The sequence below is a fragment of the Sphingorhabdus sp. genome (genome assembly GCF_040079335.1).
Classification (GTDB): Bacteria; Pseudomonadota; Alphaproteobacteria; order Sphingomonadales; family Sphingomonadaceae; genus Sphingorhabdus_B.
Map to the genome: position 1 here is coordinate 1 of NZ_JBEBKL010000014.1, position 54,398 is coordinate 54,398.

Here is a 54,398-nt window from a genome sequence, read left to right on the forward strand (position 1 = left end):
ACCATCCCCCTCCCGCTTGCGGGAGGGGTTAGGGGAGGGAACTTCATCCGTTACCGTATCAAACCCACCCCCGGCCCCTCCCGCAAGCGGGAGGGGAGCAGACCGGCCGACGCCCTCACAACTCCGTCCGCAACGACCACAATTCCGGAAACGCCCGTTTCGCCAGCGTCGCCTGCAAATAGCTGACCCCTGCCGTACCGCCTGTGCCGCGCTTGCCGCCGATAACGCGTTCAACTGTGACCACATGCTTGTGCCGCCAGGTCGCCATCGCGTCGTCGAGATCGACCAGTTTCTCGGCGAGCTGGTACAATTCCCAATAGCGTTCGGGTTCGCGATAGACCGTCAGGAACGCCGTCTCGACTTGCGGGTTAGCGACATAAGGCTGGCTGACATCGCGGTTCAGCACCTCGGATGGAATCGGCAAACCGGCGCGCGCGGCGGCGGCAATGGCATCGTCCCAAATGCTGGTTGTTTGCAACGCATCGCGCATAGCTGCCTGCGCCTCGGGTCGGTCCTCCTGGTACTTGAGGAAGCCACCATCCTTCAGACCGAGCAGATACTCGATTGTGCGAAACTGGTCCGACTGGAAACCCGAACTCGGCCCTAGAACATGGCGGAACCGCGTATAATCCGACGGCGTCATCGTTGACAGCACATCCCAGCTTAGCGTCATAACCGCCTGGATTCGGCTGACTCTCGCCAGCGCCTTATAGGCCGGAACCAGCGCATCAGCCTGCACCTGCGCCTTCGCCAGTTTCATCTCGCGGATGATCTGTTTCAGCCACAATTCCTTGGTCTGGTGGATGATGATGAACAGCATCTCGTCATCCAGTTCGGACTGCGGATTCTGGCAGGCGAGAAGATCGTCGAGTGCCAGATAGCGGGCATATGTCATGTCGGTCATGCTTGACCGATACAGTTTCAAATGAAACTAGGCTAGCCCGGTCAGCCTAGCAGGCTATCCAGCCATTTTTCGACCAGTACCCCCGCCTCTTCGCGGCTGAATGGCGCATCGCCAAGGCTGAGTTCGAGCCACAGACCGTCGACCAGCGCTGTTAGCGCAACGGCGGTGAGACGGTGATCGCCGGGTTGGCAGGCCGCGAGCAGAGCCTCAAGGTCAGCGCGATAGTCGCGGTAGATTTCGCCGTGCAGCATGGCGATTTGCGCATCGGTCTTGGTCAGCGCCCAGAAGGCCAACCACGTCGCAAGCAGTTCGGGATCGGCAATGGGGGGTACGAAGCTGGCGGTCAGATAGGCGAGCAGCCGATCGCGCGGGGTTTGCGGGGCGACGGCGACCGCGTCGGCTAGCGCAGTCTGTACTTTGTCTCCGGTCCAGCGATAGGTCGCGGCGACCAGCGCATCGACGCCTTCGAAATAATGCCGCAGCAATCCGGACGAAACGCCCGCTGCGGTGCAGATCACGCGCACCGATGTGCCCTGCACGCCATTCTGCGCGAGCGAGGTCGCACAGGCGGCGATCAGCGCGTCGCGGCGGGTATCTGCGCTTTCGCGGGTGAAGGGGCTGCGGACGGCTTGCATATTGTTATACACTCGTATAACAATTGCCGAGTCATGGCAAGCATACACACTTCGAACATAGGTCAGGTTTCTCTGGATGGCTGGAGCCTTCCAGCCTGGACCTATAACGATCCCGAATTTGCGGCACTCGAAATTGACCGCATTTTCCGCCCCGGTTGGCAGGTTATTTGCCATGTCTCCGATGTCCCCAACAGCGGCGACTGGCACAGCCTCGACTATGTCGGCGAAAGCGTCATCGTCGTGCGCGGAACCGATCAGATATTGCGCGCCTTCACCAATGTCTGCCGCCACCGCGGCTCTCGGCTCGTCGATGGTTCCAGCGGCTGCGCGAAGAAGCTGGTCTGCCCTTATCATGCCTGGACCTATGACCTTGACGGTCGACTGACCGGCGTTCCCGACAGCGCCTCTTATCCCACGCTCGACAGGAGCAAGGCCGGGCTGGTCCCGGTCGATATGGAAATCTGGCGTGGTTTCATCTTCGTCCGCCTCGAAAGCGGTGGCCCCTCGGTCGCGGAAATGATGGCGCCTTATGCAGATCAGGTCGCGCCCTATCGTTTCGAAGAATTGAAGGCGCTGGGCCGCGTCACCATGCGTCCGCGCGATGTGAACTGGAAGAATGTCGGCGACAATTATTCGGACGGCCTCCACATTCCGGTGGCCCATCCCGGCCTGACACGCTTGTTCGGCAAAAGCTATGGCGTCGAGGCCGAACCGCATGTCGACCGCATGTGGGGCGATCTGGTTGACCGGCCATCGAACAACTGGTCCGAACGCGCCTATCAGAACCTGCTACCATCGGTTCCGCACCTTCCCGAAGCGAACCAGAAACGCTGGCTCTATTTCAAACTCTGGCCCTCGGTCGCCTTCGACATCTACCCCGATCAGGTCGATTTCATGCAATGGCTGCCCACTGGCCCGACCACCTGCCTGATCCGCGAAATCAGCTATGTCTTCGACGATGATCGCAGGGAAATGAAGGCGGCGCGCTATCTCAACTGGCGCATCAACCGTCAGGTCAATGCCGAAGACACGATGCTGATCACGCGTGTTCAGGACGGCATGGCGAGCCGCACTTTCTCGATGGGTCCGCTGTCCGACAAGGAAGTTTGCCTCAAAAGCTTTTGCGCACGCATCCGCAACCTCATCCCCGAAGCCGCCCTAGAACAACGCCCCGCGCCGGGCTGGAGCCACAAATGACCCAGAAATATGATGCCGTAATCATCGGCGGCGGCCACAACGGCCTTGTCTGCGCTTTCTACCTTGCCCGTGCGGGCATGTCGGTGCGCATCGTCGAACGCCGCGATGTCGTCGGCGGCGCAGCTGTGACCGAGGAATTCCACCCCGGCTTCCGCAACAGCGTCGCAAGCTATACCGTCAGCCTGCTGCAGCCCAAGGTGATCGAGGACATGCGCCTCGCCGACCATGGCTATCGCGTGATCGAACGGCCGATCAGCAACTTCCTGCCGCAGGAGGACGGCGGTTACCTCAAGCTAGGCGGCGGGCTGGAACGGACACAGGCCGAGTTCGCGCGTTTCTCCAAACATGACGCTGCGGTACTACCCGACTATTACGACATGCTCGAAGGCGTTGCCGATGTGCTGCGCGATCTGGCGCTCAAATCGCCGCCTAATGTGGGTGATGGCATTAAAACATTGATCGATGGCGCAATGCAGGGTCGCGGACTGATGAAGCTGTCGCTCAGTCAGCAGCGTGACGTGCTGGAGCTGTTTACAAAGTCGGCGCGGACATTCCTCGACAGCTGGTTCGAAAGCGAAGCGGTCAAGGCGGCATTCGGCTTTGACGCGGTGGTCGGCAACTACGCATCGCCCGACACCCCGGGCAGCGCCTATGTCCTGCTCCACCACGTCTTTGGTGAGGTGAATGGCAAGAAGGGCGCTTGGGGCCACAGCATCGGCGGCATGGGCAATATCACCCAGATCATGGCAAAGGTCTGCCGCGAGCTTGGCGTTGAAATCAGCCTCCAAAGCCCGGTATCGCGCGTACTGGTAGATGGCGAAAAGGTCGCAGGCGTACGCCTTGAAAGCGGCGAGGAAGTGATCGCCAAGCGCGTCATTTCGAACGTCGGACCCAAGCTGCTTTACGAACATATGTTCGACGACAGCGACCTCAAGCCCGAATTCAAACGGCGCGTAAAAGGCTTCAAGGCTGGCAGCGGCACCTTCCGCATGAATGTGGCACTTTCCGAGCTGCCCAAATTCACCTGCCTGCCTGAGCCTGGCGAGCACCACCAGTCGGGCATCATCATTGCACCGACGCTCGATTATATGGACGAAGCCTTCCTCGATGCAAAACGCTATGGATGGTCGAAGAAGCCGATTGTCGAGATGCTGATCCCGTCAACTGTCGATGACAGCCTTGCCCCCGAAGGCCAGCATGTCGCCAGCCTGTTCTGCCAGCAATTCGCACCCGAACTGCCCGACGGTCGCGATTGGGATGCCGAGGAAGGCAAGGCAGCCGATACGATCATCGACACCGTTGAGGCCCATGCGCCGGGTTTCCGCGCCTCGATCGTCGGTCGCCAGATCCTTAGCCCCAAGGGGCTTGAACGCAAATTCGGTCTGGTCGGTGGTGACATCATGCACGGCAATATGAGCCTCGACCAACTCTGGTCAGCGCGACCGGTGCTGGGTCACGGTGCCTATCGTGGGCCGGTCAAGGGCCTCTATATGTGCGGAGCGGGGTCGCATCCGGGTGGCGGCGTAACCGGCGCGCCGGGGCATAATTGCGCTCAGGAAGTATTGGCAGACCGGTCGTTCTTCGGCAGGCTGCGCCGCGTCCACCAGTAAAGCGGAAGCCCCGCCAGCATAAGCACGATGCTCAAACCGCTGGCATCGAGCCCAGCGCCCCAAAGGCTCCATACGCCGAACACCAGCCCCAAAAGGGCAAACGGCACGGCGATTTTGCGTTTCAACGCTACAGCGGCACAAGCAAGGTAGAGCCAAAGTGTCACCGAGGTGGTCAGCAGCGCCATGAAGCTGAACAGCCCGGCCATCGACTGGCTGCTGTTTGCCAGAACAAGCAAGCTGCCCAATACTGTCGCTGACAGCAGACCGTTGATCGGCACGCCATTGGCAGTGACCCGCGCAAACCACACAGGCATCATCTGTCGCTTGGCCATTTCGAGAGGCAACTCGCCCTGCACTAATGTCCAGCCATTGACCGCGCCGATCGCGCTGATCGCTGCGAAGGCCGCAACAAAGGAGGCCGGGCCGGGCGACCAGAAGGTTGAGACAAACAGTTCAAACGGTGCAGGCGAGGCTGCAACCTTGTCGGCTGGCAGCATCAGCGTAATGCCCGAGCAGACAATCAGATATATGATGCCCGACAGTAGCGCACCATAGAATGTCGCCCGTGGAACATTGCGCTGCGGATTATCAATCTTGTGCGATGCGGCACAAGCAGCCTCGAAACCGATCATCGCCCACAGCGTCATTGCGGCAGCCGTGTTGACCGACGGCAGCGAGAGCCCTTCCGCCGGGAAAGACGCGAGCGCTGCAGTGCCTTCGCGACCGAAAATCATCCCGATCAGGACGGCGACAACGATCAGGGGTGTGAGTTTTAGCAGCGTCGTGACCACCTGGAACGAGCCTGCCGAGCGCACCCCGAGCAGGTTCACTCCCGTCATCGTCCAGATCACGCCCAGCGCCGCTAGTGCCGGATATTCGCCGAGTATGGGCAGAAAACTCGACATGTAAGAAGTCGCGCCAACCGCGATCGTCACGCACCCTGTCCAGACTGAAACCCAGAAGGAAAAGCCTATGAGGAAACCGGCCACTGGCCCGAAGCTTCGTTCGACCAATTCGGACGGGCCGATCGCGCCTTTATGGGCAGCGGTAAGTTTAGCTAGGACATGGGCGAGGCACAACGCGCCCGCGATGGTTATGACCCAGCCCGCAATCGCGTTCCAGCCAAATGGCGCAAGGCTTTGTGGCAGCAGGAACACGCCCGAACCGATCATATTGCCCATGACCAGCGCCACAGACATGAAAAAGCCGAGCTTTTGGCCCGGCTTTTTCGTTTCTTCGTTCATCAAGCGAGCGATCAGAAATCGCGGCTGAATTTAAGGCCGATGATACGCGGTTTGATCAGCGTGTCGTAGAAGGTGCCACCCAGCGCAGTGCCGCCACCCGGGTCACCGCAGATATCTTCACGGCACGAAACGCCAGTATTCACAACGCCAACTTCGTTGAAAAGGTTAGTAGTAAAGGCTTCGATGTTCCACTGATCATTTTTCACACCAAAGCTGAGATCGACGGTCGTGTATGATTGAAGCTTTCCTTTGATGCCGTATTGGAAGTCGCGCAAATCGCTTCGACGAGACCCGGTATGATTAGCCGCAAGTTGGAAGTGTCCATTCCAGCTACCGACAGGAAACTCGTAACGGGCGACTGCATTGGCCTTGAACTTAGGTGTGACCGGCAAACGTGTGCCCGAAGAAGCCAGCGTGCTGTTCGCCTGTGGCAAGAGATCACGGTCTGTCAGGCTATCAGGGATTGGAATCGTGCAGTCATAAGGGCTGGCCGGGTCTGCATACTCACAAAAATCCCGACGGATTTTGGCGTCAAGATAAGTGAAACCAGCATTCAAAGTAAATCCACCTTGCCGGTAACCGACATCCATTTCAACGCCACGGATGCGTGCAATCCCAGCATTTCGTATCTCAGTTAAACCATTAGCACCGAGGAACGACAACTGGATATTGTTCCAATCTTCCTGGAATACTGCGCCGTTAAAACGGAATGCACCGAAGTTTGTCTTCCAGCCAAGCTCATAATTATCAAGCTCATCAGCACCATAAGGAGGCAACGTGCCTCTACGATTGATGCCGCCAGGACGGAAACCGCGAGACCAAGTGGCATAGACCAGTGCATCTTCGTTGATTTTGTATGTCGCATTCGATTTAAAAGTAACGCCCGAATCTTTGGTGGACTTGTCAACGTTTGTGCAAGGGGATCCATCAACTACAGCTGGTCTTGTTGGTCCGCTCAGGATGCCACAGCCTGCTACCCCCGTACCGTCTTTAACGATAACGCCGGGCACACCCATCGGGTCGACCTTGTCACCTGAATAGCCATCTGAATAGCCAAAAAACCCGACCAGTGAGTTGTTATACTTATACAAACGCGCGCCACCGGTAAGCGTCAGCTTGTCAGTTACGTCGAAGCTTGCTTCGCCAAATGCCGCATAGTCACGGTCGGTGCGCTGCTGCTTGGTCAACCAAATATTGCTGTCGGTCCCCGGTACAGTGATCGAATCTGCAATATCGTCGATTATGTAATTCTGTTCGATATTGTGAGACTGACGCTGCCAGAACAAACCGCCGATAAACCGCAGTGAAGCATCCTGTGGCGAAGAAATGCGGAACTCGCCGAAGCTCTTTCGATATCGGTCAATACCCTGAATATATTGATTGGCGCTAACATAGTCGCCTGCATTGTCGTAAAAATAGGCACCATAGCCGGACAGGGCATCATAGAAATAACCATAGTCCGAATAGTCGCTTTCGGTATTGGTCTTGCGACGAAGGTGGCCACCGGTCAAGGTCATGTCCCAACTACCGAGCTTGCCCTCGATGGTCATCGCAGCTTGCATCCACTTGTCTCTGCTGCTTTCGGGGTTGTATTGGACAGTTTGATAATTGCCGCTATTCTGACCCGAACGCTCGCGGGCATAGCTGCCCTCAGTGTTCTGGATCTGCCCCATCAGCGTTGGCTTGATCGTCCAGCTATCGTTCAGTTCGATTCCAAGAGCCAGACGCGCGCCATAGGTTTCCGCGTCGTTGTAATTTTTTTCGACTAGAGCAGCGTTATTCTGCGTGATACCTGAGGTCGCATAGGTGCGTGACCCGGGGATATTGTCGATATAACCGCCATCATCGCGGTACCAGCCGACAAGGCGCAAAGCTGCGCGATCGCTGAGTGGTGCGTTGATGAAACCTTCGAAGACCGAACCAAAATCGCCATGGGCGACATTGTTAATTTCAACACCGGCATTTCCATAGAAACCGGAAGTGTCCGGCGCATTGGTCACCAGCTTGAGCGTGCCCGCCATTGAGCTCGCGCCATATAGCGTGCCCTGCGGGCCAGCAAGCGCTTCAACGCGTGCAAGGTCATAGGCGTGAATATCAAGCGCGCCTTGAATAGTCGTAATAGGCATTTCGTCGAGATAGGTGCCGACGGTCGGCAACGAAGCCGAGTGGTTGGCGTTTTCACCCGAAGCGACGCCGCGGAAATAGACTTGTGCAAAACCGGGGCCGCCTTGCTGGATGGTCACCGAAGGAAGGAACTTCACCACATCGGCAAATTCATTCACCTGCAGCTGATCAAGCTTCTCGGTGCCGATTGCGGTGATCGCGACAGGAACATCCTGCAAATTCTGCTCACGCTTTTGCGCGGTAACGACGATTTCGTCATTGTCTTCGTCGGCAGCATCCTGAGCGAATGCAGGAACGGACATCGCCATCGCGCTTGACGCGAGCAGCGTTGCGACCGCTGAACGAACATAGATATTGCTGTGTGTTTTGCGCATTGCGCACCCTCCATTATGTTGCAATGCCGCAATTCCACATATTTATGGAATCGTGGCAAGATTTTTTCGTCAAATGACGCTTGGTCGATAATTTATTTCGAACGCTGTGGCATATGCGCAACGCCTGATAGCACCACGTACACCCCCGGATGCTGTCAAGATGTCATATGAATATGCTTGCCTAAATCACTGCCCCCGTTAGGGCGTTGCAAAACAAGAGGGGAAGCCACACTTAATGCAAACATCTTTGGCTTTGCTCCGCAAACGGCGGTTCCTTCCGCTGTTCGTGACCCAGTTGCTTGGCGCGTTCAACGACAATCTGTTCAAAAATGCCATGGTCCTTTTCGTGGTCTATGGTGTTTACAACGATGAAAAGGCCGAGGCGCTGTTCAGCGCGGTAGCCACGGCAGTATTCATCCTGCCCTTTTTTCTGTTGTCGGCTCTGGCGGGCCAATTGGCAGATACGCGGGACAAGGCGCAGATCATTCGCATCGTCAAATTTTGCGAAATCATAATCATGTTTGTAGGTGGAGCTGGGCTCGTGCTGGCTTGGCTCGACATCGCGGTGACCCTCATCGCCATCCCGCTGATGATGCTCGCGCTGTTTGCCATGGGCGTGCATTCGACCTTTTTCGGACCGATCAAATATGCGATCCTGCCGCAACATCTCAAAGACGATGAAGTTCTGGGCGGCACCGGGCTGGTCGAAGCGGGCACCTATATCGCCATTTTGGTGGGCACTATTCTCGCAGGAATCATTGCTGTCGAATGGGCGGCCTTGGGCGTGGTTTTGACAGCAATGCTCGGCTATATGACGGGAAGGCAGGTTCCCCCCGCTCCGCCCGAGCATCAGGAAACTGGAATCGACTGGCACATCCTCCGCTCGTCGATCACGCTGGTCAAAGGCACAATGCATATCCGCAAGCTGTTTCTCGCCATCATGTCGATCAGCTTTTTCTGGACCATTGGCGCAGTGCTGTTCATCCAGTTCCCGCCGCTCGCAAAGAATGTGCTGGGTGCGGATCAGGAGGTCGCCAGTCTTTTCCTGGCCATTTTCTCGATTGGCATCGCCATCGGCTCGGTCGCCATTAACCGGTTATTGAAAGGGCAGGTCTCAGCCCGTTTCGCCCCGGCAAGTGTGATCGCAATGGGCCTGTTCGTGGTCGCCTTCCACTTCGTCTGCCGCAACTGGCAGATCAATGGCGACGGCGCACTCTATACGATCGGTAGCTTCGTAAATCACGACGGCGCGTGGATGCTTTTGGGCACATTGCTGGGCATCGCTGTTGCAGGCGGCATGTTCGTTGTGCCGCTCTACGCATTCCTGACGACGACCGTGCCGAAGGACCAGACGGCGCGCACCGTGGCGGCCAACAACATTGTCAATTCAGGCGCGATGGTTGTCGGATCTCTGATTGCCCTCGGCCTCAGCGCCGCAGGCATAACTATGGTCAATCAGTTGCTGCTTGGCGCGGCAATGTGCGTGGTATCGGCCTGGCTTGCGCAATTGTTGCACAAGGCCTGCGACTGAAGTCAGGCGATAAAGGTGTAGAATACCGTAAAGAAGGCACCAAAACTGACCACGAACAAATGGGCATCTTCGCGCTGCCACCATTTTAGCGGCTTGGGTTTCCACTCGGCGGGGACAGCAAAAACATGCGGTGCCAGCGATTGCCGAAAAGGATGCCGCGCACCTTCGCTCGTCTGAACCAGTTTCCTCTGCATGATGCGCACCCCTTAATAGTTTCGTTACCAGGCACGTTAACGTTTCATTAGGGAAGTTGGCGAGGGACAAAGGTGGTTAACAACGGTTCCATGCGGAACCGTATCATTTTGCTACAGATTTCTGGACGACTGACGTCATAACGGTACCAGCCCGCTCCCCCACCCGGCCTCCCAAACAGGGTATCGTCATGGGAGGCCGGGTGGGGGAGCGGGCTGGTACCGGAACCGTTTCAGCATGGCTGAAACCAGAATTGGTGCCCCTGGCCCGACTCGAACGGGCACATCTTTCGATACTCGATTTTGAGTCGAGCGCGTCTACCAATTCCACCACAGGGGCATTGCGGGGGAGCCTCTAGCGAAGCTCCCGCCGGGGCGCAAGCCTACTTGCGCAATTCTCGTTCCAGCGTCTTGTGCGTCGACTTGCCATAAGGCGGTTTGAAACCAGCCATGCCGGCAACATCCATCGAAGGCTGGCGATAGACTGCGCGCATATGGCTGAAGGTCTTGAAGCCGTCCTGCCCATGATAATTGCCCATGCCCGACGGCCCGACGCCCCCGAACGGCAGATCTTCCATCGCATTGTGGAAGATCACATCATTGACCGTAGCGCCGCCCGAAATGGTACGGGTCAGCACACGGTTTTCCTCCGCCTTGTCGGCTCCGAAATAATAAAGGCCAAGCGGGCGATCATGCGCGTTCACATAGTCGATCGCTTCGTCCATCGACGAATAGGTCATCACCGGCAGGATCGGGCCGAAGATTTCTTCCTGCATCACCTTCATGTCGTCACTAGCATTACGGACGATGGTCAGCGGCATCTTGTTGCCGTTCGACGATCCAAAATCCTCATTACCTGGGTTGATTTCAATCAGTTCGGCACCCTTTTCCTTGGCATCGGCCAGATAGCCCTGCAGGCGGTCGTAATTGCGGCCATTCACGACAGAAGTATAATCGTCGTTGTTCAGCAGCGTCGGATACAATGTCGACACGCCGTTAACGACGCCGTCGATCATCTCCTGCTCCTGCTCCTTGGCTACCAGCAGATAATCGGGCGCGAGGCAAATCTGGCCTGCGTTCATCATCTTGCCCAGTGCGATGCGTTCGCCCGCTTTTTTCTTGTCAGCGCTGCGCCCGATAATCGTTGGCGATTTGCCGCCCAGCTCGAGCGTGACGGGCACCAGATTGTCCGCCGCCGCGCGCATGATATGCTTGCCGACGCTGGTTGCACCTGTGAAGATCAAGTGGTCGAAGGCCAGCTTCGAAAAGGCTGTGCCAACCTCAACCCCGCCGGTGAACACCGCCATTTCCTCTTCGGCGAAATATTTGGGGACCGCCTCGGCAAAAACTTCCGCCACGCGCTCGGTATATTCTGACGGCTTGACCATCGCCCGATTACCCGCGGCCAAAATGCCCGCCATCGGCACCATCACCATGCCAACCGGAAAATTCCACGGCGCGATCACCCCAACCACACCCTTGGGCTGATAAACGACATCGGCTTTGGCACCGATCAGGCCAAGCGGAAAGGTCGGCTTGCGCTTTTCGTTGCGGGCCCAGCTTTCGAAATGCTTTTTGGCATGCTTGAGCGCGCTGACCGACGGCATGATGTCCGTCATCAGCGTCTGTTCGGTACTGCGATGGCCGAAATCGGCGGAGACCGCTTTGGCAAATTCATCTTTATAATCTACCAGCAGCGCAATGGCGCGGTCCATGCGGTCGCGGCGAACCGACATCGGTTCTGGCATGGCTGAAGTGGCGGCTGCTTTCTGCTTATTTAATATGGTTTGCATAACGGCGATCATGTCATTCTCCTCATTTAATCGCGGAATTAACATTTCTGGATACGAATGCAACGCGTCTGCGCATTGTGTTGCGGCTTTCACGGGATTAAAGGCGAATCCGTAACGTCTCCCAAGCCAGAGGAATGCCTCCATGAGCAGCACCGATCCCGTCGTCATCCTTTCTTATGCACGCACCCCGATGGGTGGCATGCAGGGCGTGTTCTCCGATGTGGCCGCAACCGATCTGGGTGCCACCGCGGTTAAGGCGGCGGTCGAACGCGCCGGCGTATCTGGCGACGATATAGAACGTATCTATATGGGTTGCGTGCTTCCTGCCGGCCTTGGCCAGGCCCCTGCCCGTCAGGCAGCGATCAAGGCCGGCCTGCCCAAGTCGGTGCAGGCAACCACAGTCAACAAGGTCTGCGGCAGCGGCATGCAGACTGTTATCATGGGCGCGGAAGCCATCGCAGCCGGATCTGTCGACTATGTGATCGCAGGCGGCATGGAGAGCATGACGAATGCGCCTTACATCCTGAAGAAGCACCGCTCGGGCGCGCGCATCGGTCATGACACAGCCTATGACCATATGTTCCTCGATGGCCTCGAAGACGCCTACGAACCCGGCCGTGCGATGGGCACCTTTGCACAGGAAACTGCAGACGAATATCAGCTGACCCGCGAAGATCAGGACAATTATTCGATTGAATCGCTTCGCCGCGCACAGGAAGCGATCTCTTCGGGCGCTTTCGTTTCGGAAATCGTGCCCGTCACTGTCGTCAGCCGTGCTGGCGAAACCGTGGTCGATACAGATGAACAGCCCGGCAAAGGCCGCCCCGACAAGATCCCTTCGCTAAAGCCTGCTTTTGCCAAGGACGGCACGATTACCGCTGCGACCTCATCGTCAATTTCGGATGGTGCCGCCGCGCTCGTCCTCTCGCGTGCCTCGACGGCTGCGGCAAAGGGCCAGACGCCGGTTGCCCGAATCGTCGCCAGCGCTGCGCATGCACAAGAGCCGTCGGCTTTCACGACCGCCCCGGTCGGCGCGATCAACAAATGCCTCGCCAAGGCAGGCTGGAGCATCGCCGATGTCGACCTGTTCGAGGTCAACGAAGCATTTGCCTGCGTCGCGATGTTCGCGATGCGCGACCTCGGCATTCCGCATGAAAAGATCAACGTTCATGGCGGTGCAACCGCACTCGGCCACCCGATCGGTGCATCGGGCGCGCGGATCATCACTACGCTGATTGGCGCGCTGAAGCATAAGGGGCTAAAGCGCGGTGTTGCCAGCCTTTGCATCGGCGGCGGCGAGGGCACAGCGATTGCTATAGAGCTGGTCGACTAACGCCGTTGCATGAACATCGTCTTCGTCCTGTTCGACAATGTGACGCAGCTCGATTTTTCGGGGCTAGTCCAATTCCTGTCACGCTTGCCCGGCGCGAAAACACATGTCGTGTCAAAGGACGGGAAAGCGGTTTCGACGGATTGCGGCTTTGCGATCGTCCCGACCGGAAGCTTTGCAGATTGCCCGCAAGCCGACATCATCTGCGTGCCGGGCGGCCATGGTGTGCGACAGGCTATGGCCGATGATGCGCTGGTCGCTTTTGTCCGGGAACAGGCGAACGGCGCTGAATGGATAACCAGCGTCTGCACCGGGAGTTTCATCCTTGGCGCGGCCGGATTGCTGCGCGGCAAGCGCGCAACGACGCATTGGGCCTATACCCAGTTGCTGCCGCTGTTCGGCGCGATTCATGAGCAAGCTCGTGTCGTCCGCGATGGCAATCTAGTAACGGCTGGCGGGGTCACTTCGGGCATTGATTTCGCGCTAGAGTTGATCGCTCTGTCGCAAGGAGAGGATGTCGCGCGCACCATCCAGCTCGCACTTGAATATGATCCTGCACCCCCCTTTGACGGCGGCCATCCAAGCCGGACGGCCGCACCGCTCGTTTCCAGCTTGCGTGACCGCGTGTATCATAAAGCCGCCGCCGATATGGAGGCTGCTATCAAGGCAATCGTCTGACGGGCAACTTAACGCTGGACCGACTCTGCAACGCACGCTAGCGATTTAATCGAGGGATTAAATCGGGAGAGAAGCGATGCGTTTTGGGCGTAATTCGTTGTTGGTGGTGGCCGGTCTGGCTGCACTGGCTGTCAGTGGCTGCAAATTGGCAGACAATAATCCGGGAGCAAAGGATCCCGAATTCGCCAAGATCGACGGCGAGTTTCTGAAAACCGGCGGCAATGGCGACGATTGGGCCTTTCCCGCGCAAAGCTATGGCGAGCAACGCCATAGCCCGTTGACGCAGATAAGCGACAAGAATGTATCCGAACTGGGGATCGCATGGTTCGCCGATATGCCCGATGCACGCGGCCATGAATCGACCCCCGTTGAAGTCGACGGCACGCTCTATGTGACTGGACCTTGGTCGAAGGTGTTCGCTTATGAAGCCAAGACCGGCAAGCCGCTGTGGCAATTTGACCCCGGTGTCGACAAGGCGCGCGGGGTGAAGGCCTGCTGCGACGTCGTCAACCGCGGCGTCGCCTTCTGGAAGGGCAAACTGTTCGTCGGCACCATCGACGGTCGCCTGATCGCTTTGGACGCCAAGACCGGCGGCGAAATCTGGTCGGTGCAAACGCTTGATCCCAAATCGAACGGCACAATTACCGGCTTCCCCCGCGTGGTGAAAGACAAAGTCATCATCGGCAATGGCGGTTCGGAATTCGGCGCACGTGGTTTTGTGACTGCTTACAATGTCGATACGGGCAAACAGGCTTGGCGCTTCTACACCGTTCCCAACCCCAAGGGTGAGCCCGACAATGCGGCGAGCGACAAGGTGATGAAAGAACTCGCCTATGACACATGGAGCAAGACGCCGAAGAAAGACGATTGGCGCGACTCAGGCGGTGGCGGCACCGTATGGGATGCGATTGTCTATGATGCAGAACTAGATCAGCTCTATCTCGGCGTCGGCAACGGCAACCCGTGGAACCACGGCATTCGTTCGAACAGTGAAGGCGACAATCTGTTCCTGTCGTCGATCGTCGCACTTGATCCTGATACAGGCGAATATAAATGGCACTATCAGGAAACGCCCGCCGAAAGCTGGGATTATACTGCGACCCAGCCAATCATCCTCGCCAATGAGCAACGCGACGGCAAAGATGTGAAGGTGCTCTACCACGCACCGAAAAACGGCTTCTTCTTCACGCTCGATCGGACCAACGGCAAGCTGCTGGCGGCCAATCCGTTCATCAGCGGGATCACTTGGGCGACCGGTTACGACCTCGCCTCGGGCCGCCCGATCGAAAATCCGGAAGCGCGTTACGAAAAGACCGGCAAGCTCTACATGGCGAACCCGTCAGCTCTTGGCGCACATAACTGGCACCCGATGAGCTACAATCCGGCGACCGGCCTTGTCTACATCCCGGCACAGCAATTGGGCGGGGCTTACATGCCCCCTGCAGCTCCAAACGAACAGGGCCGCAGCTCGATGGGCTTTAACACCGGCGGGGCGATAGCCACGGCGGATGTGCCCGACGATTTCAACATGGTGAAGGCAATCCAGGCAGTCACCACCGGCCAGCTTGTCGCGTTCAATCCGAAAACCGGCAAGGCGCAGTGGACTGTCAACTATCCCACCCCGTGGAATGGCGGCACGATGACGACCGCTGGCAACCTCGTCTTCCAGGGCAATGCGATGGGCAAGTTCCAGGCCTTCGCCGCCGATACTGGCAAACTGCTCTACAGCCTTGACGTGCAGTCGGGCGTGCTGACCGGCGCTTCGACCTATCTGGTCGACGGCGAGCAATATGTCGCCTTCATGACCAGCAAGGGCGGTGCCTTCCCGCTGGTGTCGGGCTATGTATCCGGTGCGAGCCAGGAAGTGCCGAATATCCCGCGCCTGATCGTGCTCAAGATCGGGGCCAAAGGCAAATTGCCACCGCTTCCGCCTGCGGAAGATTGGGTTTGGAACCCGCCTGCGTTGTTCGGCAGCCCTGAAATCATTGCGGCCGGCCAGTCCAGCTATCAACGCTACTGCCTCGTCTGCCACGCGCCGGGTGCGGTCGGGTCTGGCGTGCTGCCTGACCTGCGCAAATCGGGCACGATTGCTGACGCGGCGACCTTCAAGTCGGTGGTCTATGATGGCATCCTCGCAAAGAATGGCATGGCCAGCTTCAAACCCGTGCTGAAACCGGAAGAAGTGGAAGCTATCCGCGCCTATCTGGTCAGCCGCGCGCATTTCGCCAAGGCTAATGACGCCAAGTTCAAGGTCAGCCGTAAGTGATGCCCATGAATCTGGCATCTGCCTAAAAAACAGGCAGCAAAAATAGAACAAGCCCCGTGCCTTACCGCGCGGGGCTTTGTTTTTGCGCGGTTGTCGCACCTCCGCAAACTGGCACGATCCTTGATAAGCTTATGACATGACACTCGCGCGCGCGGGTTTTCGCGGTGCGCCAAGACCTGAGGAAAGCCATGAAAAAGATCGAAGCGATCATCAAGCCGTTCAAACTCGATGAAGTGAAAGAGGCGCTGCACGAAGTCGGCGTGTCGGGTATCACAGTGACCGAGGCCAAGGGCTTTGGCCGCCAGAAGGGCCATACCGAACTCTATCGTGGCGCCGAATATGTTGTCGACTTCCTGCCCAAGGTGAAGCTTGAAGTGGTCGTGGACGATGCACTGGCCGACCGTGTTGTCGAAGCCATCGCCGCCGCCGCGCAAACCGGCCGCATCGGCGACGGCAAAATCTTCGTTATTCCTGTTGAAACCGCGCTGCGCATCCGCACCGGCGAGCGCGACAGCGATGCCGTCTAAATCCAAGAAATCCGCCCAAAAAACAAAATCGGGCAAATCCAAACAATCCAAGTCAAAGAAGGAAAGCATCATGGCTTCAGCCAAGGACATACTGAAACAGATCAAGGAAAATGATGTCGAGTGGGTCGATCTGCGCTTCACCGACCCGAAGGGCAAGTGGCAGCACCTGACGATGTGCGCAGGCGTCCTCGGTGAGGATGAACTGGAAGACGGCCTGATGTTCGATGGTTCGTCGATCGAAGGCTGGAAGGCCATCAACGAATCTGACATGATCCTGCGCCCCGATCTTGACGCGGTCTATATGGATCCGTTCAGCGCGACGCCGATGATGATCATCTGCTGCGACATCGTCGAACCCTCGACCGGCGAACTCTACGCCCGCGATCCGCGCTCGACCGCCAAGCGCGCCGAAGCCTATGTCAAGGCAACCGGTATCGGCGACACCGTTTATGTCGGCCCCGAAGCCGAATTCTTCATGTTCGACGATGTGACTTTCTATGACGGTTATGATGGCTCGGGCTTCCGCATCGACGACATCGAACTGCCGACCAACACAGGTCGTTCGTACGAAACCGGCAACCTTGCCCACCGTCCGCGTGCCAAGGGTGGCTATTTCCCCGTCGCCCCCGTCGACAGCGCCGTCGACATCCGTGGCGAAATGGTCACGACCATGCTCGAAATGGGCCTGCCCTGCGACAAGCATCACCATGAAGTGGCGGCGGCCCAGCACGAACTCGGGCTGACCTTCGGCACGCTAGTGCAGACCGCCGACCGTATGCAGGTGTATAAATATGTCGTGCACCAGGTCGCGCATGCCTATGGCAAAACCGCGACCTTCATGCCGAAGCCGATCAAGTCGGACAATGGCTCGGGCATGCACACCCACATTTCGATCTGGGAAAAGGGCAAGCCGCTGTTCGCGGGCAATGGCTATGCCGGCCTGTCGGACATGTGCCTGTACTTCATCGGCGGCGTCATCAAGCATGCCAAGGCGCTGAACGCCTTCACCAACCCGACCACCAACAGCTACAAGCGTCTGGTTCCGGGCTTTGAAGCCCCCGTGCTACTCGCTTATTCGAGCCGCAACCGTTCGGCTTCGTGCCGCATTCCGTATGGCACCGGTGACAAGGCAAAGCGCGTTGAATTCCGCTTCCCCGATGCGCTCGCCAACCCCTATCTCTGCTATTCGGCGTTGCTGATGGCGGGTCTGGACGGTATCCGTAACAAGATCCATCCCGGTGACGCGATGGACAAGAACCTGTACGACCTGCCTCCGGCAGAACTCGCGCAGGTCCCGACCGTCTGTGGATCGCTCCGCGAAGCACTCGACAGCCTGGCGGCTGACCATGACTTCCTGCTCGAAGGCGATGTCTTCACCAAGGATCAGATCGAAGCCTATATCGACCTTAAATGGGACGAAGTGTCGCGCTGGGAAACCACGCCGTCACCGGTCGAATTCGATATGTACTACAGCGGCTAAGCTGGGGGGCAGCCGCAATCGAAAGGGCGTCCGGAGCGATCCGGGCGCCCTTTTCTTTGCATACTGTTATCGCGGCATCATTAAACCAGCCCGCGTCGCCGAAACAAAAATAGCCAGCAGCATGCCGCCGGCAACCAATGCGACTAGAGCAAGGGGTGTTGGTGCCGCAGCCAAACCGACCGCCGCTGCGGATCCCCAGAGCATGAGAACTGTTCCGATCGCGCAAAACGCGAGATTTCCAGCATCCCGGCTCAACTGCCACATCATTTCATCATAATATTTCCAGTCGCGCGCGGTAATAACTACAGAAACCGCCAGTGCGGCTACGATCCCGCCAAAGCCAGCCAACGGTGATACTGTCGCTCCAGGGGCGGCCAGCGCCAATGCGGCCAACGCAGCGCCGATGGTTGCCATCGCGATCGACGATCCCGTCAACATGCGGCGTTGCTCGTGAATTTCCTCTACATCCTCGACATTCAGGATCTTCGATCCCAATTTTGGTGCAAGCAAGCCGAAACCGACGAACAGCCCCATCAGCAAGTAGATCAGACCGATGCCACCGACGATAACCTGATCGACACTCATTGTCTTCGGATCAATCAAGCTCATCGCCGCGTAAGAGCCAATTCCGCCAACCAAGCCGCCAGATACCATTTGAACGATCAGCTTGCGTGTTTTTAGCGCTTTGTTTTCCGCAGAAACATTAGTCATTTGAGTTTTCCTCGGTTTCCCAATGATCGATAAAAAGGTCTGGCACCTGACAAGCGAATAATTTTGCCATTCGCAGCGCCAATGGAAGGCTTGGATCATATTTGTTGGTTTCAACCGCGTTGATAGTTTGCCGCGACACGCCCAACCGCCTTGCCAACTCACCTTGGCTCCAGCCGACGCCGTCACGATAGGTTTTCAACCGATTTTCCAAATGGATTGCTCCTGCCTGTAAAGAGCTCTTTACAGATTTGAAGCCCCGAGTCACGCACTTGTTCGGCTAACGCCTAAGAAAGCTTGGATGCGTTTCGGTGCTTCTTCTCTCCGAACTGCAGTTATGCGACATCAACAGCTCTAGTCGGCAACCACAATTTCAAACGGCTTCCCGCGCCAATGCTGCTTTCGATGTCAAGTTCCGCCGCCAATTGTTGGGCCCGCGTCCGCATGTTTGAAAGTCCGCGCCCCGGACCTGATTGTTCAGCGATTTCGAAGCCGCTTCCATCGTCAGAAAGGACCAACTCGACGCCCGATCTCCCCTCCCTGTCCGAAGGGTGGCAAGCTATAGTGATGTTGCTGGCGCCCGCATGCGATAAAACATTGCCGACACCTTCCTGAATGATACGCAACATGTGGAGCGCATTGGGGGCATCGAGCCAGTCGAGCGACGGGCATGGTTCCACCCGCCAGATGCATTTCACCCCGGCTTTTTCCATATCTGGTTCCATCCGGTGCCGCAGGTTGGCGAGCAGTGCGACAACATCGCCCTCGACCGGCGCGAGCGAATCCACGGTCAGTTTCAGATCGGTTATCGCACGCTGCAGGGTTTCTTCGGCGACCGGCGCCTCCCCCTGCTTTTTAACTACGGCCAAAGCGGTCACGAGATTTGAGCCGATGCCGTCATGCATTTCACGCATCAGCCGTTCCCGCTCGATGCCAACTGCATGTTCGACTTCGATTTTCTGTCGAGCATGCTCGCTTGCGGCCAAGGCTTGCGTCGCCGCTTCGACCCGCTGTTCGAGATTGGCATTCAGCGTTTCGACTTCGACCAGCGCACGCAAATATTTTCGGCCCACAGACAACAAGAACACGCTGAACAGGAGCAGACCTGTATAGGGCTGAATGTGAAAACCAAGGCCCTGCCACCAGTTCACATTTGGTATCCGGCCAACGTCGTGAAAACCTAGCGCTGTTGTGAACAACACGATGGCAATCAAAGCAGCGCTTTCCAGCGTCCGGTGGCGCAGCCAGTCAGCGACCATCAACCCGCATATCACAAGCGACACGCCAAGGGTCGCAAGGCTGGTCGCCAGATCGGTCCGGTTGGTCGAGGTAATAGCCGCACGAAAGATGCACAGAGCAACGCCAATCGCAAAAACAATGGCAATAATCCGGCGATAATTGGGAAGTTTCAAAAAGGCGACGCAGAAACTCAGCGATGCGGCAACCGCAAAATAGAGCGAATAATAGCTGACCTGCTGAAACCAATAGGGGTCTAGCGGCGACTCTTCGGCGAAAAAGTGAAAATCGCGCACAAACCAGAGCAACCCCGTCATCACTAGCCAGAATATTTCGGTTTCCGATCGCCGCGCCATCCACATCAGGAATGCCGCAAAGGTCAGAAACAACATCGCATAATTGGCGGCGGATGCACCTGTTACCCTCCAGAATTGCTGGTAGTTAAAGAGCCTGCCTAGCTCTTCCTGCGATCCGACTTTGACTGTACCGACCCCTAACGAGAATTGCCGATCCGACCCTACGCGCAACACCAACTCATTGTCCGTATCGCGTAACAGTTTTTGCGGGACGGGGATAATATAGGGCCGGTTCCATCCCAGCGTTTGCGACGATGCACTTCGATAATTGCGGAACAGTTCAACGCCGTTGAGGAAAACGGTCAGGCGTTCGCGGTTGTTTTCAGTGTAGATGGCAAGTGGTTTGTCGGGAAGGAGCCGACCGTCAAAGCGAAAACGCCCCCATGCAGTTAGCTTACCTTCCAGCTTGATGCGCGCCTCATCCGACAACCAGAGTGCGGGGGTTGCGCGCCGCTCCCACCCCGTCGCAGGAATGTCGCTTTGATCGGCAAAAACAATTTCACCGCTGTGAAATTCGAGCACATCGACCGAGGAAGGGCTCTTTGCGGCAACGATCGATGCTGTGGCGCAGCAGACAAAAGCAGCGATACACGCAACCAGCCACCTAGCGAATATCAAGCATACCCCGGTTCGACGCCTCGAATACCGCTTCGGCACGCGAATTGACTTCAAGCTTGCGGTAGATATGTTTGACATGCGTGCCCACCGTATGCTGCGAAATCCCCATCAAATCCGCACATTCGGAATAGGTAAATCCGCGCGACAGCAGGTGCAAGGTTTCCTTTTCCCTCTCGGACAGCTGCTCTTCGATCGCAATGGTAGGTGCAGCCTCTGGCGGCGACAGTTCCTTGAGCAGCAATCGGGCAATGATCGGGCTGATGGGCGAGCCGCCTTTGCGAACCTCGCGGATCGCAGCGACGCATTCGCCCAGTTTCTGATCCTTGAGCAAGTAGCCGCGTGCCCCCGCACGAATGGCGTCGAGTACTTTGTGATGGTCTGCAAACATTGTCAGCACCAATATGTCGATGTCTGGATATTGCGCAGCCGCCTTGCGGATCAGCGTCGTGCCATCGCCATCCGGCAATCCAAGATCACACACCAGAACATCAAAGCCGCCTTCGTCGATCAATTTGCAGCCGGTAGCTACTGAGCCTGCAGCAGCGACCAGTTCAACATCGTCAGCCTGCCGGATTACCTCGGCAATATCTGCGGCGATGCGCGGATCGTCTTCAATGATGGCGGTACGGATCATGCAGGCGAATGTCCCACTAACCGGTCGACTAGACAATGGGCCAAAAAGCCGCCGCAAATTTCGTCCGCTTCCGTCACAATGGGTCGCGTATTATGACAGAAGCGGACGGCCACCGGATAGGCTGAGGCAGATTGGTCCGCCATCCCATGAATTGGGGATGCCGATACCCTGTTCGCGGGATAGCGCAACGGGCGCGGACAATTAGGGTGTGCCTGAACTTTTCGACAACTTCGTCAGTTTTCGCATCAGAGGAGGTAAACCATGCCAAAATTTGCAGCAATTCTGGGTGCCATTGCGCTATGCGCCGCCGCGGCAACTGCAGCAACCGGAGAACCGACACCTCAGCTTCCAACAGAGGCCATTAAAAAGCCGTTGCCGGGGCCGTTGCGGCCTTTGGCCTGCATGGTCGATCCTGCAATTGGTGCCATAACCTTGACCAAAGGCAAGGCCGCCGGTTCGGTGCAGGTGACTGTGGAAGTCCGCAATATGGGCAGCAGCGCGTGGCAATCGGGTGCGAACCAACAGAACGTCAGTGTCAGCGTGAAAAATGGCAACACCGGAAATGTGGTTTCTCGCAGCCAGGCCCTTCCAGGACGCGCCGCTGCAAACAGCCGGATGGGAATGATGACCACCCCGATGATAGCCAATGCCTTTGACACATTCGAATTTGGCGGGTCTGTCGAGGCCAGCATCAGCTACGATCCCGACATCGCCATAGACGGCAACAACTGCAACGATGATCGCAATTCGGCCAATAACCGCAAAACGGTCAGCTTTGAACAGGTTCAGGCATTTCTCGCCGGTTCGGCTCCGACGCGCAGTTTTTAGCGCGTTCTCGCCTCGTTTCGTCGAACAGCCCGGGGGGAACCCCGGGCTTTTTTAATCGCACGATTGAACGCGCTGTTGACCTTGGCGGAAAAAGTCCCAAATCAAAACCGAAGCCTCGCTTTCGCGACTCGCTGGGAAATAAGGAGAGAGACATGGACAGCTATCTGAAGCACTATATCAACGGCAAATGGGTCGACAGCATCGGTGGCAAGCGCCACGAAGTGATCAGCCCCTCTACCGAAGAGCCCTGCACCGTAATAACGCTTGGCACGCAGGCCGATGTCGACGCAGCGGTTTCGGCTGCACGCCAAGCTTTCAAGACCTTCAGCCAGACGAGCCGTGAAGAGCGCATTGCGCTGATGAACCGCATCATCGAGGAATATAAAAAGCGCATCCCCGATTTCGCCAAATCGATGGCCGCCGAAATGGGCGCGCCGGTCAGCTTCGCTACAATGGCGCAGGCGCCAGCAGGCCTCGGCGGGTTTCTCGGTACGCTGCCCGCGCTCGAAAACTTTGCGTTCAAGGAACAGCACGGCGCGAACACCGTCGTCTATGAACCCATCGGCGTCGTCGGCCTGATCACTCCCTGGAACTGGCCGCTGAACCAGATCGCCCTGAAAGTTGCACCCTGCATTGCCGCGGGCAACACGATGGTGCTGAAGCCTTCGGAAGAATGCCCCGGCAACGCGGCAATCTTTGCAGAAGTGATGGATGCAGCCGGTGTGCCGCCGGGCGTGTTTAACCTTGTGCAGGGAGACGGCCCGACTGTGGGCGCCGCCATTTCGGCGCACCCCGATGTTGACATGGTCAGCTTCACCGGCTCGACCCGTGCCGGAATCCTCGTCGCCAAATCGGCAGCCGATACCGTCAAGCGCGTCCACCAGGAACTGGGCGGCAAATCGCCGAACGTTGTTCTGCCCGACGCAAAGTTCGAAGAAGTCCTACCTCCGACCGTGCAGGGCGTCCTCATCAACAGCGGCCAGAGCTGCATCGCTCCGACACGCATCCTCGTACAGAAAGACCGTGCGCAGGAAGCCGCCACTTTCGTCAAGGCGATGTTCGAAGGCACCTCGGTGGGCGACCCAATGCAGGAAGGCATGCATATCGGCCCTGTGGTCAACAAGGCACAATATGAGAAGATCCAAGGACTGATCCAGTCGGCTATCGACGAAGGCGCGACGCTGGAAACCGGCGGCACCGACCGCCCGGCCGACCTCAACCGTGGCTATTATATCAAGCCGACGGTCTTCTCGGGCGTCACCCCGGACATGCGCATTGCAAAGGAAGAGGTGTTTGGGCCGGTCGCCACGATCATGGCCTATGACGATCTCGACCAAGCCATCGCCATCGCCAACGACACCGAATATGGCCTTTCGGCAGTGGTTTCGGGCGATCCGGCCAAGGCCGCTGAAATCGCACCGAAACTTCGTGCAGGCATGGTGGCGATCAACAATTGGGGGCCCAATCCCGGCGCTCCTTTCGGTGGTTACAAGCAATCAGGCAATGGCCGCGAGGCTGGCCTATTTGGTCTCAAAGACTTCATGGAAGTGAAAGCGATCAGCGGCCTGCCTGCATGAGCCTTGCTTTGACGAAGATAGTGCGCCAGTCCCTCGCCTTAACGGGTGCGGGGCTGGCGCTCGCCTTTTGTAGTCCGGCATTTGCGCAGTTAAGCAAATCCGAGGCGAAAATGGTCGCGACCGTCGATGCCGAATATGAACGCTCGGTCGCCTTGCTCGAAAAACTGGTGAACCAGAATTCAGGCTCTATGAATTTTGACGGCGTGCGGAAGGTCGGCGACATGATGCGCGCCGAACTGGAACCGCTGGGTTTCAAGCTCGAATGGCTCGACATGTCGGCTGCTGGCCGTGCGGGCCATCTGGTCGCCGCCAAGCAGGGCAAAAAGGGCACCAAGCGCCTTTTGCTGGTGGCGCATCTGGATACGGTGTTCGAACCCGATAGCCCGTTCCAGAAGTTCGTCCGGAAAAGGGATGGCATAGTCGACGAGGCCGAGGGCCCGGGCGCCGGAGACGACAAGGGCGGAATGACAGTTATCATCGCAGCGCTCCGTGCCATGCAGGCCGCTGGGACACTCAAAGACGCCAATATTGAAATCCACATGACAGGCGACGAAGAGGATTCAGGCGATCCCATCGAAGTCACACGTGCGCCATTAATCGCCGCTGGCAAGCACGCCGATGTTGCGCTCGACTTTGAGGGATTGGTGCGCGACGAAAGGCGCGACATGGGATCTATCGCGAGGCGATCTTCAAACAGCTGGAAGCTTGAAGTCAGCGGAAAAACCGGCCACAGTTCACTGATCTTCAGCGGCACCTATGGTGATGGCGCGGCGTTCGAATTGGCGCGCATCCTTCACCGCTTCCGTACCGAACTTCCCGAACAGAATCTGACCTTCAATGTCGGCCTCATTGCTGCTGGTCAGGAAGCTGCGCTCGATGCAGGCGGAATTCGTGCAACCGCCGCAGGCAAGACCAATATCATTCCCGGCATTGCATTGGCACGAGGCGATTTCCGGACCTTGTCCGAGGAACAGACGGCGCGGGTGAAGACCAAGATGCTAGCGATTGTGGCTGAATCGGCACCCTTGACCAGCGCCAGGATCAGCTTCGATCCGGGAGCCTATCCCGCGATGGCACCGACCGCTGGCAATAAAGCGCTGCTCAACAAACTGAACTTCGTAAATCGCGATATGGGGCTGGCCGAAATGCCGGCACTCGACCCGCTAAAACGCGGCGCAGGCGATATCAGTTTTGTGGCCAACGATGTTGATGGGCTGGCGGGTCTAGGTACCTACAGTCGCGGCGATCATGCGCCGGGTGAGACGGTCGACCTCCATAGCATCAGGCGGCAGGCCAAACGGGCCGCGATCTTGATGACACGGTTGAGCAAAGAAAAGGCCGATTAAGCGGCCTTTCCGCCCCTGACCGATGAAGCCACCAGCCGCGCCAACAATCCGCGCAGATTTGGATAATTCGCCTTGTCATAATTGCTGCCACTGCCGAATTTGGCAGCAAGGCGGCGATGCACTTCGGGCAGTGCATGGTAAGGCACGCTGGGGACAAGGTGGTGCAACGCATGATAGCGCAAGCCAACAGGTGCCCAGAACTCGCCCATTATGCCCGGCGGCGGCACATTCACGCTATCGAGGTATTGTTCGGTGACGCTCAAAACCTCGCCATCATTTTCCCACAAATGCGCGACCAAAGTGCGAACCTGATTCAAGACCAATGCAGCAGCAACGATAGCAAGGTAGATGAGGAACGCCTTCAGCGGGATCCAGCCCACCGCTACAGCCGTCAGTATCCCGATCGACCAAAGGCTGGCACCCGTTTCCATGATGATCCAGTCGCGGCGGAACTCGCCTTCGGGCATGGCTCTGCGATAGGACGGGTTGATGGACAGGGTCGAAAACCGCGCGACGGTTTCACGGCGAATCCATGAACTTAGCAACGACAGCGGCGACAGGATCGCGAAGCGGATAAGGAAACCGATAGAGCCCAATGCTGCGACGCCCATGAAAAAGACCAGCATATGCGGCTTCATAAGTGCAAGTGGCAGATATTCGGGATCACGATCGGTCCCGTACCGCATCTTTGAATGATGCTGGTTGTGCGTGTCTTCATAGGTGAAGGACGGAATCAGCATCGGGATGCCGACGAGGAAATTCCACACCCAGCGGAAACCCGGAACATGGTCTCGTTTCATATGGGTGATTTCGTGGATGAACAATGCTGCGCGATAGAGGAAGGTGATCGCGACAGCGGCACCCGCCAATTGTATAGCCAATGAAGAACCAGCAATCGCAAAATAGAGGCTAATATACCCGACCAGCGACGAGCCAAGAAAATCGGGCCAATAGATACCGGGTTTGGCCACGCTGAATTCACGGGTCAGAGCAGCTGCCTCGCGGATAAGATCGTTATCCTCGAACGTCTTCGCCTTGGTAGGTGTCACATTTTCCATGCGCGCCATATAGGACGTCACACGCGCAAGGTCACGCCCTGTGAATTGCAAAACTTTCCGATTTGAGTAATCGCCGCGAAACTCAGAACGAGCGGCGGAGTTGCTCGATCAAGCGATGCGGCTCAGGCTGGTTTTCCTGATCGGTATAAATGTGGCTGCTCATCCGCTGCACCCGATAATATAGATCCTCGCTCGTCATGATGAGCGTGCGGGCTTCGTCGGGCATGCGCTGGACCATCCAATCGTCGGTCGCGGGGGCATAGCCCAGCTCATCGAGTTCATGCATCACATCCGAAGGATGGATTTCACCGGCACGGATAGCCTTCTGGTTCAGCAGCCAGGCGATGACATGCATCAACCGCGTTGTGACCTTTAGCGACTCGCACGAGAAAGCGACCGCGACATCAGCCGGCGAAATCTGCCGCGCCCGATCACTATCGAAATAGGACCGCGCCTCGTCGGCCAGCACCATGGCTTCGGTGTAAAGACCGTCGATCAGCTTGGGTGTGATTTGATACTGCGGAGCGTGCATACCCCTTCCATGCCAAAGCGACTCCGGTACTGTCAGCAACGTTTACCACTTTTCCACCGCTAACGGCCGAATGTTCCATGACGGCACGTTAACCAACAGCGAGTTTAAGCGGTTAATGTTTTGAAGTTTCAGGCGATAATATCCGGGATAATCTGGTCTTCAAGAATGCCGATGCGATCCTTGAGCGCGAGCTTTCGACGTTTCAATCTGGCAACCTGCAGTTGATCGGCAACTGGATTGGCTTGAAGCGCAGAAATGGCGTCGTCAAGATCGCGATGTTCGATCTTCAACAGTTCAATTTGCTGCCGGATTCCGTCGTCGTTCATGGCGCCCCAGTGGAGATGTAATATATTTTCAAGCCTGATAGCCCCGCCGGGACCGTGTCGCCAGAACGAAAATGATCTGCGGCGAGATGGATGTTTTTTCGCAAGACAGCCTGTGGAAAACATGTTCTATTCTTCTTCTTGGCTCTGGTGAGTCGAAATGGATCGACTCTCCTGGCGACAAGCAAGAAGGAGATAGAGGTGAGCGAAAATCATCTGTCGGCCCTGCGCCTGAAACATGCCGAACTCGAAGCGCAGCTTGAACAAGAAGAAACCCGGCCCCATCCTGATGATGATTTGATCCACCGCCTCAAAAAGCAGAAATTGCATCTCAAGGATGCAATGGCGCAGGAATTGGCGTCCGCCTGACAAAATAGGCATACGTAATTTTTTCGGTTAATGCCCGTAGGGGTATCGCATGCTGCCATGCCATCTGCTAACCGGGTGGCATGGAAAGCGCAGCAATCGCCGCACGTAACATATTGACCGGCCTGCACGAGGTGATGGCCTCGGGCAATCACGCTCAGGCCAAACTCAATCAGGTCGTCAATATTATCGGCGAAGCGCTGTCGAGCGAGGTGTGCTCGATCTATCTGTTGCGCGACGGCGTGCTGGAACTGTTCGCGACCCGCGGGCTCAATCAGGATGCCGTTCACGTCACAAAGCTCGCATTCGGCGAAGGCCTTGTAGGCACGATCGCCGACAATGTCGAAACGCTGAACTTGGATGAGGCTGCCGCCCATCCTGCCTTCCGCTATATGCCTGAAACGGGCGAAGAACGGTTCCACAGTTTTGCCGGCGTGCCCATTGTAAGATCCGAGCGCGCTGTTGGCGTGCTGGCGGTTCAGCATGCCGACCAGCGCAAATATGCCGAGGTCGAGATCGAGGCCCTGCAAACCACGGCGATGGTGCTGTCTGAACTGATTGCCTATGCCGGCCTGATCGACGAGGCAGGCACGATTGGCAGCGGGCAAACCGGCACCGTCGTGCTGAACGGCCTGCCGCTGGTCTCTGGCGTCGCAGCAGGCGTTGCAATTTTCCACCAGCCCAATGTTCGCATCGAACATACGATGGCGGAAGACACCGAGGCCGAACGCGCACGCGTCTATTCCGCCTTTGACAAGATGCGCGAACAGATCGACCGCATGGCCAATATGGCCGAATTCGGCGCTGGCGGTGAGCATGCCGAAATCCTCGATACCTATAAGATGTTCGCCTATGATGAGGGCTGGTCGAGGCGCATCAATGAAGCGATTGACAGCGGCCTGACCGCCGAAGCTGCGATCGAGCGGGTGCAGCAACGCACGCGGATGCGGATGCGGCAGATCGACGACCCATTGCTCGCCGACCGCATGCACGATCTGGAAGACCTGTCGAACCGTTTGCTCCGCATCGTTTCTGGCCAGATGGGCACGGCGGCGCAATTAGGCCTCAAGCAGGATTCAATTCTCGTCGCTCGCAATTTGGGGCCCGCAGAATTGCTCGAATATGACAAGCGCCGTTTGCGCGGTGTCATTCTTGAAGAAGGCTCGTTGACCGCGCATGTCACCATAGTGGCGCGAGCTATGGGCGTGCCTGTGCTTGGCAGGGCTGCAGGCGTCCGCCAGACAATCCGCGAAGGCGACATGCTGCTTCTCAATGTCGATGACAAAAATGTCATCGTGCGGCCATCAGCTGCGGTGCAGGAGGCCTTTTCAAGCGAATTGGCCGACCGGCAGAAGAAAAAAGCCCGCTATGCTGCGCTGCGCGACGAACCATCGGTCACAAAGGATGATCAAAAGGTGGCTTTGCTGATCAACGCCGGATTGCGCGACGATGCGCTCGCCATCGGCCTTTCAGGCGCAGAAGGCATCGGCCTGTTTCGCACCGAATTCCAGTTCCTGATTTCGGCTACTTTGCCACAGCGCGAACGGCAGCAACGCTTTTATCGAGAGGTGCTCGATGCCGCCGGAGACAAACCGGTAGTGTTCCGAACCATCGATGTTGGCGGTGACAAGGCCCTGCCTTATCTGAAGCATATTTCCGAAGAAGAGGAAAATCCCGCGATGGGCTGGCGCGCCCTTCGGCTTGCGCTTGACCAGGAAGGGCTGATGAAGGCGCAAGCGCGGGCGCTGCTTGAGGCTGCAGCGGGGCGCAACCTCAACGTCATGTTCCCGATGGTTTCCGAGCCGTGGGAGTTTGACGCGGCAAAACAGGTATTCGAGGCGCAACTCGAATATCTGTCGGCGCGAAAGAAGCAGCTTCCGTCGCGTATCCGCTATGGAGCTATGCTTGAAGTTCCAGCTCTTGCCGAAATGCTCGATATATTGCTGCCAAATCTCGATTTTCTGTCGATCGGCACAAACGATCTGACACAGTTTCTTTTTGCGGCCGACCGGGCAGATCCGCGTCTGGCCGAACGCTATGACTGGCTGAGCCCAGCCATATTGCGTTTCATCCGCCGCGTCGTCATTGCATGCGATGCGCACAAGGTCGATTTGACGGTCTGCGGCGAAATGGGCGGCCGCACATTGGAAGCGATGGCCTTGATCGGCATTGGTATTAAGCGCCTATCGATCACTCCGGCCGCAGTCGGCGCAATCAAGGCGATGGTGCGTTCGCTCGATGCGGCAGCCATTGACGCTGAAATGGCCATGATATTGTCATCTCCTTTGGGCAGTATCCGACAGCGGCTTGAGTCATGGGCGCAATCCCAAAGCGTTGAAATATCTTGAGTTGCGGCGGTACTAGACCTTTTAAACATTGACTTTCGTTATACCGCCGTCATTGTTTCGCAATCGCCCGCTAGAGGCGTTTTTATTCGGGTCATGGAGTGCGGTTAGGTGGACGATCGCGATCAGCAAACTATTGAAGATGTGAACACCGACGAAGGCGAAACTGCCTTGCAGTCCGTCGGTGCGAAACTGCGCGCGAAACGCGAGGCCGAGGGACTTTCGCTCAACGAAATCGCCAATCGCACACGTGTTCCTATCCGCCATCTCGAAGCAATCGAGGCCTCGGAATATACGGCGCTGCCGGGATCGACCTACACCATTGGGTTCACCAAATCCTATGCCAAGGCACTCGGGATGGATGATGCGGCAATCGCTACCGAAATGCGTGCAGAGCTGGAACAGGGTGGATATCAGGGAGTAGTCGCACGTGCCCCGGCTTACGAGCCGACGGACCCTGCCCGCGTCCCGCCGCGCTGGCTTGCATGGAGTGCGGCAGGTTTGGCGGTCGCGCTGGTGGTTGCCTATTTCGTCTGGCGCAGCTTTGCCCTGTCGCCGGAGACAACATCGCCTGAGCCTACCAAAACCGTTGCCGAAGCCGCTATCAAGGAACAGCCAAAACAAAACCCGGCAACCGCGATAGACCCAGCGGGCGAAGTCATGATTGTTGCTCGCGAGGCGGCTTGGGTGAAGATCTACGATGCCGACAACAAGCGGCTGTACGAAAAGGAAATGCAGCCCGGTGATCGTTTCACCGTTCCTGCCGATGCGAATAACCCTATGATCGTTACCGGCAGGCCGCAGGTTCTGGACGTAACGATTGGTGGCAAACCGGTGCCAGCATTGGGAACCGGCGAACGCTCGATTGCCGATGTCGGCGTGAGTGCAGCGGCCTTGCTCGCGCGAAAGGCAAACACCTCGCCTGCCTCCACCAACGGAGCGCAGCCCACTAATGCAGCAGCGCTGCAACCCTCGGCTACGCGCTGAGCATTTCTGCAATCCACAGTTATTTGCAGCGTTTTGGAGCTTTTGTCTGTCAAAGGCTTTATTCGGGATTCCGGGTCAGTTATAGTTAATCTGGAGAGAGAAATGCGCAAAAGTCGCAAAATCCAGTTTGTTAGCCGGGAGGGCTGAGATGAAGTTCCGATATTTCCTGACTGCAGCAGCAATATTTTCCGCAGTGCCCGCAGCACAGGCGCAGGATACGAATGTCGAAGGCCGCGTTGTCAAACTGGAAAAAGAAATGAAGGCCGTCCAGCGCAAAGTCTTTCCGGACGGCGCAGGAAAATTCTTCGAACCCGAAATCCAGCCCGATGGAACCAAGCCCGCGACGACCGGAACGCCATCGTCCAGCGCGGTTTCTGACCTGATCGGGCGCGTTGATGCGCTGGAATCGCAATTGGCGACACTAACCGGACAGGTCGAGACGCAAAGTGCCGGAATGAAGGCGATGGACGAGCGGTTGAAAGCGCTGGAAGGCCAGGTCAAATCGTTCAACGCGGTTCCGGCTGCGACCACCGCCAGCGTGGCTGAAACCGATACCAAAGTCGCTGCAACACCGGTAAAAACCGCAAGCACCCCCAAAGCAAATCCTGCGGCTGCAAAAACGACAACTCCGGCAAAGCCCACGGCTGCAAGGACTTCTGCCGTCGCGGCGATTGAGCGGCCTTCGACCGGAGATGGTTTTGAAGATGGCTATTCCTATGGATATCGCCTGTGGGAAGCCAAATTCTATCCCGAAGCGCAGGTTCAGTTGCAGGATACAATCACCAAATATCCCAAGCATAAACGCGCCAGCTATGCGCGGAACCTGCTGGGCCGGTCTTGGCTGGATGATGGCAAGCCGGCGACTGCGGTGAAGGTATTCTACGACAATTACAAAAATGATCCGAAAGGCGACCGCGCGCCGGAAAGCCTGTACTTCTTGGGCGATGCGCTGACCGATCTGGGCAAGGCGCCCGAGGCATGTGAGGCTTTTGGCCAGTTGGCGAGTGCTTATCCTTCGGAAGCCAGCGGACGTCTGGCGTCGCGATTGGCCGAAGGGCGCAAGAAGGCGAAGTGCAAATAAGGCGATAGCCAAGGCCAAAAGCCGGGCTTAAGGCCGGTAGGATGGCGGGATCATCCAGAGACATCTTACCTATGTTCGCCCATGATCTCGGTCGGCTGACCGGGGGCGATCCGGCGATGTTGGATTTGCCGCAGATCGGCCTTGCGGTGTCGGGCGGGCCTGACAGTCTGGCGCTGCTGCTCCTCGCCCATGCAGCCTTTCCCAAGGCGATCAGCGTCGCAACCGTCGATCATCGCCTGCGCCCCGAAGCCGCCGACGAGGCCGCCTTTGTCGCCCGTCTCTGCGCCGAACGCGGCATTCCGCATATTATCCTGACGCCGAAAGAACCCATCACCGGCAACCTTCAATCCGCCGCCCGCGAGGTGCGCTACCGCCTGCTCAACGACTGGGCTGACAGACAGGGCCTGCGCTGGATCGCGACCGCACACCATGCCGATGACCAGTTGGAAACGCTGCTGATGCGCATCGCGCGGGGCAGCGGGATCGCCGGGCTTTCGGCCATCCGCGAGAGCAATGGCCGCATCATCCGGCCCTTGCTGGGCTTTACCAAGGCGCAATTGGTCGAGGTCTGCGCTGAAGCAGGCGTCACCCCCTGTGACGACCCGAGCAACGCCAATGTAGATTTCGACCGGGTGCAAATCCGCAACTGGTTGAAATCGGCGCCGCCGCTGCTCAATGCCACCCGCATTTCGCGCACCGTCACGGCGTTGCGCCAATCGCATGAAGCGCTCGAATGGCTGGCGGCGCGGTTGGAGCCTGAGCGGATTGTAGCCACCGAGAATCGCGGTGCAACACTTGATCCGGCTGGCCTACCGCCCGAAATTGTGCGCCGCCTTTTGATCCGCACGCTGCAAATCCAGGACCCGCAAATCACACCGCGCGGCGACACGATCGACCGCGCACTCGAAACGCTGAAAGCGGGCGGAAAACTGACGATCGGCGACCTTGTCTGCACCGGCGGATCGCTGTGGCATGTCGAACCTGCACCCCCCAGAGGCGGAAATCATTAGTCTGATCGGATTTTTCGCGCGCCTTAGCCCAAGGCTTATATTGCCATTCACCTTTTGTGACCTACATTAGGTTGGTATTTCTCCCATCATTGGAAGTCCGAAATGAACGACGAACAGGAACCCAAAGGCAACCCCCTCGCCCGCAATCTGATGATCTGGGCGGGTATCATGGTGGCTTTGCTGCTGGTCGTATCGATCTTCAGCGGTGGGAATGATGCGGCCTCCACCGGTATCAGCTATTCCAATTTCCGTGATAAAATCGAGGCTGGTGAGGTCAAATCGGTCGCGATTTCGCCTGACCGGATTACCGGCGAGCTTTCCAATGGCGAGCAGATCGTCACCGTTCCGATCCAGGGCGACACCGAACTCTACAAGCTGCTCGATGAAAAAGGCGTCGATGTGCAGGGCAAGCCCGAAGAGCAACCCAGCCTATGGCTGATCCTGCTCTATCAGGCGCTGCCTTTCCTTCTGATCCTCGGCATTGCATTCTTCGTTTTGCGCCAGATGCAGAAAGGCGGCGGCGCAGGCGGGGCGATGGGCTTTGGCAAATCCAAGGCCAAAATGCTCACTGAAAAGCATGGCCGCGTCACTTTTGACGATGTCGCCGGCATCGACGAAGCGCGCGAAGAGCTGCAGGAAATTGTCGAATTCCTGAAAGACCCGCACAAATTCAGCCGTCTCGGCGGCAAAATCCCCAAGGGTGCGTTGCTCGTCGGTTCGCCGGGTACAGGTAAAACCTTGCTGGCGCGCGCGATTGCGGGTGAGGCAGGCGTTCCCTTCTTCACCATTTCGGGTTCGGATTTTGTTGAAATGTTCGTCGGTGTTGGTGCGTCTCGCGTCCGCGACATGTTCGATCAGGCGAAGAAAAATGCGCCGTGCATCGTCTTTATCGACGAAATCGACGCTGTAGGCCGCAGCCGTGGCGCTGGCCTTGGCAACCAGAATGACGAGCGCGAACAGACGCTGAACCAGTTGCTCGTCGAAATGGACGGTTTCGAGGCGAATGAAGGCATCATCATCATCGCCGCGACCAACCGCCCCGACGTGCTTGACCCTGCCTTGCTGCGCCCCGGTCGTTTCGACCGTCAGGTCGTCGTTCCGCGCCCCGATATTGACGGTCGCGTGAAGATTTTGGCCGTTCATATGAAGAAAGTGCCTTTGGCCCCCGATGTCGATCCGCGCGTTATCGCACGCGGCACGCCGGGCTTTTCAGGGGCCGACCTCGCCAATCTTGTCAACGAGGCAGCACTGCTCGCGGCGCGGCGTGGCAAGCGACTGGTTGCCATGAAGGAATTTGAAGACGCCAAAGACAAGGTGATGATGGGCACCGAGCGCCGGTCGATGGTGATGACCGAAGACGAAAAGCGCATGACCGCCTTCCACGAAGCTGGCCACGCCATCGTCGCGATCCACGAACCCGCATCCGACCCCATCCACAAGGCCACCATCATCCCGCGCGGTCGTGCGCTGGGCATGGTGATGCGCCTGCCCGAACGCGACAATTACAGCTATCACCGTGACAAGATGCACGCCAATCTGGCGGTCAGCATGGGTGGCCGCGTCGCCGAAGAACTGGTCTTCGGTTACGACAAGGTCAGCAGCGGCGCATCGGGCGACATCCAATATGCAACCAGCCTTGCGCGCGACATGGTAACCCAATGGGGCATGTCCGACGAAATGGGCCCGCTGCAATATGAAGAAAAGCAGGATGGCTATCTGGGCTATGGCATGACGCAGCGTTCGGCGATGTCGGACGAGACAGCCAAGAAGATTGACGCCGAAATCCGCAAGCTTGTTGAAGGTGGCTACGCCAAGGCGACTGCTTTGCTCAAAAAACACCGCAAGCAGCTTAATCTGCTCGCGGAGGCCTTGCTCGAATTTGAAACCCTATCGGGTGACGAAATCACGCAGTTGCTCAAAACCGGAAAGTTCGAGCGCGATGGCAGCAAGACCGTACAACCAACCGATATTCCGACGGTTGGCACCGCCATTCCAAAAGCGGGACGAGGCAAGCGGACAAGCGTCGGCGGAACCAGCCCGCAGGGTGCGTGAGGGCACAGCTTAGTTTGCTGATTCACTTGCCATTCAAATTGGCGGGCCTACCGTCCAGCGGGTAACTGACTGGAGAATGGTATATGCGCAATATCGGTGCGTTTGCATGTTTTGTACTGGTGGGACTCGCGGCCCCCGCCGTTGCTGGTGCCGGCGACATGAATGTTGCAACATTCCTTGCCAAAGCAGATGCACTGAAGGCCAAAGGGCTGGGCGCGCTCGGTTCTCCCGATATCAAACTTCTTTATGGTGAAGCGAATGCGGCAGGCAAAACCTATCGCGAAACGATCGTAGCAGACAAAAAGGCAGGCCGCGCTCCACATAGCTGCCCGCCCAAAAAGGCAGCGCTCAACTCCGACCAGCTGCTCGCGCATTTGCGGACTTATCCACCTGCCGCCCGGCCGAAGACGACAATAACGACAGCGATGTTCGATGTGATGAAGAAGCGCTATCCCTGCACCTGAACCCGCGCTAGCATCCCCCTATGCCAATATATTGCGATGAGTCAGGTGGTGTCGGGCGAGGGGTGATGACGCTGGCGGCAGTCGATATCGACGAAACCGCAGCCGAAGCGCTGATCGCCCGTTTCCGCACCGTGACCGGCTATCATGGCGAAGTGAAAGGCAGTCGCATCGATTTTGCCGAACGCGCGCTATTGTTCGAACTGGTGAAGGATAGCGGAGCAAAGATTACCATCGGCATCGCGATCTCCGCGCTGGTGCCCGAAAAAAATGCCGACCGTGGCGATCACGACATTGATGTCTATGCGGCGCTGCTCGAGGATGTGGTCGGCGCAATGCTACCCGAAATTCCGGGTTGCGACAGCGTGATTATCGATGACGGGCGCTATGGCCCCGAAACTCTGTCCGCCATTCGCGCCGATATTGCCAAACTGGTTGGGCCGTGCGGCACCACCCAGTTGGAACACAGCCATCGGTTGGCAGGGCTGCAGATCGCCGATGTTATCGCCAACACATTTTTCAATCGCGCGCTGGTGACCGAACGGCAGGGCCGGATAGCAGCCATAGCTGCGCCGCTGCTCGAAAGCGGCCAGATAAAGATGCGGGTATTGGGTGACGGCGAAGCGCCGCCCACCGAAACTGCACCGTAGCCCTGAGCCTGTCAAAGGGCGTTTCTCAGATCAGCGTCAAGCTGTGAGGCGTGCTTCGACAGACGCAGTTGCTCGCGCAACTGCTGCTCAGCACTACGGTATAGTCAAACTGGCTTAGCGGTCGTAGTCGCGGGCGACGCCAGCGCTGCGGGCGGGTGCCGCAGCAGTAAGGCGCAGGGCCTCTGCCGATTTGGCGAGCGAGCCGATGTCATCGACTTCTTCGTCCTCGTCAACCTGAACCTTTTGCAGCGACTGCGTCAGGCCTTCCTTCAGATGCTCCGGACGGACGGTTTCTTCCGCGATTTCGCGCAGGGCAACGACCGGGTTTTTGTCGCGATCACGATCAATGGTCAGCTCCGCACCACCGGAAATCTCGCGTGCGCGCTCTGCAGCGAGCAAAACGAGATCGAAACGGTTGGGGACCTTATCGATGCAATCTTCAACGGTAACGCGCGCCATGTCGGCTCCTGAATCACTTTGAATGTGTGGAAAGTCGAGCGCAATTAGGGCTTGAGGCCCGTCTTGTCAACGGAAAGCACGCGCTTGCGCCGGTTGCTTGTCACGCTGCGACGTCTTATCTGCCCTATATGGAGGCACCAAAAACCGCTTTGAAATTACCAGGAAAGCGGTTCGAAATCGCCGGAAACATCATCCATATCCTGCATGATCCCGAGGAACGGCTGCAAAGCCTGCTGCTGCTGATCGCATCTGCCAGACACAGTCTGACGCTCAGCATGTATATGTTCCACAACGATACCAGCGGGACCGAGGTCCGCGACGCACTGGCGGCGGCGGCGCTTCGGGGTGTGCAGGTCGACGTGCTTGTCGACAGCTTTGGTTCCGCAAAAGTGCCTGTGTCCTTTTTCCAGCCTATAGCCGAAGCGGGCGGCAGCTATCATTTTTTCAGCTCACGCTGGCGGCTTTCCTATCTAATCCGCAACCATCAGAAATTGCTGGTGATTGACAATCAACACGCCTTGATTGGCGGCTTCAACATCACCGACCAATATTTCGGGCGACGCGGCGATGATAGTTGGGAGGATATGGGCCTGACCATATCGGGACCGGAAGTTGCGCGGATTTCGAGCTATATTTCAGAACTGATCCGGCTTTCGGCCGATGGTGGTGTGCGGCTGCTCGCGCTGCGCCGATTGATCCGCACCTGGCAACCGGGAACCGGACCGTTGCAATGGCTGGTGGGTGGTCCCACCAACCGCATCTCACCCTGGGCGCTGGCACTCAAGCGCGACCTGCAAAATGCGCGGACGATTGACATCGTCGCCGCCTATTTCTCCCCCACACAGACAATCCTGCGGCGGCTGGCGAAGGCGGCGCGCAAAGGCGGCGACGTGCGGCTCGTGCTGGCGGGGCGGACCGACAATGGCGCAACCATCGGCGCTGCGCGTATCCTTTATGGCTATTTGCTCAAGCGGGACGTGCAGATTTGCGAGTATCAGCCGCAATTGCTCCACACCAAGCTGCTGGTTATCGACAATGCGTGCTATATCGGCTCGGCCAATCTCGATATCCGCAGCCTGTTCATCAACAAGGAACTGATGCTGCGGATCGAAGACGCAAAACTGGCGGATTATCTGCGCAGGCTGGCGGGTGAGCTAGCGTTGGCGAGCGAAGTGCAGACGGCTGAGCATCATCGCAACCGCTTATCCTGGTTCAACCGGCTGCGCTGGTCGATTGCCTATCTGCTCGTCAATAGCGTCGACTATAATATCGGACGGCGCATTTCGCTGCGCATCACACAAATGCTGCAGAAGCGATTGCCGGGCCAGTAATCAGCCCTTCCAGCCCCAGAACAGATAGCAGGGCAGGATGTTCCACAGTTCAAAGCCATTGTCGATGCGTTTGAAATGCGGCTCCATGAAGTCGCGCGCGCGGGCACGGAACTGATAGACCAGAAAAGCGCCGCCCGGGCGGATCGCCTTGCCGGTTTCCTCGGCAATTTTGGGGCCGAGATCGCCCGGCAGTGTCGAGAATGGCAGGCCCGACAGCACATAGTCGGCATGTTCAAAACCAAAGCCGCGAATGATGTCATTCACATCGGCAGCCGAGCCGTTCACCGCAATGAAGCGGCTGTCGCGGAAATGCTTGCGGAGGAAGTCGATGAAATCGGGGTTGGTGTCGATCACCAAAAGCGTTGCATCCGGGCGCATCCGGTCAAGCACAGGCTGGCAGAAGGTGCCGACGCCCGGACCATATTCGACGAACAGCTTGCATTCATCCCACTTCACCGGCGCGAGCATCTTCTGCACCGTCCAGCGCGAGGATGGGATGATCGAGCCGACCATCACCGGATGCTTCAGGAAGCCTTTGAAGAATACGCCCCAGGGGCCGAAGAATCTTTGCACCGATGCCTTGATGCGTTCGATCTTCGAAGTGAGTGCTACCGAACCGTCGTTCATCAATCTGCCTTGGGGCTGTAATACAGTAAGCAACCGCACTCGCAAATGCGCGCCCACGATGCAAGCAGGTTAAACAAAAAAGTCGATAAAGCGACAGCGCGGGGTTGCCCCAAACGTAAACTCAATCCTATGGATGAACTATGCCGACTTACCCGCCCTCGACCGTTGCGGTCATCTTTGTTGCCGAGCGGACATTGGCGGATGATGCGGGCTATGCCGTTGCTGCCAACGCAATGGTCGAGCTTGCTAGCGCGCAACCCGGATTTCTCGGCATCAATTCAGCGCGTGGCGCAGATCGGATCGGCATCACCGTCAGCTATTGGGCCGACGAAGCCGCCGCCAAAGCGTGGCGCGACCATCCCGAGCATAAGGCGATCCGCGATGCGGGGCGTGACCGCTGGTACAGCTGGTACGACCTGCATGTCGCCTCGGTCACGCGCAGCTACGATTGGGTGAAGCCCTGATGCCCAAAAGCCCGGCCATTCCCACCGATCGGGTGACGATCCTGTTTCTGGTGATGCTGGTGGCTGCCGCGGGCAACACCGCGATGCAATCCGCCCTGCCCGCGATTGCCAGCAAGCTCGACATTGCCGATGTCTGGGTGAGCCTGGCGTTCAGCTGGTCGGCTTTGCTGTGGGTGCTGACCGCGCCCAAATGGGCCCGGCTGTCTGACAAACGCGGGCGCAAGGCCCTGATGACACTCGGCGTGATCGGCTTTATCGCGTCGATGGGGCTGTGCGGGTTGGTGCTCTGGCTCGGCCTTGAAGGCTTTATCGGACCCGCGGCAACCTTCATCATCTTCGCCATCTTCCGCAGCCTATATGGCGGTTTCGGTTCCGCCGCGCCGCCCGCAGTCCAAGCCTATATCGCCGCACGTACCGAGAGGGAGGAGCGGGCCAAGGCGCTGTCGCTACTCGCCTCCTCCTTCGGCCTCGGCACGGTCATCGGCCCGGCGCTGGCTCACTTCCTGATTTTCGAGCCGTTCGGCTTGGCCGGACCGCTGGTGGTTTTTGCCAGCTTTGGTGTGCTGGTCCTTTTCGCACTCAAGCTGCGGCTGCCCAATGATACACCGCGCTTTGCTGCGCGCGGGATCGTCACCTCCTACCCCTCTGCCGCCTCGGTCAACCAGCCTGAGGTCGAAGAAGGCATCGAGGAAGACAATGCCCTGCCCCGCGAGGAAGTACGCCTGCCCTGGCGTGACGAGCGATTTGCCAACTGGCTGGTCGCGGGCCTGATTGGTGGCCATGCACAGGCGATCATGCTGGGTGTGGTGGGCTTCCTGATCCGCGACCGGCTTGGCCTGCACGATCTGCCCAAGGAGACGGTTGAGGCAACCGGATCGGTGATGTTCGTCGGTGCAATGGCGACCTTGCTCGCGCAATGGGGGTTGATCCCGATCCTGCAGATCGGTTCGCGCGCGTCGGTGCTGTGGGGTGCATTCCTTGCGCTTCTCGGTATCACGCTCGTTGGAGTAAGTTTCGACTTTTACGGCATCACTTTGGGCTTTGCGCTCGCCTCGCTGGGCTTCGGCCTGTTCCGCCCGGGCTTCACAACGGGCGCGTCGCTCGCGGTACGCAGATTTGAACAAGGCGATGTCGCTGGCAAGATCGCATCGCTCAGCGGCTCTGCCTATATTGTCACGCCCGCCATCGGCGTTGCGCTGTTCAACTGGTGGGAGCCAGCGACCTTCATCCTGATCGGGATTGCCTTGCTCTATCTGATCGTCTGGGGCCGCAAGGCGCTCGACGATGCACCCAAGCCGCTCGAAAGCTGATCAGGCTTCGACGCTGGCACCGTCCTTGTAGATGAAGCCATAGAGCGGATAGCTGGAGGTGCCGAGGCCATTGACCGGCGCGTACCAGACGCGCACTTCGCTCCAGTCGCCTGCTGCCGATACATCGAGTACGCGCGCACCGCGTTCAATCTGGCCACGACGGCCGTTGATCAGCGACCAGTTGGCATGATCGATCAAAACTTCGCGATCCGAAACAATCTTGCTGACCATGCCGACATGGCCGATTGGCATTGAACGGGTCGGCTTGAATGCGATCACAGCGCCAACCTTTGGCTCATTGCCGCGCGCATATTTGCCCGCAGCCTGCCCCCACCAGGTTCCCGCATTGCCGAAAATTTCGATTCCCGACACGTCGCGCGCAAAGGGCGCGCATTGCAGCGCCATCGCCTGAGCGGGAATGAGAAGGGCAAGTGCGCCGAGAGCGGCGACAAGTTTCTTGCGGAACATGGAAAAGCGACCCCGAACCTTTATTTTGTGTCAGCCTGATGGCCGTGCGGGGGTTTCGCCACAATATCTAGTCGGTGACCTGCCAGAGTCGCGAGATGAACCGTTGTTCATATTCGACCCGTCGCCGGAGAGCTTCAACTCACCGGCGACAGAACGAAATCAGGCTGCTTTTGCTTTCAGCGAATCGGCGACTTTCACGCCTTGGCTCTCCAGCGCTGCGACGATCTTCTTGGGCCCCTCAAGGTCGCCCCAGAACATCGGGCCGCCGCGATAGACCGGCCAGCCATAGCCATAGATCCAGACGACATCGATGTCGGAGGCGCGCTGCGCCTTGCCTTCCTCAAGGATCAGATAGCCTTCATTGACCATCGGATAGAGGCAGCGTTCGATGATTTCCTGATCGGTGATAGCGCGTTTCTGGATGTTCGAGCGGCTGCGGAAATCCTCGATGATGGCAAGCGCTTCGGGGCTGGGCGTGCGGTTGCGCTTTTCGTCATAGTCGTAAAAGCCCTTGCCATTTTTTTGCCCGAAACGACCGGCGAGGCACATGGCTTCGCGCACATTGGTTGGCTCCAGCGAGGTGTCTCGGTGCCAGCCGATATCCATGCCGGCCAAGTCAGCCATCTGGAACGGCCCCATCGGGAAGCCGAAGTCGGTAAAGACATTGTCGATCTGTTCGGGCGATGCCCCTTCCATCAGCAGCGCATTGGCCGGAAGCTGGCGCTGGCTGAGCATGCGGTTGCCGATAAAGCCGTGGCAGACGCCTGCAACCACAGCGATCTTGCCGATTTTTTTGCCTATCGCCATCGCGGTTGCCAGCACATCGTCCGCGGTTTTGTCGCCGCGGACAACCTCAAGCAGCTTCATTACATTGGCGGGCGAGAAGAAGTGCATGCCGAGCACATCTTGTGGACGCGAGGTTGAAGCCGCAATCTCGTTCACGTCGAGATAGCTGGTGTTCGAGGCAAGAATCGCGCCTTGCTTGCAGATCTTGTCGAGCTTTCCGAAGACATCCTTCTTGACGTCCATGCTTTCATAGACCGCCTCTATCACCAGATCGCAATCGGCCAGATCGTCAAGGCTGAGCGAGGGCGTGAGCAGCCCCATCATTTTTTCGACCTGATCGCTGGTGTAGCGACCCTTGGCAGCCGAAGCCTCGTAATTCTTGCGGATCACGCCAACGCCGCGATCGAGATTTTCCTGCACCATTTCGACGATGGTGACGGGGATGCCCTTTTGGAGGAAGTTCATCGTGATGCCGCCGCCCATTGTGCCTGCGCCGATCACGCCAACTTTCTTGATGTCGCGCAGCTGGGTGTCTTTGGGCAGGCCGTCGATCTTGGCTGCCTGACGCTCGGCGAAGAACATGTGCCGCTGGGCTGCCGACTGGCTTCCCATCATCAGCTTCATGAATTCGGCGCGCTCGAATTTCAGGCCATCCTCAATGTTCGGATTTTCGGCCGCTGCGGCAACGCAGCGCAGGTTCGCATAAGGCGCATCAAAGCCCTTCCACTTGCGGGCATTTTCCGCCTCCAGCTTGGCAATGATCGCGGTGTCGCCCTTGACCGGCAGGTCGCGCGTGTGGCGCGGGCCCTTGGCCACGCATTCGCGGGCAAAGGCGACGGCATCGGCGGCAAGGCTGTCTTCGCCTGCCAGCTTGTCGATCAGGCCGGTATCGAGCGCCTTTTGCGCCGAGATTGGTTCGCCCAGCGAGGTCATCACGGCGGCCTGTTCGATGCCGACAAGGCGCGGCAGCCGCTGTGTGCCGCCAGCACCAGGCAACAGTCCCAGCTTGACCTCGGGCACACCCAGCTTTGCCGAGGGAACAGCGATACGGTAGTGGCATACGAGCGTAGTTTCGAGACCACCGCCCAATGCGGTGCCATGGATCGCGGCAATCACCGGCTTGGTGGCCATTTCGATCGTATTGAGTACGGCGTTGAAATCGGGACCTTGCGGCGGCTTGCCGAATTCGGTGATGTCCGCGCCAGCGATGAAGGTCTGCCCTTCGCAACGGATGACGATGGCCTTGACGCTATCGTCCTTCAGTCCCTGTTCGATGCCGTCCGAAATGCCCTGCCGCACATGCCAGCTCAGCGCATTGACCGGAGGGTTGTTGACCGAAAGGACGAGGATTTCACCGTCCTGCGAGGTGGTTACGGATTGCATATTACTTCCTTTCTAATTCCTCCCCATCGACTTGCCCTTCGACAAGCTCAGGGTGGAGGGGGACCGTTTGGCGCGAAGCGTCAAATGGTGGAGGGGCCAGCAACGCCGCAATTCCCCTCCGTCATCGCTTCGCGATGCCACCTCCCCATCGCTAATCGATGGGGAGGATATCTCTAAGCCGCCAAAGCCGCATACATCATCGTGCGAATTTCGCGCCGGATCGGGTAAGTTGACGAGGGCGCGAGCTGGGTCATGAAGACCATGATCAGATCCTCGACCGGGTCGATCAGGAACGCCGTCGAATACATGCCGCCCCAGTAGAACTCGCCCTTTGAGCCAGCCAGCATCGTTGCCGCCGGATCGATATTGCAGGCAAAGCCTAGACCGAAACCGATACCAGCATTTTCCGCCTCGCTGAACAGCGATTTCGAGTGCTGGGTCAGGTCGCCGCCGCCGGGCAAATGGTTCGCGGTCATTAGTTCCAATGTCTTGGGACTGATAATCTGCACGCCTTCCAGCGCACCGCCATTGAGCAGCATCCGGCAGAAACGGTGATAATCCTGGACGGTCGAGGCCAACCCGCCGCCGCCCGATTCAAATTTCCACCCCTGCGCCCACAGGCTGTCGACGCCGGCCTTGTCAGTCTGCACCATCTTGTCTTTGGGGTGGAAGGCATAGCAGGGCGGAATGCGGTGCGCCTGATCGGCGGCGACCTTGAACCCTGTATCCTTCATGCCGAGCGGTTCGAAAATATGTTCGCGGAAATAATCGCCCAGCGACTGACCCGAAATACGCTCCACCAATATGCCGAGAACGTCGGTCGACACCGAATAGTTCCAGCAGGTGCCCGGATCGAATTCGAGCGGAATTTGCGACAGATGGGTGATGAAGCTCTGGCTGTCATTCTTCATCCAGTGCTCAAGCTCGGTCTTGCGATAGGCGGCATCGACCGGCGTGCGTTCCTGAAAACTGTAGGTGAAGCCGGTGGTGTGACGCAGCACATCGATGATGTTGAGCCGCGTCGTCGGCGGACGGCTGGTGAAGGGCACATTGCCCCCGCCAGCCATGAACACGCCCAGATTGGCGAATTCGGGGATATATTTGGCGACCGGTTCGCTGAGCGCAACCTTGCCCTGCTCCACCAGCTGCATGAAGGCGATCGAGGTGATCGGCTTGGTCATGCTGGCGATACGGAAAATGGCATCTTCGCCGACGCCCGACGCCCATGTATGCGCCATCTCATCGCCGCGCCCGATCAGCAGTGCGCCAAAAGGCAGTTTGCCGCTATCGAGATATTTGCTCTGGATGAATGTGCCGATCCGGGCAAGCCGGTCGGGCAGGAAGCCGAGTTCATGTGCTGTGGTGTCGCTCATATCAATGCGCCGTCTGTCCCAATAATTGCCGTGTGACGGGATGCGAGCTGGTGAGACCACCATCGACCGCGATGGCCTGCCCATTTACATAGCTTGCCTGATCGGATGCCAGGAACAGCGCAACATTGGCCAGTTCGTCTGGCTGTGCGGCGCGCTTCAGCGGGTTCAGCTGCCCCACCTTGTGCATCACGTCCTTTGAACGGGCATAGTCGAAGGTCGGTTTGGTCATTCCGGTCTCGGTGAGGCCGGGGCAGATTGCATTCACGCGCACGCCCGATGTTGTCAGCTGCTGTGCCGCCGTCTTGGCAAGGTTGATGACCCCCGCCTTTGACGCCGAATAGGTGAGCGGCCCTGCCCCCGAATTGAGACCCGCGACGCTGGCGGTCAGCACGATAGCACCGCCGCGCCCCTGATCGACCATCGCCTTGCCCGCATGCTTGACCATCAGCGCGGGGCCGATGACATTGACGCGGAAAGTTTCGGCCATCGCCGCTGGATCGATTTCGAAAATCCCGCCCATGTCGCCGATGATCCCGGCATTGGCGAAAGCAACATCGAGGCCGCCATAGCTGGAGGTCGCGGTTGCGACGAGCTTGGCGACATCGGCCTCAACCCCGGCATCGATCTGCAGCGCGGTGACGGTGCCGCCGGCCGCCTCGACCTGTTTAGCCGTTTCAAAGACCGCTTCGGTCTTGTCGCCTATCACCAGTTTCGCGCCTTCAGCTGCAAAACGCAGCGCCGAGGCGCGGCCAATGCCCGATCCGGCACCCGTTATGATCGCTACCTTGCCTGTCAAAGCGCCCATGTTCATCCTCCGCTTGATGTGTTGCCGCCGTCGATGACGATGGTTTGTCCGGTTGTAAATCCACCCGCCTTGCTGGCGAGGAATACCGCTGCACCCGCTATCTCGTCCGGCTCGCCAATGCGGCGGAGCGAGGAACGGCGGGTCGAAACCTCCAGATTGTCTGGGTTTTCCCATAGCGCGCGGGCAAAATCGGTCTTGATCAGGCCGGGTGCGATGCAATTCACGCGCACGCCTTTCGGACCAAATTCGTCAGCCAAGTTGCGCGCCAATTGCATGTCCGCCGCCTTGGAAATGGCATAGGTGCCGAGCACGGTTGAACCCTTGAGCCCACCGATCGACGAGATGATTGTCACCGAACCTTCGCCCCGTTCGAGCATTTCCGGCACGACCATATGGATGAGCCAATGGTTCGACAGGATGTTGTTGTCTAGGATCTTGCGGAACTGGTCATCGCTGATCCCGCCCGCCGGGCCGTAATAGGGGTTCGATGCCGCGTTGCAGACCAGCGCAGTAATCTTACCAAAGGCTTTGCGGGTTTCATCGACCAGCTGCTGCAAGCTTTCCTTTGACGAGATATTGGCGGCGATCGCGACCGCCGTGCCTGCGCCATGCTTGGCGTTGATCGCGGCGGCAACCTCTTCACAGGCATCAATCTTGCGGCTGGAGATGACGACCTTGGCGCCATGTTCGGCCATTTCCTCGGCAATCGCCTTGCCGATCCCGCGCGATGATCCAGTGATGAGGGCGACTTGCCCGCTCATATCGAAAAGACTCATGCTTTCTCCTTCATATCCTCCCCATCGACTTGCGATGGGGAGGGGGACCATCCGAAGGATGGTGGAGGGGCTTTCGGCATTGCAACTCCCCTCCGTCAGTTGCTGCGCAACTGCCACCTCCCCAACGCAAGTCGTTGGGGAGTATATATGTTAAGCCGACCCTGCCTTTACCGCAAATTCCAACGCTTTGTCGACCAGCGGGGTCACGCGGTCGGACATTGCCTTGGCGTGGGCCGAGCTGGCAGTGCCATCGATCACACGTTTTTTGATGCCCTGCATGATGCCGGCGAGGCGGAAGAAGTTATAGGCGAGATACCAGTTAAGGTCGGGGATGCTGTCACGGTTGGTCGCGGCGCAATAGCGTTCAACCATTTCCTCCAGCTCGGGGATACCCAGTTCCTTGCGGTCCAAATCCTTGACGCCCGAACGGCCGCCATTTTCGGTGACCCATGCCATTGCGACATAGGAGAAATCGGCAAGCGGATCGCCGAGCGTCGACAATTCCCAATCGAGCACGGCCAGACATTTGGGGCCATTATGATCAAAAATCGCATTGTCGATGCGGAAGTCGCCATGGACGACGCTGGTGCGCGTCTGTTCGGGCAAAGTTGCTGGCAACCATTCGATCAACCGCTCCATGCCGGGCATGGTTCCGGTTTCGGACAGGCGATATTGCTTGGTCCAGCGGTCAACCTGCCGACCGAAATAGTTGCCCGGCTTGCCAAATTCGGAAAGCCCTGCCGCTTCGATGTCGGTATTGTGCAGCTTCGCGAGCACGTCGAACATCTCGCAATAGACCGCGCGCCGTTCCTCCGGGCTGCTGCCCGGCATCGCGCCGTTCCAGATGGTGCGGCCATCGACCATGCCCATCACATAGAACCAGCTGCCGACCACGCTGTCGTCGGTGCAAAGGCCATATTGGCGAGCGACAGGGAAGCCGGTCTTGTACATGCCCGCCTGCACCCGATACTCGCGATCCACGGCATGAGCGGAGGGCAGCAGCGGGCCAAAGGGTTTGCGCCGCAGCACATAATTGCCCGATGCTGCCTCTATCTTGTAGGTCGGGTTCGATTGCCCGCCCTTGAACTTGGTCAGATGCAGCGGGCCCTTGAAGCCCTCCACATTGGCCTGCATCCATTCGGTGAGGCGGCCTTCGTCGAGCTTGTCGGCCCCTTCCGGCTCGACCGTGCCGACAAAGGCCTCATCGGCATTAACTGCTGCGACTTCGCTCATTGATCAAACACGATAACACTGCGCGCGCTATCGCCCTTTTTCATCTTTTCGAAGCCCTCATTGATCTGCTCGAGCGGGATGCGCTCGGATATGATGCTGTCGAGATCGAGCAGACCGCGCATGTAGAAATCGACCAGACGCGGCATATCGACCGGGAAGCGGTTGCCGCCCATGATTGCACCTTGCAGTTTCTTGCCCGAGAGCAGGTCCATAGCAGACAGGCCGACCGAATGGGTCAGCGGCATCATGCCAAGGATAGTCGCCGTGCCGCCGCGGCGTAGTGACTTGACCGCCAAATCGCCCGAAGCGGGCCGACCGACAGCTTCAATCGCATGATCGACGCCGCCTTTGGTCAATTCAATGACTTGAGCCGCTGCATCATCCGCCAAGGCATCGACCACATCGGTCGCGCCCAGCTTCATCGCCAGCGCCCGCTTTTCAGGGATCGGATCACAGGCAATGATGCGTCCAGCACCCGCAATCTTCGCCGCATTGATCGTTGCCAGACCAACCCCGCCACAGCCGACGACGGCCACAGTTTCGCCCGGCGTCACCTTGCAGGCGTTGAAGATCGTGCCGGCCCCGGTTGTCACCGCGCAGCCGATCACAGCCGCCCTGTCGAGCGGCATTTCGGGGTCGATGCGGGTGCAAGCATGCTCGTGGATCAGCATCATTTCGGCAAAGGCCGAAAGGTTGAGCATCTGGTTCACCGGCGAGCCATCGGGGCGCGACAGCCGCGAGGGTTGGTCGGCATCCCGACGGGTCTCGGCGCCCAGACAGAGCGACATGCGCCCGGTGACGCAAAACTCGCAATGCCCGCAGAAGGCCGACAGGCAGGTGATGACGGCGTCGCCGACTTTAACCGTGCGGACTTCGGAACCCACCGCCTCGACGATACCGGCCGCTTCGTGGCCCGGCACTGCGGGCAACGGATGCGGATAGGTGCCTTCGATGAAGTGCAGATCCGAATGGCAAAGCCCGCAGGCCGCATTGCGGATCAACACTTCATGCGGGCCCGGCTTCGAGATTTGCAGGGTTTCGATTTCGAGCGGTTTGCCCGGTTCAATTAATACAGCAGCCTTCATTTTCTCTCCTCCCTCTCCCCTTGCGGGAGAGGATAGAATTGCTTGGCAGTTCGCTGCCTAGCAAGTCTTGGAGCGGGGTAGCGAGGCCCAAAAAAGGACATTGTGCCTCGCGCAAGCGAAAGCTTGCCACCCTCTCCCAACTCCGACTAGCAAACAAGTTTGCAAGTCTACCTATCCCTCTCCCGCCAAGGGAGAGGGGGTTGCTTTAAACAATCAGCGTGTCACCGCCAGATTGCCACTGGTCAGCTCAACGCCGCCGCGCACACCGCCATATTTGCCCAATTCCATCCGAGCAATCGAACGGCTGTGCACTTCATCGGGGCCGTCTGCGAGACGCAGCGTGCGCTGGTGCGCATAAGCCGACGCCAGACCGAAATCTTCGGAAACACCGCCACCGCCATGCGCCTGAATGGCGTCGTCGATAATTTTCAGCGCCATATTGGGTGCCTGAACCTTGATCATCGCGATTTCGTTGGCAGCCGCTTTGTTGCCGACCGTGTCCATCATCTGCGCGGCCTTGAGGCAAAGCAGACGGGTCATTTCGATGTCGATGCGCGCGCGGGCGATACGTTCGTGCCAGACGCTGTGCTCGGCAATGGTCTTACCGAATGCGACGCGGCTGGTGAGGCGCAGGCACATTTTCTCCAGCGCTTCTTCTGCCACGCCAATGGTGCGCATGCAGTGGTGGATACGGCCCGGTCCGAGGCGGCCCTGCGCGATTTCAAAGCCGCGGCCTTCGCCGAGGATGACATTGTCGACAGGAACGCGAACGTCTTTCAGTTCGACTTCCATATGGCCGTGCGGGGCGTCATCATAGCCGAAGACCGGCAGGTGGCGCAGGATGTTCACGCCCGGCGCGTCCATCGGCACGATGATCTGCGACTGCTGCTGGTGCTTTTGCGCGCCAGTGTCGGTCTTGCCCATTACGATCGCAACCTTGCAGCGCGGATCGCCCAGACCCGAAGACCACCATTTGCGACCGTTGATCACATATTCGTCGCCATCGCGGACCATGCGTGTTTCGATGTTGGTCGCGTCCGATGAAGCGACAGCAGGCTCTGTCATCAGGAAGGCCGAACGGATTTCGCCGTTCATCAGCGGCACCAGCCACTTCTGCTTTTGCGCGGCGGTGCCATAGCGGTGGAAGACTTCCATATTGCCGGTGTCGGGGGCCGAGCAGTTGAATACTTCGGACGAAAATCCGAGGCGGCCCATTTCTTCTGCACACAGCGCATATTCGACATTGGTCAGCTGCGGACCTTCGAATTCGACAGAGGTGTCGAGGTGCGGATTGGCACCCTGTGGCGGCATGAACAGGTTCCACAGACCAGCGGCCTTGGCGCGCGCCTTTTCCTCTTCAAGGACTTGAAGGACTTTCCAGCGGGTGTCGCCGCTTTCCATTTCCTTTTTATAGTCGCCAACACGCGGACGGAGGTAGGTGTCGATGTGGCTCTTGATGCGGTCGCGCCAATAGGTTTCGCGTTCGGTGAAGGTAAAGTCCATGCGAGTCGTCCTCTTTTTAATCGTCCGGTTAACTTGATTTCCTTGGGCCTATCCGGTCCCTGCTTCAACTGTTTTTTCGCCCTCGGCGAGACGCCGAACACGTTCCTCATGATCGGCGCGCGTGATCGGGAATTTGCGGATCCGCCATATGGTGCCAAGCCCAAGCAACACGATCGTGCCGATATAGGCTATCACCAGGCTGTCGATGACCGGCCCGGGAACGGTCGCTGGATTGGCCTTCTCCGGAAGCCCGGCCATCGAGATGATGAAACCGCCAATCAGGATGCCTGCACCGGTCGCGCATTTCTGAACAAACAGATTTCCCGCATAGAGCAGCCCCTCCGAACGCCTGCCAGTTTGCTCCTCGTTCACCTCGACCACGTCGGCGATCATCGAGGCAACCGAAATCTGGATGATCACGCCGGAGCAGTTGGCGATGAAGAAAAATGCGAACACCATTGCCGTCGAGAGAGTACCGCCGGTCTGTGGCCAGAGCCCGCCGAGAAACAGCAGGAACGGCGTTATCCAAAATCCCGCATTGATGAAAATGAAACGGAAGGCTGAATCCTTTTTGCCCCATTTTTTGTTGAAATAGGTGACGAGGAAGAAGGCGATGATGACGCTGCCGAACAGCAACCAGGGATAAGCCTGGAACCAGCGTTCGGGAAAACGCCAGACAAAGATGTAGAGATAGTTGGACAGGACATAGGTGACCTGCGTGCTGACCGCGGCAAAGGCGACAGCCGAAATCAGCACCAGATAGGTCGGATGCGAAACCGAATGCCAGATCTCGCGCATCGCCTCACGCACCGTCGTCCGGTCAGGCTGCGTGGCGGGCAAATGGGCGAGCCGCTTATGCTGCCCGATTGCCGACAACAGGACGGTGAACGCCATCAGGCAGGCACCGGTGATACCGTACATCCAATAGCCTTCGGCGAGCAGCTGCCCGACCTCGCCTTCCTTGTCCGAAACCAGAAACACACCATAGGCAAGGAACAGCATCAGCAATCCGCCCGCCCACGCGAACAGATAACGCAGACGCATCAGGCTGGTCCGCTCGTCATAATCTTGCGTCAGTTCGGGCAGGATCGCGACCGACGGTACCTCGCAGGCCGAAACAAGCGTTCGAACCAATATTGAAGTGACGACCAGATAGGCAAAGGCCTGCCACCCATCCAGCCCCGGCGGATGCCAGAGCAGCATCCATGAGGCGGCCAGCGGAATCGCCGCCAGATAAAGCCAAGGCAGTCGCCTGCCCCAACGTGAATAGGTTCGATCGCTCATATGGCCGATGATCGGATCGGCAAATGCGTCGACCACCATTGCAATCGCCAATGCTGCGCCAACCAGCCGGGCATCCATTCCGATCACCTGATTGTAAAACAGCAAAAGGAAAGTCGAAAAGCCGTTCTCCTTCACGCCATAGGCCATGCTGCCAAAGCCGTGAAAGAATTTGATCCGCGTTGGAACGCGCCCGTCCGAGGTGATCGTCATTCCTGCGCCGCGACGACGAAGCTTTCGAGCGAATCGAACATTGCCGGGGCGTTTTCATCCCAGCTGTGGCGCGGGCCGATGGTGATGCCGCCGTCGACGACCATATGTGTGCCTGTGATGAAGCGCGCTTCCGAACTGGCGAGATAGGCGACCATCGAAGCGATATCCTCGGGATTGCCGCCACCCTTCACCGGCTGCGCCGCATTGGCCACTTCATGAATAATGACATTGGCCGCATCGCGTTGCTCCAAAGGCACGTCGAGCGCAGCCGCGAAAATATTGGTTTTGATAAATCCGGGGCAAATCGCGTTGACCCTTATGTCAAATTTGGCGAGCTCAGCCGCCGCCATTTTCGAAAGATGGAGGACGCCAACTTTCGCCACAGCATAGGCAGATGGCGAATATCCAGCGCCAAGCGCGGCAATGCTCGCGGTGTTCACAATCGAAGCGCCCTTGCGGCCCTTCATATGCGGAACGGCATAGCGGATACCCATTGCGACCGAGCGTAACAGCAGGTCCATCGTCCGGTCCCAGCCTTCGGGTTCGATCTCGTCAATCGGCGCACGGTCACCGGCTGCGCCTGCATTGTTGAACACAATGTCGATGCCGCCGGTCTTTTCGGCGGCATAATCCATCAGCGCCTTGATATCGGCGACGTTGCACACGTCGGTGCGCTTGAAGAATATCTTGCCGTTGGAGGTAGCGGCGAGTTCGCTGCCGCCTTCCTCATCGATGTCGGCAGCGATTACGGTCGCGCCTTCCTCGGCCAATCGCAGGCAGGTGGCCTTGCCAATGCCCGATGCAGCTCCAGTAACGACAGCCGTCTTTCCAGCGAATCTCATATTCTTCTCCTCATCGCGACTCTCTCTCCGCCATCCTGTGCCTATAAAAAGGCGCGGTCAACGGGCGCAAAAATGCCGTTACGGAAAGCGCGCATCACAAGTTGACGCTTGCGTAAAGCGCAATATGGGACATAGTGATTCGGCACTTTTTAGGAGAATCCCGATGAGCGAGCTGGATGTATTCCGGACGGAAATCAGGGCGTGGATAGAGGCAAATTGCCCGCCCGAAATGAAAACCCCGATCAAAGGCGACGACGACACCTGCTGGGGTGGTCGCAACTTCGTTTTCCAGAACGAAGCGCAAAAGCAATGGATGGACCGTTGCGCAGCGGCAGGCCTTACCGTGCCCGATTGGCCCAAGGATTATGGCGGCGCAGGCCTTTCGCCCGCCGAAACCAAGATCTTCCGGCAGGAAATGGCCCGCGCTGGTGCGCGTAGCCCACTCAACAGCTTCGGCATCTGGATGCTCGGCCCCGCCTTGCTCAAATTCGGCACCGAAGAACAGAAGCGTCACTATCTGCCGCAGATTGCGCGCGGCGAAATCCGCTGGTGCCAGGGCTATTCGGAGCCAGGCTCGGGTTCGGACCTCGTTTCGCTCGCAACCTTTGGCGAAGACAAGGGCGACCATTGGGTGGTCAACGGCCAGAAAATCTGGACCAGCTATGCCGATAAGGCCGACTGGATTTTCTGCCTCGTCCGCACCGACAAGGAAAATAAATATCAAGGGATCAGCTTCCTGCTGTTCGATATGACGACCCCGGGCGTCACCACCAAGCCGATCAAGCTGATTTCGGGCAATTCGCCCTTCTGCGAAACATTTTTCGACAATGTCGTCGTCCCCAAGCACCAGATTGTCGGCGAACTCAACCGCGGTTGGGATGTCGCCAAATATCTGCTCGGTCATGAGCGCGAGATGATCTCGGGCATGGGCGGCGATGGTGGCACCGCGTCCCTTGGCGGCGGTTTCAAGGACGCGTTGGGCGATGAACCCATTTTGCGCGCCCAACTAGCGATGTTCGACGTCGAAAGCCTCGCCTTCCGCGCGCACAGCGAACGCTTTATGGACGAATGGAAAACCGGCACCGCGCATCCGGCCTATTCGAACCTGATGAAATATATCGGCACCGAACTGAACAAGAAGCGCCACGAACTGGTGATGGCGGCAGGTGGTTCGGATGCACTCGAATGGGAGAGCGAACGTTCGAAGGGCGGCAAGCGCGCACGCGACTGGCTGCGCACCAAAGCCAATTCGATCGAAGGCGGCACGAGCGAAGTCATGCTCAACGTTGTCGCCAAACGCATTCTCGACATGCCGGGAGCCTGACAAATGGCCATGACTTATAATGAAGACCAGTCGATGCTACGCGACAGCGCGCGCGACTTCATGAAGACCGAAGCCCCCGTCGCGCATCTGCGCAAATATCGGGATATGGATTGCAAGGATGGCTTCAGCCACGATCTTTGGAAGCAATTTGCCGAAATGGGCTTTACCGGCATCCTGATCCCCGAAGCCGATGGTGGCTTGGGCATGGGCCATGTCGAGGCGGGCATCGTGCTTGAGGAAATCGGACGCAACCTTTCGCCCTCGCCTTTCCTGTCGACCTCGGTGGTTGCTGTCGAGGCGCTGAAAGCCGCTGACAAGGCGATGCGTGATCGCTGGTTCCCGGGTATACTGGCAGGCGAAACCGTGATCGGCATCGCGCTCGAGGAAGGCAAGAAACACCATCCCGAAAAGATTGCGCTCAAGGCCGAACGCAGCGGCAATGGATTCAAGTTGAGCGGCGCCAAGCAGTTCGTAGTGCATGGCAGCTCTGCCGATATGCTGATTGTGGCGGCACGCACAGCGGGTGCAGTTGGTGAAACCGACGGCCTGACATTGTTCGCTGTCGACAAGGACGCCGCTGGGCTCTCGATCGATGCCGCCCGCACGGTCGACTCGGCGATGGCCGCACGCCTCGATCTTAACGGCGTCGAAGTGAACGCCGACGCGGTGATCGGCGATGTCGATGGCGGTTGGGCTGTGCTGTCCAAAATGCTCAACGCCGGGCGCACTGGGTCGGCCGCTGAAATGGTCGGCGTCGGCACCGGTGCGATGGACCTGACCTTTGATTATCTCAAACAGCGCAAGCAGTTTGGCCGCGTCATCGGCGAATTCCAGTCGCTGCAGCACCGCGCCGCGCATCTTTATGGCGAAATGGAAATGGCGCGTTCAGCTGTGCTGAAGGCGCAGAATTTCCTCGACGAGGAAGATCCGCGCGCGGAGCTTTACGCATCGGTTGCCAAGGCCAAGGCTGGCCTCGCCTGCAGCCTGTCGGTCCGCGAAGGCGTGCAGATGCATGGCGGCATCGGCATGACCGATGAATATGACATCGGCCTCTATATGAAGCGCGACCGCGCACTCGCCGAA

General features: G+C 58.1%; 49 protein-coding genes and 1 tRNA gene. 24 read left to right on the top strand and 26 right to left on the bottom strand.

Annotated features, from left to right (window positions below; genetic code table 11):
- Window positions 1–115: 115 nt before the first annotated feature.
- Window positions 116–904, bottom strand: a complete 789-nt coding sequence (locus ABL922_RS05985) for a tryptophan 2,3-dioxygenase (RefSeq protein WP_349023299.1) — start codon at window positions 902–904, stop codon at window positions 116–118.
- Window positions 905–945: 41 nt separating this feature from the next.
- The gene (locus tag ABL922_RS05990; protein WP_349023300.1) at window positions 946–1,539 is read right to left on the bottom strand and encodes a TetR family transcriptional regulator C-terminal domain-containing protein; all 594 of its coding nucleotides are present in this window, start codon (window positions 1,537–1,539) and stop codon (window positions 946–948) included.
- Window positions 1,540–1,572: 33 nt separating this feature from the next.
- On the opposite strand from ABL922_RS05990, the gene ABL922_RS05995 reads away from it, so the two are divergent.
- Entirely contained in the window at window positions 1,573–2,736 is a 1,164-nt protein-coding gene (locus ABL922_RS05995) for an aromatic ring-hydroxylating dioxygenase subunit alpha (protein WP_349023301.1), read from the top strand.
- Window positions 2,733–4,346, top strand: coding sequence for an NAD(P)/FAD-dependent oxidoreductase (locus tag ABL922_RS06000; RefSeq protein ID WP_349023302.1), 1,614 nt, complete (start codon window positions 2,733–2,735; stop codon window positions 4,344–4,346). The genes ABL922_RS05995 and ABL922_RS06000 overlap by 4 nt, the downstream gene beginning before the upstream one ends.
- On the opposite strand, the gene ABL922_RS06005 is transcribed toward ABL922_RS06000, so the two are convergent.
- Window positions 4,289–5,590, bottom strand: a complete 1,302-nt coding sequence (locus tag ABL922_RS06005) for an amino acid permease (protein WP_349023303.1) — start codon at window positions 5,588–5,590, stop codon at window positions 4,289–4,291. The two genes, ABL922_RS06000 and ABL922_RS06005, sit on opposite strands and share 58 nt — an antisense overlap.
- Window positions 5,591–5,601: 11 nt before the next feature.
- A complete protein-coding gene (locus tag ABL922_RS06010) occupies window positions 5,602–7,932 on the bottom strand; it encodes a TonB-dependent receptor (RefSeq protein WP_349023304.1) in 2,331 nt (776 codons plus the stop codon).
- Window positions 7,933–8,323: 391 nt separating this feature from the next.
- Between ABL922_RS06010 and ABL922_RS06015 the strand changes: the two genes are divergently transcribed.
- Window positions 8,324–9,619 carry an MFS transporter gene (locus ABL922_RS06015; RefSeq protein WP_349023305.1) on the top strand — a complete coding sequence of 432 codons (1,296 nt, stop codon included), beginning with the start codon at window positions 8,324–8,326 and terminating at the stop codon, window positions 9,617–9,619.
- Window positions 9,620–9,621: 2 nt separating this feature from the next.
- Here the strand turns inward: ABL922_RS06015 and ABL922_RS06020 are convergent, their stop codons facing one another.
- The 3 genes from ABL922_RS06020 to ABL922_RS06030 form a co-directional block, all read right to left on the bottom strand.
- Window positions 9,622–9,813: a hypothetical protein gene (locus ABL922_RS06020; RefSeq protein WP_349023306.1), complete on the bottom strand. Its 192-nt coding sequence runs from the start codon at window positions 9,811–9,813 to the stop codon at window positions 9,622–9,624.
- A 252-nt stretch (window positions 9,814–10,065) separates the two neighbouring features.
- Window positions 10,066–10,150 (bottom strand) — tRNA-Leu (locus ABL922_RS06025).
- A 43-nt stretch (window positions 10,151–10,193) separates the two neighbouring features.
- The gene (locus ABL922_RS06030; RefSeq protein ID WP_349023307.1) at window positions 10,194–11,615 is read right to left on the bottom strand and encodes a coniferyl aldehyde dehydrogenase; all 1,422 of its coding nucleotides are present in this window, start codon (window positions 11,613–11,615) and stop codon (window positions 10,194–10,196) included.
- 130 nt (window positions 11,616–11,745) lie between these two features.
- On the opposite strand from ABL922_RS06030, the gene ABL922_RS06035 reads away from it, so the two are divergent.
- From ABL922_RS06035 to glnA, 5 genes are all read left to right on the top strand, one after another.
- Window positions 11,746–12,936 carry an acetyl-CoA C-acyltransferase gene (locus ABL922_RS06035; protein ID WP_349023308.1) on the top strand — a complete coding sequence of 397 codons (1,191 nt, stop codon included), beginning with the start codon at window positions 11,746–11,748 and terminating at the stop codon, window positions 12,934–12,936.
- Window positions 12,937–12,945: 9 nt separating this feature from the next.
- On the top strand, window positions 12,946–13,611 hold the full coding sequence (locus ABL922_RS06040; protein ID WP_349023309.1) for a DJ-1/PfpI family protein: 666 nt from the start codon (window positions 12,946–12,948) through the stop codon (window positions 13,609–13,611).
- Between the two features lie 76 nt (window positions 13,612–13,687).
- On the top strand, window positions 13,688–15,877 hold the full coding sequence (locus ABL922_RS06045; RefSeq protein ID WP_349023310.1) for a PQQ-dependent dehydrogenase, methanol/ethanol family: 2,190 nt from the start codon (window positions 13,688–13,690) through the stop codon (window positions 15,875–15,877).
- 188 nt (window positions 15,878–16,065) lie between these two features.
- Complete coding sequence (locus ABL922_RS06050; protein ID WP_115550127.1) at window positions 16,066–16,404, top strand: P-II family nitrogen regulator; 339 nt, start codon at window positions 16,066–16,068, stop codon at window positions 16,402–16,404.
- 70 nt (window positions 16,405–16,474) lie between these two features.
- The gene (glnA, locus tag ABL922_RS06055; protein ID WP_349023311.1) at window positions 16,475–17,884 is read left to right on the top strand and encodes a type I glutamate--ammonia ligase; all 1,410 of its coding nucleotides are present in this window, start codon (window positions 16,475–16,477) and stop codon (window positions 17,882–17,884) included.
- A 66-nt stretch (window positions 17,885–17,950) separates the two neighbouring features.
- Here the strand turns inward: glnA and ABL922_RS06060 are convergent, their stop codons facing one another.
- The 4 genes from ABL922_RS06060 to ABL922_RS06075 form a co-directional block, all read right to left on the bottom strand.
- Window positions 17,951–18,694: a hypothetical protein gene (locus ABL922_RS06060; RefSeq protein WP_349023345.1), complete on the bottom strand. Its 744-nt coding sequence runs from the start codon at window positions 18,692–18,694 to the stop codon at window positions 17,951–17,953.
- On the bottom strand, window positions 18,588–18,806 hold the full coding sequence (locus ABL922_RS06065) for a helix-turn-helix transcriptional regulator (protein WP_349023312.1): 219 nt from the start codon (window positions 18,804–18,806) through the stop codon (window positions 18,588–18,590). The genes ABL922_RS06060 and ABL922_RS06065 overlap by 107 nt, the downstream gene beginning before the upstream one ends.
- Before the next feature lie 121 nt (window positions 18,807–18,927).
- Window positions 18,928–20,802 (bottom strand): ATP-binding protein, encoded by a 1,875-nt coding sequence (locus ABL922_RS06070; protein WP_349023313.1) that lies wholly within the window; start codon window positions 20,800–20,802, stop codon window positions 18,928–18,930.
- On the bottom strand, window positions 20,789–21,436 hold the full coding sequence (locus ABL922_RS06075) for a response regulator transcription factor (protein WP_349023314.1): 648 nt from the start codon (window positions 21,434–21,436) through the stop codon (window positions 20,789–20,791). The genes ABL922_RS06070 and ABL922_RS06075 overlap by 14 nt, the downstream gene beginning before the upstream one ends.
- A gap of 261 nt (window positions 21,437–21,697) precedes the next feature.
- On the opposite strand from ABL922_RS06075, the gene ABL922_RS06080 reads away from it, so the two are divergent.
- From ABL922_RS06080 to ABL922_RS06090, 3 genes are all read left to right on the top strand, one after another.
- Entirely contained in the window at window positions 21,698–22,264 is a 567-nt protein-coding gene (locus tag ABL922_RS06080; protein ID WP_349023315.1) for a hypothetical protein, read from the top strand.
- A 152-nt stretch (window positions 22,265–22,416) separates the two neighbouring features.
- The gene (locus ABL922_RS06085) at window positions 22,417–23,841 is read left to right on the top strand and encodes an aldehyde dehydrogenase family protein (protein WP_349023316.1); all 1,425 of its coding nucleotides are present in this window, start codon (window positions 22,417–22,419) and stop codon (window positions 23,839–23,841) included.
- A gap of 20 nt (window positions 23,842–23,861) precedes the next feature.
- Window positions 23,862–25,187, top strand: a complete 1,326-nt coding sequence (locus ABL922_RS06090) for a M20/M25/M40 family metallo-hydrolase (protein WP_349023317.1) — start codon at window positions 23,862–23,864, stop codon at window positions 25,185–25,187.
- Here the strand turns inward: ABL922_RS06090 and ABL922_RS06095 are convergent.
- The 3 genes from ABL922_RS06095 to ABL922_RS06105 form a co-directional block, all read right to left on the bottom strand.
- Window positions 25,184–26,266 carry a fatty acid desaturase gene (locus ABL922_RS06095; protein ID WP_349023318.1) on the bottom strand — a complete coding sequence of 361 codons (1,083 nt, stop codon included), beginning with the start codon at window positions 26,264–26,266 and terminating at the stop codon, window positions 25,184–25,186. The two genes, ABL922_RS06090 and ABL922_RS06095, sit on opposite strands and share 4 nt — an antisense overlap.
- 61 nt (window positions 26,267–26,327) lie before the next feature.
- Window positions 26,328–26,777: a DUF1465 family protein gene (locus ABL922_RS06100; RefSeq protein ID WP_349023319.1), complete on the bottom strand. Its 450-nt coding sequence runs from the start codon at window positions 26,775–26,777 to the stop codon at window positions 26,328–26,330.
- Between the two features lie 128 nt (window positions 26,778–26,905).
- Window positions 26,906–27,103 carry a DUF465 domain-containing protein gene (locus ABL922_RS06105; protein ID WP_349023320.1) on the bottom strand — a complete coding sequence of 66 codons (198 nt, stop codon included), beginning with the start codon at window positions 27,101–27,103 and terminating at the stop codon, window positions 26,906–26,908.
- A gap of 90 nt (window positions 27,104–27,193) precedes the next feature.
- On the opposite strand from ABL922_RS06105, the gene ABL922_RS06110 reads away from it, so the two are divergent.
- The 8 genes from ABL922_RS06110 (at window position 27,194) to ABL922_RS06145 (ending at window position 36,052) form a co-directional block, all read left to right on the top strand.
- Window positions 27,194–27,469, top strand: a complete 276-nt coding sequence (locus ABL922_RS06110) for a YdcH family protein (RefSeq protein WP_349023321.1) — start codon at window positions 27,194–27,196, stop codon at window positions 27,467–27,469.
- Window positions 27,470–27,549: 80 nt separating this feature from the next.
- The gene (gene ptsP / locus ABL922_RS06115; protein WP_349023322.1) at window positions 27,550–29,814 is read left to right on the top strand and encodes a phosphoenolpyruvate--protein phosphotransferase; all 2,265 of its coding nucleotides are present in this window, start codon (window positions 27,550–27,552) and stop codon (window positions 29,812–29,814) included.
- A gap of 108 nt (window positions 29,815–29,922) precedes the next feature.
- Window positions 29,923–30,798, top strand: a complete 876-nt coding sequence (locus tag ABL922_RS06120) for a RodZ domain-containing protein (protein WP_349023323.1) — start codon at window positions 29,923–29,925, stop codon at window positions 30,796–30,798.
- A gap of 148 nt (window positions 30,799–30,946) precedes the next feature.
- A complete protein-coding gene (locus ABL922_RS06125; RefSeq protein ID WP_349023324.1) occupies window positions 30,947–31,879 on the top strand; it encodes a tetratricopeptide repeat protein in 933 nt (310 codons plus the stop codon).
- A 41-nt stretch (window positions 31,880–31,920) separates the two neighbouring features.
- Complete coding sequence (tilS, locus tag ABL922_RS06130; protein ID WP_349023325.1) at window positions 31,921–32,889, top strand: tRNA lysidine(34) synthetase TilS; 969 nt, start codon at window positions 31,921–31,923, stop codon at window positions 32,887–32,889.
- Window positions 32,890–32,991: 102 nt separating this feature from the next.
- Window positions 32,992–34,941: an ATP-dependent zinc metalloprotease FtsH gene (ftsH, locus tag ABL922_RS06135; RefSeq protein ID WP_349023326.1), complete on the top strand. Its 1,950-nt coding sequence runs from the start codon at window positions 32,992–32,994 to the stop codon at window positions 34,939–34,941.
- Window positions 34,942–35,024: 83 nt separating this feature from the next.
- Window positions 35,025–35,405, top strand: coding sequence for a hypothetical protein (locus ABL922_RS06140; RefSeq protein WP_349023327.1), 381 nt, complete (start codon window positions 35,025–35,027; stop codon window positions 35,403–35,405).
- Window positions 35,406–35,425: 20 nt separating this feature from the next.
- Entirely contained in the window at window positions 35,426–36,052 is a 627-nt protein-coding gene (locus ABL922_RS06145) for a DUF3800 domain-containing protein (RefSeq protein ID WP_349023328.1), read from the top strand.
- A 114-nt stretch (window positions 36,053–36,166) separates the two neighbouring features.
- Here ABL922_RS06145 and rpoZ read toward each other — a convergent pair whose 3' ends face one another.
- A complete protein-coding gene (gene rpoZ / locus ABL922_RS06150; protein WP_324333639.1) occupies window positions 36,167–36,511 on the bottom strand; it encodes a DNA-directed RNA polymerase subunit omega in 345 nt (114 codons plus the stop codon).
- 128 nt (window positions 36,512–36,639) lie between these two features.
- Here rpoZ and ABL922_RS06155 point away from each other — a divergent pair, with 128 nt between their 5' ends.
- The gene (locus ABL922_RS06155) at window positions 36,640–37,842 is read left to right on the top strand and encodes a cardiolipin synthase B (protein ID WP_349023329.1); all 1,203 of its coding nucleotides are present in this window, start codon (window positions 36,640–36,642) and stop codon (window positions 37,840–37,842) included.
- Here the strand turns inward: ABL922_RS06155 and ABL922_RS06160 are convergent, their stop codons facing one another.
- The gene (locus tag ABL922_RS06160; RefSeq protein ID WP_349023330.1) at window positions 37,843–38,469 is read right to left on the bottom strand and encodes a methyltransferase; all 627 of its coding nucleotides are present in this window, start codon (window positions 38,467–38,469) and stop codon (window positions 37,843–37,845) included.
- A gap of 140 nt (window positions 38,470–38,609) precedes the next feature.
- On the opposite strand from ABL922_RS06160, the gene ABL922_RS06165 reads away from it, so the two are divergent.
- Both ABL922_RS06165 and ABL922_RS06170 read left to right on the top strand, forming a co-directional pair.
- Entirely contained in the window at window positions 38,610–38,933 is a 324-nt protein-coding gene (locus ABL922_RS06165) for an antibiotic biosynthesis monooxygenase (RefSeq protein WP_349023331.1), read from the top strand.
- Window positions 38,933–40,243, top strand: a complete 1,311-nt coding sequence (locus tag ABL922_RS06170; RefSeq protein WP_349023332.1) for an MFS transporter — start codon at window positions 38,933–38,935, stop codon at window positions 40,241–40,243. Before ABL922_RS06165 ends, ABL922_RS06170 begins: the two co-directional genes overlap by 1 nt.
- Here the strand turns inward: ABL922_RS06170 and ABL922_RS06175 are convergent, their stop codons facing one another.
- From ABL922_RS06175 to ABL922_RS06220, 10 genes are all read right to left on the bottom strand, one after another.
- On the bottom strand, window positions 40,244–40,711 hold the full coding sequence (locus ABL922_RS06175; protein ID WP_349023333.1) for a CHAP domain-containing protein: 468 nt from the start codon (window positions 40,709–40,711) through the stop codon (window positions 40,244–40,246).
- 159 nt (window positions 40,712–40,870) lie between these two features.
- Window positions 40,871–42,880, bottom strand: a complete 2,010-nt coding sequence (locus ABL922_RS06180; RefSeq protein WP_349023334.1) for a 3-hydroxyacyl-CoA dehydrogenase NAD-binding domain-containing protein — start codon at window positions 42,878–42,880, stop codon at window positions 40,871–40,873.
- 173 nt (window positions 42,881–43,053) lie between these two features.
- Window positions 43,054–44,253, bottom strand: a complete 1,200-nt coding sequence (locus ABL922_RS06185; protein ID WP_349023335.1) for a serine hydrolase domain-containing protein — start codon at window positions 44,251–44,253, stop codon at window positions 43,054–43,056.
- 1 nt (window position 44,254) lies between these two features.
- Entirely contained in the window at window positions 44,255–45,058 is an 804-nt protein-coding gene (locus ABL922_RS06190) for an SDR family oxidoreductase (RefSeq protein WP_349023336.1), read from the bottom strand.
- A gap of 2 nt (window positions 45,059–45,060) precedes the next feature.
- Window positions 45,061–45,834: an SDR family oxidoreductase gene (locus ABL922_RS06195; RefSeq protein WP_349023337.1), complete on the bottom strand. Its 774-nt coding sequence runs from the start codon at window positions 45,832–45,834 to the stop codon at window positions 45,061–45,063.
- Window positions 45,835–45,984: 150 nt separating this feature from the next.
- The gene (locus ABL922_RS06200) at window positions 45,985–47,067 is read right to left on the bottom strand and encodes a phosphotransferase family protein (RefSeq protein WP_349023338.1); all 1,083 of its coding nucleotides are present in this window, start codon (window positions 47,065–47,067) and stop codon (window positions 45,985–45,987) included.
- Entirely contained in the window at window positions 47,064–48,152 is a 1,089-nt protein-coding gene (locus ABL922_RS06205) for a Zn-dependent alcohol dehydrogenase (RefSeq protein WP_349023339.1), read from the bottom strand. The genes ABL922_RS06200 and ABL922_RS06205 overlap by 4 nt, the downstream gene beginning before the upstream one ends.
- A 213-nt stretch (window positions 48,153–48,365) precedes the next feature.
- A complete protein-coding gene (locus ABL922_RS06210) occupies window positions 48,366–49,655 on the bottom strand; it encodes an acyl-CoA dehydrogenase family protein (RefSeq protein ID WP_349023340.1) in 1,290 nt (429 codons plus the stop codon).
- Between the two features lie 48 nt (window positions 49,656–49,703).
- Window positions 49,704–51,149, bottom strand: coding sequence for an MFS transporter (locus tag ABL922_RS06215; protein WP_349023341.1), 1,446 nt, complete (start codon window positions 51,147–51,149; stop codon window positions 49,704–49,706).
- Entirely contained in the window at window positions 51,146–51,991 is an 846-nt protein-coding gene (locus ABL922_RS06220) for an SDR family NAD(P)-dependent oxidoreductase (protein WP_349023342.1), read from the bottom strand. The genes ABL922_RS06215 and ABL922_RS06220 overlap by 4 nt, the downstream gene beginning before the upstream one ends.
- Before the next feature lie 163 nt (window positions 51,992–52,154).
- On the opposite strand from ABL922_RS06220, the gene ABL922_RS06225 reads away from it, so the two are divergent.
- A complete protein-coding gene (locus ABL922_RS06225; protein WP_349023343.1) occupies window positions 52,155–53,315 on the top strand; it encodes an acyl-CoA dehydrogenase family protein in 1,161 nt (386 codons plus the stop codon).
- A 3-nt stretch (window positions 53,316–53,318) separates the two neighbouring features.
- Window positions 53,319–54,398 (top strand): acyl-CoA dehydrogenase family protein (locus ABL922_RS06230; protein WP_349023344.1); only part of this gene is annotated, 1,080 nt, incomplete at its 3' end.

Bases quoted from the DNA above. Each gene is read 5' to 3' on its own strand.
- ABL922_RS05985 (WP_349023299.1), bottom strand. From the start codon at position 904: ATGACCGACATGACATATGCCCGCTATCTGGCACTCGACGATCTTCTC.
- ABL922_RS05990 (WP_349023300.1), bottom strand. From the start codon at position 1,539: ATGCAAGCCGTCCGCAGCCCCTTCACCCGCGAAAGCGCAGATACCCGC.
- ABL922_RS05995 (WP_349023301.1), top strand. From the start codon at position 1,573: ATGGCAAGCATACACACTTCGAACATAGGTCAGGTTTCTCTGGATGGC.
- ABL922_RS06000 (WP_349023302.1), top strand. From the start codon at position 2,733: ATGACCCAGAAATATGATGCCGTAATCATCGGCGGCGGCCACAACGGC.
- ABL922_RS06005 (WP_349023303.1), bottom strand. From the start codon at position 5,590: ATGAACGAAGAAACGAAAAAGCCGGGCCAAAAGCTCGGCTTTTTCATG.
- ABL922_RS06015 (WP_349023305.1), top strand. From the start codon at position 8,324: ATGCAAACATCTTTGGCTTTGCTCCGCAAACGGCGGTTCCTTCCGCTG.
- ABL922_RS06020 (WP_349023306.1), bottom strand. From the start codon at position 9,813: ATGCAGAGGAAACTGGTTCAGACGAGCGAAGGTGCGCGGCATCCTTTT.
- ABL922_RS06030 (WP_349023307.1), bottom strand. From the start codon at position 11,615: ATGATCGCCGTTATGCAAACCATATTAAATAAGCAGAAAGCAGCCGCC.
- ABL922_RS06035 (WP_349023308.1), top strand. From the start codon at position 11,746: ATGAGCAGCACCGATCCCGTCGTCATCCTTTCTTATGCACGCACCCCG.
- ABL922_RS06040 (WP_349023309.1), top strand. From the start codon at position 12,946: ATGAACATCGTCTTCGTCCTGTTCGACAATGTGACGCAGCTCGATTTT.
- ABL922_RS06045 (WP_349023310.1), top strand. From the start codon at position 13,688: ATGCGTTTTGGGCGTAATTCGTTGTTGGTGGTGGCCGGTCTGGCTGCA.
- ABL922_RS06050 (WP_115550127.1), top strand. From the start codon at position 16,066: ATGAAAAAGATCGAAGCGATCATCAAGCCGTTCAAACTCGATGAAGTG.
- glnA (WP_349023311.1), top strand. From the start codon at position 16,475: ATGGCTTCAGCCAAGGACATACTGAAACAGATCAAGGAAAATGATGTC.
- ABL922_RS06060 (WP_349023345.1), bottom strand. From the start codon at position 18,694: ATGATCCAAGCCTTCCATTGGCGCTGCGAATGGCAAAATTATTCGCTT.
- ABL922_RS06075 (WP_349023314.1), bottom strand. From the start codon at position 21,436: ATGATCCGTACCGCCATCATTGAAGACGATCCGCGCATCGCCGCAGAT.
- ABL922_RS06080 (WP_349023315.1), top strand. From the start codon at position 21,698: ATGCCAAAATTTGCAGCAATTCTGGGTGCCATTGCGCTATGCGCCGCC.
- ABL922_RS06085 (WP_349023316.1), top strand. From the start codon at position 22,417: ATGGACAGCTATCTGAAGCACTATATCAACGGCAAATGGGTCGACAGC.
- ABL922_RS06100 (WP_349023319.1), bottom strand. From the start codon at position 26,777: ATGCACGCTCCGCAGTATCAAATCACACCCAAGCTGATCGACGGTCTT.
- ABL922_RS06105 (WP_349023320.1), bottom strand. From the start codon at position 27,103: ATGAACGACGACGGAATCCGGCAGCAAATTGAACTGTTGAAGATCGAA.
- ABL922_RS06110 (WP_349023321.1), top strand. From the start codon at position 27,194: ATGTTTTTTCGCAAGACAGCCTGTGGAAAACATGTTCTATTCTTCTTC.
- ptsP (WP_349023322.1), top strand. From the start codon at position 27,550: ATGGAAAGCGCAGCAATCGCCGCACGTAACATATTGACCGGCCTGCAC.
- ABL922_RS06125 (WP_349023324.1), top strand. From the start codon at position 30,947: ATGAAGTTCCGATATTTCCTGACTGCAGCAGCAATATTTTCCGCAGTG.
- tilS (WP_349023325.1), top strand. From the start codon at position 31,921: ATGGCGGGATCATCCAGAGACATCTTACCTATGTTCGCCCATGATCTC.
- ftsH (WP_349023326.1), top strand. From the start codon at position 32,992: ATGAACGACGAACAGGAACCCAAAGGCAACCCCCTCGCCCGCAATCTG.
- ABL922_RS06140 (WP_349023327.1), top strand. From the start codon at position 35,025: ATGCGCAATATCGGTGCGTTTGCATGTTTTGTACTGGTGGGACTCGCG.
- ABL922_RS06145 (WP_349023328.1), top strand. From the start codon at position 35,426: ATGCCAATATATTGCGATGAGTCAGGTGGTGTCGGGCGAGGGGTGATG.
- rpoZ (WP_324333639.1), bottom strand. From the start codon at position 36,511: ATGGCGCGCGTTACCGTTGAAGATTGCATCGATAAGGTCCCCAACCGT.
- ABL922_RS06155 (WP_349023329.1), top strand. From the start codon at position 36,640: ATGGAGGCACCAAAAACCGCTTTGAAATTACCAGGAAAGCGGTTCGAA.
- ABL922_RS06160 (WP_349023330.1), bottom strand. From the start codon at position 38,469: ATGAACGACGGTTCGGTAGCACTCACTTCGAAGATCGAACGCATCAAG.
- ABL922_RS06165 (WP_349023331.1), top strand. From the start codon at position 38,610: ATGCCGACTTACCCGCCCTCGACCGTTGCGGTCATCTTTGTTGCCGAG.
- ABL922_RS06170 (WP_349023332.1), top strand. From the start codon at position 38,933: ATGCCCAAAAGCCCGGCCATTCCCACCGATCGGGTGACGATCCTGTTT.
- ABL922_RS06175 (WP_349023333.1), bottom strand. From the start codon at position 40,711: ATGTTCCGCAAGAAACTTGTCGCCGCTCTCGGCGCACTTGCCCTTCTC.
- ABL922_RS06180 (WP_349023334.1), bottom strand. From the start codon at position 42,880: ATGCAATCCGTAACCACCTCGCAGGACGGTGAAATCCTCGTCCTTTCG.
- ABL922_RS06185 (WP_349023335.1), bottom strand. From the start codon at position 44,253: ATGAGCGACACCACAGCACATGAACTCGGCTTCCTGCCCGACCGGCTT.
- ABL922_RS06190 (WP_349023336.1), bottom strand. From the start codon at position 45,058: ATGGGCGCTTTGACAGGCAAGGTAGCGATCATAACGGGTGCCGGATCG.
- ABL922_RS06195 (WP_349023337.1), bottom strand. From the start codon at position 45,834: ATGAGTCTTTTCGATATGAGCGGGCAAGTCGCCCTCATCACTGGATCA.
- ABL922_RS06200 (WP_349023338.1), bottom strand. From the start codon at position 47,067: ATGAGCGAAGTCGCAGCAGTTAATGCCGATGAGGCCTTTGTCGGCACG.
- ABL922_RS06205 (WP_349023339.1), bottom strand. From the start codon at position 48,152: ATGAAGGCTGCTGTATTAATTGAACCGGGCAAACCGCTCGAAATCGAA.
- ABL922_RS06210 (WP_349023340.1), bottom strand. From the start codon at position 49,655: ATGGACTTTACCTTCACCGAACGCGAAACCTATTGGCGCGACCGCATC.
- ABL922_RS06215 (WP_349023341.1), bottom strand. From the start codon at position 51,149: ATGACGATCACCTCGGACGGGCGCGTTCCAACGCGGATCAAATTCTTT.
- ABL922_RS06220 (WP_349023342.1), bottom strand. From the start codon at position 51,991: ATGAGATTCGCTGGAAAGACGGCTGTCGTTACTGGAGCTGCATCGGGC.
- ABL922_RS06225 (WP_349023343.1), top strand. From the start codon at position 52,155: ATGAGCGAGCTGGATGTATTCCGGACGGAAATCAGGGCGTGGATAGAG.